Origin of the sequence: Azohydromonas lata, from assembly GCF_034427735.1 — a bacterium.
GTDB classification, from domain to species: Bacteria; Pseudomonadota; Gammaproteobacteria; order Burkholderiales; family Burkholderiaceae_C; genus Azohydromonas; species Azohydromonas lata.
The window spans coordinates 1-57,671 of the sequence record NZ_JAXOJX010000032.1 but is presented as its reverse complement, the minus strand read 5'-3'; the positions used below and the strand labels follow the sequence as shown (position 1 = coordinate 57,671).

Genomic DNA, 57,671 nt, shown 5'->3' with positions numbered 1-57,671 from the left:
GCGCTTTCGCGGTTGCGGCACACGAAGTGGTATTCGGCCTGCGTGCGCGGGTGCCGGTGCAGCATGGCCTGCCACATCGTGAACTTGTAGAGATCGGTCTCCAGGAGGCTGTGGATGACGGGGGACATGGAAACTCCAGCGCAGGGCAGGCGGTGCCGGCGCAGCCAGTGACACGTCTCAGCACGCCGCCTGCCCGGGGAAAGCCATCAAGGGCCCCAAAAAGCCCACCCGCGGCGACAGCGCTTGCACAATCAGGTTGACATAATCCCCATTGCCGATATTCAGCGTGCCGTCCGCGCCCTCAACTGTCTCACCTCGAAGGCCCGCCGGTGAGCTTGATGGGGCGGCGCGGGCGCCACGGCTTCATGCCATGGCCGGGCGCGCCGTTAGCCCAAGGCCCGCGGTGGCCTGTACCGCGACCCGGCCGTGCTCATTGCACCAGCGGCGTATCGGCCCCGTCGAGGCTGACATGCGCCAGCTCGGCCGTGCCCGCCAGCCGTTGCAGGTACTGCCGCAGCGCCAGCACCCAGGCGTGCTGCCGCATGGACTGGGCCACCGCGGCGTGCACCTGCTCGAACGGCGGCGGATCGCCCAGCTCCCGCTTGAGCACCTCCACCACGTGCAAGCCATGCCGGCTGTGCACCAGGCGCGGCAGCACGCCGACCTCGGCGTGGCCAAAGATTTCCTTGCCGAGCTCCGGCACCACGTCCGCCGCGGTGAGCTCGCCCAACGCGCCCCCGTGCGCGCCGCTTGGGCAGTTGGACAGCTCGGCGGCGGCCTTGCCGAACGCGCCGTCCTGCGCCGAGGCGCAGCGCAGCTCCAGCAGCAGCGCCTCGGCGCGCTTGCGCAGCGCGTTGAGGTCCACGCCCGGGGTGACGGCGAACAGCACATGGCGCAGCGCCACACGCTCCGGCCCGCCGAAGCGCCGCGGCTGGGCCGCGTGGTGGCGGCGGCACGCGGCCTCGTCGATGACGGGCAGTTGCAGCGCGCGCTCCAGCAACGCCTCTATGGCCAGCGACGCCGCGGCGCTCATGCTGCCGTCGAGCTGCGGCACGTCCGCCGCGTCCAGCAAGCCGGCGCCCAACGCCGCCTGGCGCAGCAGCTCGCTGTACGCACGCTGGCGCAGCGCCGCCTCCTCCGGCCGCTGTCCCGGCGCATGCAGCGCGATGCCGTTGACGCGGGCCACGGGCCTGTCAGCCTCCACCGGTGGTGGCACGGCCAGCATGGCGGCCACGGCCTCGTCCATCACTTCAGACTCGCGCGCCTGAAGGCGCGCGCCGCCACAACTGCATCCGCAGCCGTCGCCTGAGTTGCCTGCACATCCGCTCATGGTGGGCTCCTTGGTTGCGGCCTGGTTTCAACCCCGTCCGTGCGACGGCTGCACGCTGGCCGGCGCGGCACTGCCGTGCACGCTCACGGCCGGACGGCCCACGGTGTTTTCCAGCGTGCGGCGCGGCGCCAGGTGGCCCGCCGGCAGGTTCAAGCGCCGGCTGCGCACCACCTGGTACGGACGCAGCACGTAGGCCACCGAGGCCAGCCCGCTCCACACGTGCACCAGCCGCGTGAAGGGGAACACCAGGAACAGCGTCATGCCCAGGATCATGTGCAGCTTGAACACCCAGCCCACCGAGGCCAGCTCCGCCCCGTCCACGCGCAGCGTCACCACGCGCTGCGCCCAATCGGAGAGCACCAGCATCACGCTGCCGTCCAGGTGTTGGGCGGAGAACGGAAGGCTCGCCAGGCCCAGCGCCAGTTGAATCCACAACAGCACCAGCAGCACGATGTCGCTGGTCTTGGACGTGGCGCGGATGCGCGCGTCGGACAGCCGGCGGTTGAGCAGGATGTTCACGCCGGTGAAGGCCAGCAGCCCGGCGATGCCGCCGCTGGCCATGGCGATCATCTGCTTGGTGCCCGCACCCATGAGATGCTCATACAGCGCGTGCGGCGTGAGCATGCCCACCGTGTGGCCGAACAGCAGAAACAGCACCCCGGCATGGAACAGGTTGCTGCCCACGCGCAGGCTGCCGCCGCGCAGCAGTTGCGAGGAGTCGCTCTTCCACGTGTACTGGTCGCGGTCGAAGCGGATCAGGCTGCCGACGAGGAAGACGGCCAGGCAGAGGTAGGGATAGAGGCCGAAGAAGAAATGGTCCAGGGCTTTCATGCTTGCGCTCCTTGGGCGGGTGCCGCGTGGGCGGCGTTCTTGCGCACGACGTGTATGGGCTGGGCTTGGCCGGGCGCGGACTGCCCGCGCGTGCTGCAGCCGTCAAAGGCGGGCGGCTCGGCCCAGGCCTCGTCCAGGGGCTCGTCGGCCTGCACCGCCACGGCCTGCGGCTTCTCGCCGGCCAGCTCCAGCACGGCACCCAGCACGCAGGCGTAGGGGCTGCCGCGCTGGAGCAGCGCGCTGAAGACGGCATTGAGGATGTGCGCCATCTCGCCCAGGAACTCCCGCGCCACCGCCGGCGGCTGCGTCGAGGCGAATTCCAGCACCACGCCCAAGTGGTCGGGCAACTCCTCGTCGCCCAAGTACAGGCCGGCGCGCTCGTAGGTCTGCAGCAGGTCGATCATGGCCGGGCCGCGTTCGCGCGAATCGCCGTGCACGTGCTCGAACAGGTGCAGCGAGGTGGCGCAGCCTCGGTCGAAGGTCTCGACGTAGCGCTCCTCCAGCTCGTAGGCGTCGCCGCGCTGCAGGCCCGCCATGAGCGCGCGCAGCTCGTCGCGGCGCGCCGCGGGCAGCGCGCCCTCCTCGTCCAGGGCCTGCGCCAGTTGCGGCAGCGCGGCGCGAAGCTCGGCGCCCGGGTAGCCCAGCAACGCCGCGAGCACGCGGGCGGTGAGCCGGTGGTTCCTAGCCTTGTTGAACATCGCTTGCTCCCCTGGCCTCAGACGCTGGCCTGGATGGGAATGGTGCGGCGCTTCTTGGCGCCGAACAGGCTGGTTTCGCCCGCGCCGTCCGAGCAGCCGTTGCCGAAGCTGAAGCCGCAGCCGCCGCGCACGTCAAAGGCGTTCTCGGCGTACTCGCGGTGCGCCGTCGGGATGACGAAGCGGTCTTCGTAGTTGGCGATGGCCATCACCTGGTACATGGCCTCGACCTCGGCGCGATCCAGGCCGACCTGCGCGAGCACCGACAGGTTCTCGCGCCCCTCCACATGCTTGTCGCGCTGGTAGGCGCGCATGGCCAGCATGCGCTCCAGCGCGCGCACCACGGGCTTCTCGTCGCCGGCCGTCAGCAGGTTGGCCAGGTACTGCACGGGGATGCGCATCTGCTGCACGTCCGGGATCTGGCCATTGGTGCCCAGGTGCCCGGCCTGCGCGGCGGACGTGATGGGCGACAGCGGCGGCACGTACCACACCATGGGCAGCGTGCGGTACTCGGGGTGCAGCGGCAGCGCCACCTTCCACTCCACGGCCATCTTGTAGACCGGGCTCCTGCGCGCGGATTCCAGCCACGCCTCGGGGATGCCGTCGGCGCGGGCCTGCTCGATCACGCGCGGGTCGTCGGGGTCCAGGAAGATGTCGAGCTGCGCCTGGTAGAGGTCCTTGTCGTGCTCGATGCTGGCGGCCTGCTCGATGCGGTCCGCGTCATAGAGCAGCACGCCCAGGTAGCGGATGCGGCCCACGCAGGTCTCGGAGCACACCGTGGGCTGCCCGGCCTCGATGCGCGGGTAGCAGAAGATGCACTTCTCGGCCTTGCCCGTCTCCCAGTTGTAGTAGATCTTCTTGTAGGGGCAGCCGGAGACGCACATGCGCCAGCCGCGGCACTTGTCCTGGTCGATGAGGACGATGCCGTCCTCCTCGCGCTTGTAGATGGAGCCGGACGGGCACGATGCGACGCAGGCCGGGTTGAGGCAGTGCTCGCACAGCCGCGGCAGGTACATCATGAAGGTGTTCTCGAACTGGCCGACGATCTCCCTTTGCGCCGCCTCGAAGGTCGCGAGGTTCGCGTCCTTGCTGCGCTTGGCGAACTCGCCGCCGAGGATCTCCTCCCAGTTCGGCCCCCATTCGATCTTCTGCATGCGCTGGCCCGTGATCAGGCTGCGCGGGCGCGCCGTGGGGGCGGCCTTGCTCTCCGGCGCGGACTGCAGGTGGTCGTAGTCGAAGGTGAAGGGCTCGTAGTAGTCGTCGATCTGCGGCAGGTTGGGGTTGGCGAAGATGCGCATGAGCAGCTTCCACTTGCCCCCCTGGCGCGGCTCGATCGAGCCGTCGGCGTTGCGACTCCAGCCGCCGTTCCACTTGTCCTGGTTCTCCCACTCCTTGGGGTAGCCGATGCCGGGCTTGGTCTCGACGTTGTTGAACCAGGCGTATTCCAGGCCCTTGCGGTTGGTCCAGACGTTCTTGCAGGTGACGGAACAGGTGTGGCAGCCGATGCACTTGTCCAGGTTCAGGACCATGCCGATCTGAGCACGTACTTTCATGTCGGTACTCCGTTTCTTCCCGGGTGCGGGTCAGGCGTGTGCGGCCGCAACGGGCTCGTCATCCAGCCAGTCCACCTTGGCCATCTTGCGCACCACGACGAACTCGTCGCGGTTGGTGCCTATGGTTCCGTAGTAGTTGAAGCCGTAGCTGTACTGGGCGTAGCCGCCGATCATGTGCGTGGGCTTGGTGACGATGCGCGTCACCGAGTTGTGTATGCCGCCCCGCGTGCCCGTGATCTCCGCCCTGGGCGTGTTGATGATCTTCTCCTGCGCGTGGTACATGAGCGTCATGCCCTCGTTGACGCGCTGGCTCACCACCGCACGCGCGGCGATGGCGCCGTTGGCATTGAAGAGCTCGACCCAGTCGTTGTCCACGATGCCGGCCTTCCTCGCGTCCACCTCGCTGAGCCAGATGACCGGGCCGCCGCGGTTGAGCGTGAGCATCATCAGGTTGTCGCTGTACGTGGAGTGGATGCCCCACTTCTGGTGCGGCGTGATGAAGTTGAGCGCGATCTCCTTGTTGCCGTTGGGCATGCGGTCCATCACCGGGCTCACGGCCTTGAGGTCCACGGGCGGACGGTAGGCCACGAAGCCTTCGCCGAAGGCGCGCATCCAGTCGTGGTCCTGGTAGAACTGCTGCCGCCCGGTGAGCGTGCGCCAGGGAATGAGCTCGTGCACGTTGGTGTAGCCGGCGTTGTAGGAGACCTTCTCGCTTTCCAGCCCCGACCACGTGGGCGAGCTGATGATCTTGCGCGGCTGCGACTGGATGTCGCGGAAGCGGATCTTCTCGTCCTCGCGGTGCAGCGCCAAATGCGCGTGCTCCAGGCCCGTCTGCTTGGAAAGCGCGTCCCACGCCTTGACGGCGACATGGCCGTTGGTCTCGGGCGCCAGCATCAGCACGACCTCGGCGGCGTCGATGTCGGACTCGATCTTCGCCATGCCCCTGGAGACGCCGCTGTCCTGCACCACGCCGTTGAGCTCGCGCAGCTGGGCCACTTCGTCCTTGGTGTCCCAGCCTATGCCCTTGCCGCCGTTGCCCGCCTTCTCCATCAAGGGGCCCAGCGCCGTGAAGCGCTTGAAGGTGTTGGGGTAGTCGCGCTCGACCACGGCGATGGACGGCGCCGTCTTGCCGGGGATGAGCTCGCACTCGCCCTTCTTCCAGTCCTTCACGCCGAAGGGCTGCGCCATCTCGGCGGCGGTGTCGTGCATCAGCGGCGTGAGCACGACCTCCTTCTCCACGCCCAGGTGGCCGACGCAGACCTCGCTGAACTTCTTCGCGAAGCCCTTGTAGATCTCCCAGTCCGACTTGGCCTGCCACGCCGGGTCCACCGCCGTCGAGAGCGGGTGGATGAAGGGGTGCATGTCGGAGGTGTTGAGGTCGTTCTTCTCGTACCAGGTGGCCGTGGGCAGCACGATGTCCGAGTACAGGCAGGTGGTGCTCATGCGGAAGTCCAGCGTGACCACCAGGTCCAGCTTGCCTTCAGGCGCCTGGGCGTGCCACTTCACCTCGGTGGGCTTGGCGTCGTCCGCGCCCAGGTCCTTGCCCTGCACGCCGTGCGTGGTGCCCAGCAGGTGCTTGAGGAAGTACTCGTGGCCCTTGCCCGACGAGCCCAGGATGTTGGAGCGCCACACGAACATGTTGCGCGGCCAGTTGTCGGGGTGGTCCGGGTCCTCGCAGCTCATCTTGAGCGAGCCGTCCTTGAGGCCCTGGACCACGAAGTCCTTGGCCTCCAGGCCCTGGGCCGCCGCCGCGGCGGCCAGCGTCAGCGGGTTGGTCTGCAGTTGGGGCGCGGAAGGCAGCCAGCCCATGCGCTCGGCGCGCACGTTGTAGTCGATCAGGCTGCCGCCGAATTTGGCCTTGTCGGCCAGCGGCGAGAGGATCTCGTCCACGCCCAGCCGCTCGTAGCGCCACTGGTCGGTGTGGGCGTAGAAGAAGCTGGTGGAGTTCATCTGGCGCGGCGGGCGCAGCCAGTCCAGGGCGAAGGCCAGGGCCGTCCAGCCCGTTTGGGGCCGCAGCTTTTCCTGGCCGACGTAGTGCGCCCAGCCGCCGCCGCTTTGGCCGATGCAGCCGCACAGCATGAGCATGTTGATCACGCCGCGGTAGTTCATGTCGGCGTGGTACCAGTGGTTCATGGCCGCGCCGATGATGATCATGGACTTGCCATGCGTCTTGTCGGCGGTGTCGGCGAACTGGCGGGCGACGGTGATGGCCTGCTCGCGCGGCACGCCGGTGATCTTTTCCTGCCACGCGGGCGTGTAGGGATGGTCGTCGTCGTAGCTCTGGGCCGCGTTCTCGCCGGGCAGGCCGCGCGCCACGCCGTAGTTGGCCGCCAGCAGGTCGAACACCGTGGCCACCAGCGCGCTGCGCTGCTCGCCCGCCTTGCCCAGGCGGATGCGCTGCACCGGCACGGCGCGGCGGATCACGTCGCCGGCGGACTTGTTGGCCGTGAAGTGCGGCGTGTCCAGGCCGCCGAAGTACGGGAAGGCGACCAGGGCGGTCTCGGCCTCCAGGCCGTCCACGCCCTCGCCTTCCAGCGCGGAGAGCCTGAGCTTCACGGCCTGGCCGTGGCGGGCTTCCTTGGCCTCCAGGTTCCACTGGCCCTGGGCCTTGCTCCAGCGAAAGCCGATGGAGCCGTTGGGCAGCACGACCTTGCCGGCCTCGTCGATGGCCACCGTCTTCCACTCCGGGTTCTCGGCCTGGCCGAGGTGGCCGTTGAAATCGCTGGCACGCAGGTAGTGCGCGGGCACGAGCGCCGTGGAGCCGTCCGCGAGCGCCTGCTCTTCGAGTTGCACCAGCAACGGCAGGTCGGTGTAGCGGCGCGCGTAGCCGTCGAAGTACGCGCTGCGCTTGTCAAAGTAGAACTCCTTGAGGATGACGTGGCCCATGGCCATGGCCAGCGCCGCGTCGGTGCCCTGCTTGGGGTGCATCCACAAGTCGCACAGCTTGGCGACCTCGGAGTAGTCCGGCGTCACCGCCACCGTTTTCGCGCCCTTGTAGCGGACCTCGGTGAAGAAGTGCGCGTCGGGCGTGCGCGTCTGGGGCACGTTGGAGCCCCAGGCGATGATGAAATTGCTGTTGTACCAATCGGCCGATTCCGGCACGTCGGTCTGCTCGCCCCAGGTCTGCGGGCTGGCGGGCGGCAGGTCGCAATACCAGTCGTAGAAGCTCATGCACACGCCGCCGATGAGCGAGAGGTAGCGCGAGCCCGCCGCGTAGCTGACCATGGACATGGCCGGTATGGGCGAGAAGCCGATGATGCGGTCCGGCCCGTGCTTCTTGGCCGTGTAGACGTTGGCCGCGGCGATGATCTCGTTGACCTCGTCCCAGGTGCTGCGCACCATGCCGCCCAAGCCGCGCTGCTGCTGCCACTCGCGCCGCGCATCGCTGTTCTCCACGATGCTCGCCCACGCATCCACCGGGCTCTGGGCCACGGCGCGCGCCGCTCGCCAGTGCTTGAGCAGCCGGCCGCGCACCATGGGGTACTTCACGCGGTTGGCCGAGTACAGGTACCAGCTGTAGCTGGCGCCGCGGGCGCAGCCACGGGGCTCGTGGTTGGGCAGGTCAGGCCGCGTGCGCGGGTAGTCGGTCTGCTGCGTCTCCCACGTGACGATGCCGCCCTTGACGTAGATCTTCCAAGAGCACGAGCCCGTGCAGTTGGTGCCGTGCGTGGAGCGCACGATCTTGTCGTGCTGCCAGCGGGCGCGATAGGCATCCTCCCAGGTGCGGTCTTCGCCGGTGGTGACGCCGTGGCCGTCGGCGAAACCCTCCTTGGGCTGGGAGAAGTGCGTGAGTCGGTCAAGGAAGTGGCTCATGTCTCGTTGCTCGTGTAATGCGTGGGAATGCGACGCGAGTCGTGGAGGGCGCCTTCGCGCCGGCCTCAGCAGGGCATCTCGGCGTGCTTGCGGGCGTAGAACCACCAGGTGATGGCCACGCACAGAACGTAGAAGCCGATGAAGCAGTACAGCGCCGCCTCCGGGCCGCCGGTCAGCGAGATGGAGGTGCCGTAGCTCTTGGGGATGAAGAAGCCGCCGTAGGCCCCGATGGCGCCGGTGAAGCCCAGCGTGGCCGCGCCCTCGGTGTTGCCTTCCTTGGTGGCGCGGGCCACGGCCACGGCGTCATGGCGGTCCACGCCGCGCAGGGCCTGGTTCAGGAAGATCACCGGGATCATGCGGAAGGTGGAGCCGTTGCCAATGCCGGTGGTCATGAACAGCACCAGGAACATGGCGAAGAAGCCGGTGAAGCTGCCGCCCACGCCATTGGTGGGCAGGAAGTGCAGCACGCCCACCACGGCCAGCGCCATGACGGCGAAGTTCCAGACGGTCACGCGGGCGCCGCCCAGCTTGTCGGCCAGCCAGCCGCCCACGGGGCGGATGAGCGCGCCGGTCAGCGGGCCCATCCAGGCGTAGGCCAGCGGGTTCACGCCCGGGAACTGGCTCTTGATCAGCAGCGGAAAGCCCGCGGCGTAGCCGATGAAGGAGCCGAAGCAGCCCAGGTACAGCACGCACATCAGCCAGTTGTGCTTGCGGCGGAAGATGGCGGCCTGCGCGGCGAAGGAGGCCTTGGCGTCGGCGATGTCGTTCATGCCGAACCAGGCGGCCACGGCTGCCAGCGCGATGAACGGCACCCAGATGAAGGCGGCGTTCTGGGCCCACACGGTGGAGGCGGCGCCGTTCTTCATGATCTGCTGGGCCTCGCCGCCGATGGCGCCGAACAGGCCCAGGGCGATGACCAGCGGCGACAGGAACTGCACCACCGACACGCCGAGGTTGCCCAGGCCGGCGTTGACGCCCAGGGCCGCGCCCTTCTTCTCCTTGGGGAAGAAGAAGCTGATGTTGGCCATGGACGAGCTGAAGTTGCCGCCGCCCAGGCCGCACAGCAGCGCCAGCAGCAGCATGGTGGGGTAGCCCGTGGTGTTGTCCTGCACCGCGAAGCCGATGCCCAGCGCGGGAATCAGCAGCGAGGCGGTGGAGATGGCCGTCCAGCGGCGGCCACCGAACACCGGGACCATGAAGGAATAAAAGATGCGCAGCGTGGCCCCGGAGAGCGCGGGCGCCGCCGCCAGCCAGAAGAGCTGGTTGGTGGAGTACTGGAAGCCCAGCGAGGGCAGGCTCACCGCCACCACGCTCCAGACCTGCCAGATGGCGAAGGCCAGGAACAGCGCGGGAACGGACAGCCAGAGGTTGCGGCGGGCAACGGCTTCGCCTTCGCGCGACCAGAACGCCTTGTCTTCAGGCGCCCAGTGCTGGAGCGTGCGGCCCTGCCGTGCACCCAGTGCGACGGCGGAGGGAGAGGTGGAACTCATGAGGGTTCTCCGTGTGTGACGGAAGAAGAAAAGAGGTGGCGTCGCGCGCGGGGGGGTGGGAGAAGGACAGTGAGATGCGCGCGACGCCGGGGAACTTCGAGGCTCAGGCCGCGGCGCTGCCCAGCACGGGGCGGCTGCGGACCTCGGTGAAGTACATCCAGATCAGCGACACCCAGACCACGCCGTAGAGCAGCATGAAGGCGCTGGAGCGCACGCCGGTGAGGTCCATGAGCGCGCCGAACAGGATGGGCAGCAGGAAGCCGCCCATGCCGCCGGCCAGGCCCACGATGCCGCTGATGGCGCCGATGTTGGTCGGGTAGTCGTTGGCGATGTACTTGAAGACGCTGGCCTTGCCGAACGCGAAGGCCACGCCCAGCACCGCCATCAGCCCCGTGAAGGCATAGACGTTCAGGCCGATGTGGAAGGTGGCCGGGCCGTTGACCGTGAGCACCGTGAAGTCGGTCTGCGGGTAAGACAGCGCGAACAGGCAGATCCAGCTCACCCACATCACCCACCAGGTGACGGAGTGGGCGCCGTACTTGTCGGAGAGCCAGCCGCCGATGGCGCGCAGCACGCCGCCGGGCAGCGAGAAGCAGGCCGCCAGCAGCGCCGCGACGCGGATGTCCAGCCCGTACTCGCCCACGTAGTACTGCACCATCCACAGCGACAGGCCCACGTAGCCGCCGAACACGATGCTGTAGTACTGGCAGTACTTGAGCACGCGCGGGTCCTTGAGCGCCTGCAGTTGCTCGCGGAACGAGGCCTTGCTGGTGACCAGGTGCGCCGGGTCGGAGCGGCTGAACAGCCAGAACAGCGCCACGGTGCCCAGCATCACGGCCGCGTACACCTGCGGCACCATGGCCCAGCCGGCGGCCACCACGATGGCCGGCGCGATGAACTTGTTCACCGCCGCGCCGGAGTTGCCCGCGCCATAGACGCCCATGGCGAAGCCCTGGCGGTTCTTGGGAAACCAGCGCGCGACGTAAGGCGTGCCCACCGAGAACGAGCCCCCGGCCAGGCCCACGAAGAGGCCGATGGCGATGAAGTGCCAGTACTGCGTGGCGTAGGCCATCAGGAAGATGGCCGGGACCGTGGACGCCATGAGCAGCGTCATGACGATGCGGCCGCCGAAGCGGTCGGTCCAGATGCCCAGCGGCACGCGCACCAGCGAGCCGGTGAGCACGGGCGTGGCGGTGAGCAGGCCGAACTCGGTGGCGTTGAGGTTGAGTGCCTTCTTGATGGGGATGCCGATGACGCCGAACATCATCCAGACCATGAAGCACACCGTGAAGGCCAGCGTGCTGACCACCAGCACCGACAGCGCCTGGCGGCTGCGGGTGGCCGCGGCGTCACGCTGTGATGCGACCGCGGCGGTGGTGACGGGTACAGCCATGAAGCTCCCCTCTTGTTGACATGGGGAGGAGTTTTTCGTTATTTGCCCGTTGCGCCCATCCATCCGACGGCCAGTCGGCGCCGTCGCGAAGGAGGATGGCGGCTCATCCCCAGGAACGAGCCGCCGCGGGCGCGGCATCGTTCGAAAGGAGTATTGGGCCGTGCCGGCCCGCCGGCCTCAGACGTGCGCCAGCGCCTCCACGATGGGCTGGCGCACCGCGCGGCGCGCCACCCAGGCCGAGGCCAGCATGGACAGCAGCGCCATGGTCAGCACCGTGCTGAGCACGGGCCACGCCTCCAGGTCGATCTGCAGCGGATAGCCCACGCTGTGCCCGGGCGGCGGCGGCATCTGCACGGGGAAGATCCGCAGCAGCGTGGAGATCGCCACCGCCGCCGCCGCGCCAAGCAGCGCCCCGGCGCCGCCCAGGATGAGGCCCTCCAGCGCCAGCGCGGTGAGCAGTTGCCGCGGCAGCGTGCCCAGCGCGCGCAAGGTGCCGATCTCGCGCGTGCGCTCCACCACGGCGCTGGCCATGGCGTTGGCGATGACGACGACCACGATCACGAAGATCACCAGGCCCATCACGCCGAAGATGCGGTGGTAGAGCGCGCGCACGCTGTCGTAGAAGCCGGCCTGCGCCTCCCAGGTGCGCACGGTGAGCGACGGCAGGCGCTCGGCCAGCCGCGCCTGCGCCGCCGCGACGTCCTCCATGCCGCGCAGGAAAACCGAAAGCACGGAGACGCGCTGCGTCTGCAGCAGCCGCTGCGCGGTGGCGAGGTCGGTGTAGAGCAGCCGCCGGTCCAGGTCCGGCACGCCGGTGGAGATCACGGCCCGCAGCTTCACCGCCGCGGACTCCAGCGTGCCGCGCGTGCCCGTGGCCATGAGCGTGAGCGCGGCGCCGGGCTCGGCGCGCAGCGTGCGCGCCAGCTCCGCGCCCAGCAGCACCCAGCCGCCCTCGCCGCCTTCACCACCTGCAGGCATGGCGCCCTGCACCACGCGCAGGAAGTCGCCCTTGGCCTGCGCCTCGGCCGCGGCGTCCATGGCGATGGCGGCCATGCCGACGGACTTCTCGCCGTTGCCCACCAGCCCGCTGAACTCCACGCGCGCGAGCACGTGGCGCACGGCCGGGTCGGCCAGCAGTTGCCTGCGCAGCGCGTCGGCGTCGTCCAGGCCATGCTCCAGGGGCACGGCCTCGTCGAGCTCGAAGTGTCGCGGGGTGCCGACCACCAGATGGCCGCTGTCGCGCACGGCGGCCTGCGCCAGCGCGTCATAGGTGTAGAGCGCAAAGCCGCCAGCCAGCAGCAGCGCCGCCGTGCCCAGCGCGGTGATGAACAGGGCCACCGTCGAGCGGCGGCGGTTGCGCAGCACGTTCTGCGCGGCAAAGGTGAGCCACCTCATGCGGCGCTCCGGGCGTTGACGGGCACGGCCGCCGGCGCGCCCTCGATGCGGCCGTCCAGCAGCCGCACGATGCGGTCGCAGCACCGCGACAGCCGCTCGTCGTGGCTGGCGAAGAGAAAGGTCACGCCGTCCTCGTGGCAGCGCTCGCGCATGAGGTCCAGCACGGCCTCGGCGGTGTGCGAGTCCAGGCTGGCCGTGGGCTCGTCGGCGATCACCAGCGCCGGCCGTTTCACCAGGGCCCGCGCAATGGCCACGCGCTGGCGCTGGCCCCCCGAAAGCTCGTCCGGCCGGTGGCGGGCATGGGCGGCCAGGCCCACGGCGTCCAGCGCCTGGGCGACGCGGCGGTCGCGCTCGGCCTGCGGCACGCCGGCCAGGAACAGCGGGTACTCCACGTTCTGTGCGGCGCTCATGACGGGCACCAGGCTGAAGCCTTGGAAGACGAAGCCCAGCAGGTCGCGCCGCAGCAGCGCGCGGTGCCGTTCGCTCAACCGGTGCACCGGCTCGCCTCTGAGCAAAACATTGCCGGCGTCGGGCAAATCGATGAGCCCGCACATGTTCAGCAGCGTGGTCTTGCCGCTGCCCGACGGGCCGGTCAGCGCCAGCATCTCGCCGGCGCGCAGGTCCAGGTCCACGCCCTGCAGCGCGGGCACGGTATGCCGCCCAAGGCGGTAGCTCTTGCGCAGTCCGCGCAGCGTCATCACCAGCGGTGCGGTCACAGCGTCAGCCTCCTCGTCGCGGTAATCTGCCGCTTGCAGGGCAGGCGCCTTGCCCACCATCCAACCATCATCCCGCATGGCCATGCTTTTGAACGTCGCCATCGTCCTGCTGACCATCGTCGCCATGGAATTCTTCGCATGGTGGGTGCACCGCCACGTGATGCACGGCATAGGCTGGGGCTGGCATGCCTCGCACCATGCGCCACGCCAGGGCCTTTTCGAGAAGAACGATTTGTATGCGCTGGTGTCGGCGGGCATCGCCATCGCGCTGATCTGGGTCGGCATGCAAGGGCACGCCGTGCCGCTGTGGGTGGGCGTGGGCATGACGGCTTACGGCGTCCTGTACTTCATTGCCCACGACGGGCTGGTGCACCAGCGGTGGCCGCTGCGCATCACGCCGCGGCGCGGCTATTTCAAAAGGCTTTACCAGGCGCACCGGTTGCACCACGCGGTGAGCAGCCGCGATGGCGCGGTGTCCTTCGGCTTCCTGTGGGCGCCGCCCCCGCAGCGGCTGCGCGAGGAGCTGCAAAGGCTGCGGGCGCAGCGCGAAGGCGCGGGCAGCCGCGAGCCGGCGTCCTCTCCCTCCTCCACGGCGCCGCGCTGAAGCCGGCGCCGCGGTGCGCCCAAACTCAGGCGCGCTGCGGGCGTTGCCAGAGGGTGGCGGGCCGCGGCGCTGCCGGCAGCGCCCGCATGGCCAGCGCCACGGCCATGCCGCGCGCCACGAACCAGGCTTTCTCGGCGCTGCTGGTGCGGGCGCGCGTGTCCCAGGCCTGCGGGCCGCGCGCATGCACCTTGCGGCCGATTTCGCGGTACACGTCGCGCGCCGTGGCCACCGACCAGGCCGAGCGCACCGGCAGCGCCGCCAGCCCCGCGCGCGCCGAGGCGTAGTAGGGATCGGCCGCGGCCAGCAACCGCGCCGCGACGCCGGCCAGCGCCTGGCGGTGGCGCGGGTCACACACCTCGTCCGCCGCAACGCCGGCCGTGTGCAGCCACTGCAGCGGCACGTAGATGCGGCCGATGGCGGCGTCCTCCACGATGTCGCGGGCGATGTTGGTGAGCTGGAAGGCCAGGCCCAGATCGCAGGCACGGTCCAGCACGGCCGCATCGCGCGCGCCCATCACGCGGGCCATCATCAGGCCCACCACGCCGGCCACGCGGTAGCAGTAGAGCAGCGTGTCCGCCAGCGTCTCGTAGCGCGAGCCTTCCACGTCCATGCGAAAGCCGGCCAGGTGCTCCAGCGGCAGCGCGGGAGGAATGCCGTGCTGCCGCACCACCTCGGCCAGCCCGTCGAAGGCCAGGATGCCGCTGCGCCGGCCGGCGCAGGCGCGGCGGGTGAGCGTTTCAAGCTCCTGCAGGCGCTGCAGGCTGTGGTCGCGTCTGCCCTCGCGCTGGCCGTGGCCGAGCTGCTGGCCGTCGATCACGTCGTCGCAGTGGCGGCACCAGGCGTAGAGCATCACGGTGCTGCGGCGCGTGCCGGGGTCGAACAGCCTGGCCGCGGCGGCAAAGCTGCTGGAGCCGGCCTGGATGACCTGCCGGCCATGGCTGCCGGCGTCCACGGCCGGTGGCGTCAGCGGCGATGGCGGCTTGCGCATGGCCGTGAGGCGCAGCAGCGCGCGGCGGGCGCGGTCGGCGGTGGCGGTGTGTCGGATCGCGCTCATGCCATGTCCTCCAGCATCAGCCCTGCCGTCGCCTTGGCCGAGCCCACCACGCCCGGCACGCCCGCGCCCGGGTGCGTGCCCGCACCGGCGATGTAGAGGTTGGGGATGACGGCATCGCGGTTGTGCGGCCGGAACCACGCGCTTTGCGTGAGCACCGGCTCCAGCGAGAAGGCCGAGCCGAGATGGGCATGGAGCTCGTCGCGGAAATCGGCCGGCGTGAAGATGCGGCAGGTCACCAGGTCGCCGCGCAGCCCCGGCATGTGGCGCTCCTCCAGGTACTGCAGGATGCGCTCGCGCATGCGCGGGCCCTCCACGCTCCAGTCCACCGGCGCGTGGCCCAAATGCGGCACGGGCGCCAGCACGTAGTGGCTGCCACAGCCCGGCGGCGCCAGCGAGGGGTCGGTGACGCAGGGCGAATGCAGGTAGAGCGAAAAATCGTCGGGCAACGGCCCGGCGAAGATCTCCTTGATCAGCTCGCGGTAGCGCTGGCCGAAGCACACCATGTGGTGGCGCAAGTGCGCGTGGTGGCGGCGCAGGCCGAAGTGGATGACCAGCAGCGACATGCTGAAGCGCTTGCCCTTGAGCGCCTTGGCCTGCGCCACGCCGCGCGGCTCGTGGCCCAGCAGGCGCTCGTAGGTGTGGACCACGTCGGCGTTGGAGGCCACGCGGTCCGCCGCCAGCCGCTCGCCGCCGCGCAGCACCACGCCGCAGGCCCGCCCGTCGCGCAGCTCGATGCGCTCCACCGGCGCGTTCAGCCGCACCGTGCCGCCCAGGTCCTCGAACAGTTTTACAAGCGCCCGCACCAGGGCGCCGGTGCCGCCGCGCGGGAACCACACGCCCCACTGCCGCTCCAGCGCGTGGATGAGCGCATAGATGGAGGACGTGGCGAAGGGATTGCCGCCCACCAGCAGCGAGTGGAACGAGAACGCCTGGCGCAGATGCTCGTCGTGGATGAAGCGCGCCACCATGGCGTACACGCTGCGCCAGGCCTGCAGCCGCATGAGCTGCGGCCCGGCGGCGGCCATGGAGCGAAACGAGAGAAACGGCACCGTGCCCAGCTTGAGGTAGCCCTCGTTGAACACCTCGCGCGAGTAGTGCAGGAAGCGCTGGTAGCCCTCCACGTCCTGCGGGCAGCGCTGCCGGATCTGCTCGTCCAGCCGCGCCTGGTCGTTGTCGTAGTCGAAGAAGGAGCCGTCCTCCCAGCACAGCCGGTAGAAGGGCGACACGGGCAGCAGCTCCACGTAGTCCTTCATCCGCCGGCCGCTGAGGGCGAACAGCTCCTCCAGCGCCGACGGGTCGGTGATGACCGTGGGCCCGGCGTCGAACGTGAAGCCCTGGTCCTCGTAGACGTAGGCGCGGCCGCCGGGCTTGTCGCGCGCCTCGACCAGCGTGGTGTGGATGCCGGCGGACTGCAGCCGCACGGCCAGCGCGATGCCGCCGAAGCCCGCGCCGATGACCACCGCACGGCGCTCCCCGCTCATTGGTGCACCTCCACGCGGCCGGACGACGGCCGGTCCAGCGCCGCCCGCAGCGCCGCGCCCAAGGGCACGGGCGGCTTGCCCGCGACGATGCGCAGCTTGTCCAGCGGATGGAGTTGCGCGGCGTAGAAGCGCGCGATGAGCGATTCCGGCAGTCCGTAGAAACGTTGCATGACCTTCCAGCGCTGGTGAGGTTGAGCCGAACGGAACAGCATGCGGTTGAGCAGGCGGAAGAAGCCTCTCGCGCGCCAGCGCTCCTGGGCGTGGCGGCGCACGGCCTGGAACAGGGCCGCCGCCGACAGATCGGATTGCACGGCCAGCAGTTCCGCCAGCGCCACGGCGTCCGGCAGGGAATAGCCCGTGGTGGGATGAAACAGCCCGGCCGCCAGGCCTGAGCAGGGCACGCCGGCGGCCTCACGCCAGAAGGCCTGCACGTCGCCGGAGAGGACGATGGGCAGCACGCCCTGCTCCTCGCGCAGCACGCGGCGCACCTGCCAGCCGTGGCGCTGCACGTAGCGGGCAATGCGCGCGCGCAGCACCGGCACGTCCAGCGTGGTCGCGTCGGCGTAGTAGGTGTCCTCCACCAGCAGCGTGGTCGCGGTGAAGGGCAGCACGTAGACGAAGCGGTAGCCGTCGTGCTGGTCCACGCCGGCGTCCATGAGCAGCGGATGCGCGAGGCCGTGCGGCTCGCGCAGCTCCAGCTCCTGGCCCAGGAATTTCTGATGGCCCAGCGACAGCGCCGGGCTGCGGCGCAGGCCGCGGCCGTCGATGACCGCGCCCGCGCGCAGCACGCCTCCGTCGGCCAGCCGCACCTGCGTGGGCGTGAGCGACGCCACCGGCACGCCGTAGCGCACCCGGTTGCCCAGCGCGGCCGACAGTTGCGCGTGGAAACGGTCCGAGGTGAGGCTGGCATAGCCGCCGCGCAGCACGCGCCGGCATTGCGGGAAGACGACCTCGTGCGCGTCCCAGCGGTGGGCCACCAGCGGCGCTATCCACGCGCGCTGCGCCGCGCTCAGGTCCGTGGGGTGGAAAGACCAGGTGTGGTTGCCGCCCAAGGTGGCGCCGGCTTCGAGCAGCAGCACGTGCACGTCCGGCCGCGCCTGCCACATGCGCCAGGCGATGAGGCCATTGGCCAGGCCGCCGCCGACGAGGATCACGTCCGCATCCAGCGCCGAACCCAAGGACAACGCGTGTTCAGCCGGCAAGCCGCACCTCCGCGGGCGATGGGAGCCCGAAAATCTGTTCCATGAGCGTGACCGCCCGCACGGCGCCGCCGGCGGTGGCCACCTCGGCGCCCAGCCTGCGCGCGTTGGCGCGGAAGGGCGTGTCCGTGAGCAAGCGCTGCAAGCGCCGGCGAATGGCCCCCGCCGTGGCCAGCCGCGGCGACAGGCTCAGGCCCGCGCCCGCGTGCACCAGGCGCGCCGCGGCGCCGGGGTGGTCGAAGGCGATGGGCAGCGCCAGCATGGGCGTGCCGGCCACCAGCGCGTCCAGCACCGTGTTGAGCCCGCCGTGGCTGACCACCGCATCGGCGCGCGCCAGCGCCGCGCGCTGCGGGGCGAAATCCGTCACCCAGGTCGCGCCCGCGGCCCGCACGGCTTCCACCTGCGCCGCGTCCAGCCAGCCGCAGTGCGCCAGCAGCAGTTGCGCATCCAACTCGCGGCAGGCGCGGGCGATGCGCTGGAACAGCGCCAGGCGCCCGCCCTGCATGGTTCCCAGCGAGGCGAAGATGAAAGCCTTGCCGTCGCGCACGGGCAGCACCAGCGGCGGCTCGTCCCGCGGCGGCGGGCGCAGCGGCCCAACGGCGTGAAAGCACGGCGGCAATTGGGTGCGCGGGAAATCGAAGCCCGGCGTGGTCTGGCTGATCTGCAACTGCGTCGAGAGGCACTGCGCCAGGTGCGTGCGCGGCGGCAGGCCCAGCAGCCGGGCCGACTCGGCGATGGCCCGGGCATGCGGCGCCATCATCCAGTCGTAGACGCGCGTGCTGGCCTCGTTGCGGTGGCGGGCGCGCTCGCTGTCCTCGTAGCGCCAGGGCATGACGGGCAGCGGCACCAGCGGCTCGCGGTTGACCGGCAGCGCGCAGGCCACGGACACGCAGGGTAGCCCCAGCGACTCGGCCAGCAGGCCGCCGGCGGCCTCCATCTGGTCGGCAACGACCACCTGCGCCCCGGCTTGCCGCAAGGCTTGCCGGCCGTGGCGGCACAGCAGCGCGGTGCCCTCGGCCATGTCCTGGATCACGCGGCGCAGCCCCCAGGGCGTGCCGGGCCGCGCCGCGCGCGCAGCCACTTCGGACAGCGGCCGCTTGGGCTCGTCGCCCCGGCCCACGGGCTTGAAGCCAATGCGCTGGTCACTGATGAGCGCGCGCACCTCGGGGCGGGCGATCCACGTCACCTCATGGCCCCGGCGCAACAGCTCGCTTGTTAAACCTTCGAGCGTGCGCACGTGGCTCAGGAAGGGCGGCGCGATGACGGCAAAGCGCGTCATGGCGGGCAGCGGCTGGATGCTTGAGAAATCAAGCGCATGTGCGCAGTGGAAGCCATAGCGACCCCTTCATGCCATGTCCCCGGCTGATGAACGTGCGGCGGCCCACGCCGCCTCCAAGGTCCCGGGAACGCGGCGGCGCGCCGCCTGCTCTAAAAAGACCGTCCCGGGTGCCGCCCGGGAGCAAGGCACGCGCCGCCCTGGGTTGGCGCGGGCGTTTCCTCACCAGCCTTTGCCCAAGCCATGACGCTTTCCGCCGCAGACCCGATGGTGTTCCTGCCCGCCGTGGACGACCCCGTGCTGTCCGGCCTGCGCTCGGGTTTCGAGGCGCACCTGGCCGCAGCGCTGCCCAAGCCGCGCGACGCCGCCGACCTGGTGGTGGCGGCCATGCGCGAGGCCGCGCTGTCGCCGGGCAAGCGCATCCGGCCGCTGCTGCTGCTGGCGGCCACGCACGCGCTGGGCCGGCCGGCGTCCTCGGTGATGGACGCGGCCTGCGCGCTGGAGCTCGTGCATGCCGCCTCGCTGGTCATGGACGACTTGCCTTGCATGGACGACGCCAGCCTGCGCCGCGGCCGGCCCACGCTGCACCGCCAGTTCGGCGAGGACGTGGCCTCGCTGGCGGTGATCGGCCTGCTCAGCCAGGCCTTCCGGCTGGCGGCCGCCTCACCGGCGCTGGAGCCCGGCCCGCGTGCGCGGCTGACCGTGTTGCTGGCCGACGCCGTGGGTTGCCAGGGGCTGGTGGGCGGCCAGTTGCGCGACCTGCGCTGCACCGAGGGCGCCCGCACGGCGCGCGACGCCGCGGTGGTCAACCGCTGCAAGACGGGCGCGCTGTTCCGCGCCGCGCTCCAAGGCGCGGCCATCGCCGCCGGCGCGCAGGCCGACGTGCAGGACGCGCTGGGCCGCTGCGCCGACGACATCGGCCAGGCCTTCCAGCTCCTGGACGACTTGAAGGACGACGGCGCCCTTGCGCCCACCGGCAAGGACACGCACCAGGACGAGGGCAAGACCACGCTGCTGTCCCTGCTCGGCCGCGACACCGCGCGGCGCCGGCTGCAGCGCCACTTGCTGCGCGTGGAGGACGCGCTCACGGCGCTGTTCCCGCAGGAGGACGTGGTGCTGCGGCTGCTGCGGCGGGGGTGCGGGTTTGACGCGCTGGGCCAGGCCGGCGCACGCCGCAGCGGCGCGGCCCCGCCTCAGGGCAGCGCGGCCGCCGCGGGCTGAGACGGCGCCGCCCGTCAGGCCGTGTCGTCCACGGCGCCGGGCATGACGGCCCCTGCCTCGATCGCCGCCACCGTGCGCGCCAGCGCCACTCCGGCCGCCTCGTCGGCCTCGGCCCGCTCGGTCAAGTGCGCCGGCAACTGCTTGGCCGGCTTGATGCCCAGGTCCTTGAGCATCTCCGCCTGCCGGATCACGTTGCCCCGCCCGCTCGCGAGCTTCTTTTCCGCGTCGTCGAAGCACTTCTGCGCCGAGCGCAGCGCCTCGCCCGCGCGCTTGAGCTCGTTGGCAAAGCCGCACAGCCGGTCGTAGAGCTCGCCGCCGCGCCGGGCGATCTCCTGCGCGTTGCGGTTTTGCGCCTCCTGGCGCCACAGGTGCGACACCGTGCGCAACACGAACAGCAGCGTGGACGGGCTCACCAGCAGCACGTTGCGCCGCCACGCGTCCATGAACAGCTCGCCGTCGTGCGTCACCGCCAGCATGAAGGCCGGCTCCACCGGCATGAACATCAGCACGAAGTCCAGCGAGTGCAGGCCGTACAGGTGCTGGTAGTGCTTGTCGGAGAGGCCGCGCAGGTGCGCGCGCACGGAATCCAGGTGCTGGCGCAGGTGGCCCGCACGCGCCGCCTCGTCCTCGGCATTGGCGTAGCGCTCGTAGGCGATGAGCGACACCTTGGCGTCCACCACGAGGCGCCGCTCCTCCGGCAGGTGGATCACCACGTCCGGCTGCAGCCGCTGGCCGTCGGCATCGACGCGGCTGTCCTGCGTCACGTACTCCTGCCCCTTGCGCAGCCCCGCGGCCTCCAGCACGCGCTCCAGGATCAGCTCGCCCCAGTTGCCCTGGGACTTCGTCGAGCCCTTGAGGGCGGAGGTGAGGTTCTTCGCGTCCTCGCTCAGCGCCTGGTTCAGCTCGGCGAGCTGGCGCACCTGCTGCGCCAGGGCCGAGCGCTCCTTGCCCTCGGTGACGTAGACCTCCTCCACCTTGCGCTGGAACTCGGTCAGCCGCGTGCGCAGCGGGTCCAGCAACTGGCCCAGGTTGGCCTGGTTCTGCTCGGTGAAACGCCGGCTCTTCTCTTCCAGGATGTCCGCGGCCAGCGCCTTGAACTGGTCGCTGAGCGACTCGCGCGCGGCCGTGAGCAGCGCCAGCTTCTCGGCCGAGCCGCGCCGCTCGGCGTCGAGCTGCTCGGCCAGGCCGCGCGCCTCGGCGGCGTGGCGGCGGCCCTCGGCGTCCACGCGCTCGAAGGCGGCCTTGAGCTCGCGCAGTTGCGCGTCCAACTGCTGCGCACGCTGCGCGTGCTCGGCCTCGGCGGCGGCCAGACGCTGGCGGGTGTCCTGCTCGTCCTGCAGCTGCAGGCGCAGGTCCTGCAGATCGGCTTCCAGGCGCGGCACGCGCCCGGCGCGCTCGCGCAGGCCCGCGGCCTCGTCGCGCAGCCCGTCCAGCGCGCTTTGCAGCGCCTCGGCGCGGCCGCGCAGCACGCGCAGCTCCTCGCCCTGCTGGCGCAGCGCGCCTTCGGCGTTCTCGGCGCGGGCCAGGGCGGCGGACTGCTGCGCCTGGCCCTCGGCTTGGGCGCGGGCCAGCGCCAGCGCCACGGCCGCCTGCTGGCGCGGCCGCATCCACAGCACCGCCGCGCCGCCGCCAGCCAGCACGCCCGCGGCCAGCACGGCCAGCATCGCCACATCCATTCCCACGCTCCTCGTCCACCGGAGGGCGGGATTATCCCGAGCCCGCCGGCAGCCCCGGGTCCGCGACCGCGCCCATGGCGGCGGCGCAACACCCCGGGCCGCCCCCCGTGGCGGTACAAAGGCAGCCCGTGCCCGCCCCGGGCCGGGCTGGCCCGCGGCGGGCGCACGTCTTGCCGCCAGCCGCCCAATCGCCTGATCGCCCAGGCCGCCAGAACCACCACCACAGGACTCCGATGAGCGCCCTCTTTCAACCTCTGGACCTCGGCGCGCTGCGCCTGATGAACCGCATCGTCATCGCGCCCATGTGCCAGTACTCGGCGCGCGAAGGCACGCCCGGCGATTGGCACCTCATGCACTTGGGCACGCTGGCGCTCTCCGGTGCGGGGCTGCTCATCCTGGAGGCCACGGCCGTCTCCCCCGAGGGACGCATTTCCCCCTTTGACCTGGGCCTCTACAGCGACGACAACGAGGCCGGCCTGGCCCGCGTGCTGCAGGCCGTGCGCGCCCATTCGCCCATGCCCATCGCCGTGCAATTGGCACATGCCGGCCGCAAGGGCTCCTCGCGCGCGCCCTGGGACGGCGGCACGCAGATCGCGCCGAATGAGCCCCTGGGCTGGAAGACCGTCGCCCCCTCGCCGCTGCCACACAGCCCGGAGGAAGACGCCCCCGCCGCGCTGGACGCCGCCGGGCTGCGCAAGGTGCGCGACGACTTCGCCTGCGCCGCGCGCCGGGCCGCCCGCCTGGGGCTGGAGGCGATAGAGCTGCACTTCGCGCACGGCTACCTGCTGCACCAGTTCCTGTCGCCGCTGGCCAACCAGCGCGACGACGAGTACGGCGGCAGCCTGGACAACCGCATGCGGCTGCCGCTGGAGGTGTTCGACGCCGTGCGCGCCGCCTTCCCCGCCGAGCGCCCGGTGTGGGCGCGCATCTCCGCCACCGACTGGGTGCCGGGCGGCTGGGACATCGAAGGCACCGTCGCCCTGTCACAGGCGCTCAAGGCCCGCGGCTGCGCCGCCATCCACGTCACCACCGGCGGCCTGTCGCCCCTGCAGGCCATACGCCTGGGCCCGGGCTACCAGGTGCCCTACGCGCAGCGGGTGAAGGCGGAAGTCGGCCTGCCCACCATGGCGGTCGGCCTGATCACAGAGCCGCGCCAGGCCGAGGCCATCGTGGCCGAGGGCGAGGCCGATGCCGTGTCCCTGGCCCGTGCCATGCTCTACGACCCGCGCTGGCCCTGGCACGCCGCCGCCGCGCTGGGCGCCCAGGTGTTCGCCCCGCCGCAGTACTGGCGCTGCCAGCCGCACGAATACAAGCACCTGTTCATCGAGAACCGCTTCGGCCAACGCTGAGCGCGGCCTGCCGCGGCGGCGCGACGGCTGCGGTCGCCCGTGCGCGTCGCAGTCCCCAGCCCGGGCCACGGTGGCCATCAAGGCCCAGGCCTGAGGTCAGGGCACGCGTGGGGTCGCCGCAATAGCCGAAACTCACGACAAAAGCAGCCAAAATCATTTTTATTCCCACATCAAAAGTGAAACAAATACAGCATCAAATTTCACGACACGTAAATCAAGTCTTGCCGGCGTCATGGATTTAATAGGGATAAACGCCCCCTTTAATATCCACCCATTAATCCAGTGGTGGCGGCTGAAGGAGCGTGGCAATGCATTTCAAGCTGGTGACGATTGCGGCAGCCGTCGCAGGCATGGCCGCGGGCACGGCTCAGGCCGATATACGGCTCAGTGCCCGCATCAATGATTTCGGCTATCAATTGACCGACCTGCGGCCCAGCGATGGCATGGCGCCGTCGCTCGACTTTGGGAACGCCGGCTACTACATCGACCTCAATGCCGCAGAAGGCCCTTACGCCGGTTTTCGCGATAACCAGATGAAAGGCTCTTCCGCAACGAAAATAGGCTTGCTTCAGGAAAACTTGTCCATTACCCGTGCCGTTTCTAGCGGGCGCAGCGATGCTGCGTTTGGCATTTCCGGAGCCTTGTCGAGCCGCAGTTTCGAGTGGTTCGTGAGCGGAAATGCGGTGACCCCCAGGGGCAATCCCGTACAGGCCAGCTTGGTTCAGTTGCAAGCGATCAGCGGTCAGCCGGGCCTGTATTGGACCATGACCGTGGCACCGTACACGCAGGTGACTTGGAGCGGGACATTGACATTGGAAGCCGCACAGACCCAGGGCAAGCGCGGGGCGCGATACGAAGAAATGAACCTGTCAGGGGGATTGTCGCTGCTAGACGAGAACCGCGAAATCATCGACGGCCTGGGGCGTTTCATCCGTATTCCCCGCGGCACCGTGGACAGCCAGCACAACGATTATGAAATTGACATGGTCTTTTCCAACCACAGCGCAGCGGCACGCCACCTGATTCTGGAAGGCGGCATGTCCGGCATGGGGCAATCATTCTTTCCTGTACCCGAGCCCAATACGGTCGCAATGATGCTGAGCGGCATGGGAATATTGGTGGGCGTGGTGTGCCGCAGACGCCGCCAGGCCTGATGAACACGGGGCCGTCCAGTCCATGTCCTGCGGCCAGGTTCCTACTGGCCAGCTTCCTGGAGAAACTCATGCAGCAGCAGTTTGCCGTGGCGGCATTGGCCATCTTGGCGTCGAGCTTCAGTTTGCCAGCGCATGCAGATATCTCGGCGCGGGCGCGCATCGACAACTTTGGCTACCGACTGATCGACCTGCGGCCCGGCGACGGTATTGCGCCCGCCATCCGCTTTTCTCCCGAGGGCGGCTCCCAGGTCGGAGCCGGCACCTTTCAAGCAGCCGAACCCTACGATTTACGTGACGAGGAGACCAAGCGCAACGGATTTGGAGAATTTCAAACCATGGCGGTTTCCGCCAGCTTGCTTGGGATTGCCAACGCCAGGTCCAGCATGAGCGGCACGTTCCATTCGGCCCCTGGCGACTTTGATGTCGTGGCGCGTGGGGCGCTGCGCAGCAGTGCAGATGAAAATATATTGCGCGCCTTTGGAGCCTATGCCGAACCGGTCAATGAAGCTTATGGTCATTATGAAGTCACATCTTTCACAAAAGTGGTTTTCACAGGCTTTGTGACAGTGGAAGCGCGGCGCACCGTGGCCAATACGGCTTCATTTCTCCAACTGGCCGATGCCGCGGTCAGAATAAGATATACCGGCACGCCCAACGAAGTGGGAACCAAGGAAGTCAGCGTGGAGTTGGTACGCGGCTCGGACATGAGCAAAACCGTCAAAGAGCGCCAACGCATCGTGTTTGAAAACACCACCGGGTCGGCGGCATCCGGCTTCATTGGTATTTACGTCGGCGCGCAAGGGCAAGTTTTTGAGGTCCCGGGCATCCACAAATTCGCCCCGGCCACCCCGGTGCCCGAACCCGCTTCTATGGTGCTCATGCTGTGCGGCTTGGGCGTCGTCACCGCCGTGGCACGCCACGCTCGCCGCGACGGCAGGCACAAATCCGTCAATACTCCAGCCGGCCCGGCATGCGCCGTTTGATTTACTTGACAATCAATTCCGGCTGCAGCGAGCGAATCCGCTTGTCCTCGTAATAGCCGCCGTATTCGGTATATCGCAGAAAAGCATGGCCGCAGTGGCGGCAGCACCAGACTTCACTGCGGTTGGCGGGAAAGCAGCGCAGCGCGATGGGCGCTTCGGGGGACCAGTAATTCGTCCCGGCCGGGTGGTGCTCCTCCAGCGTGGGCTCGTCCTCCTCGCCGGCCTGCCACAGCGTGCCCACGCCCTCCAGTGCGGCGTCGCTCTTGTCGCCGGGGAAGGACTCCCAGCCCGCAAAGGCCAGCGGCGCGCAGTGGGCGCAGGGCGCGGGCTGCGCGCGGGCCAGGCGCTCGACGTCTTCGGGGCTGAGTTTGGGCATCACGGCGGGGGCTCCTGGGCAGTGGCGGCGGGACTGGGAGTATCCCGCCGCGCGGCAAGCCGGCTTCCCGGTGCGTGGGACGGCGCACGCCCTGGAGCCACTGGAGCAGCCCGCGTCCGCTTTTTTTCCCTTTCCTGTCGCCGGCCTGAGCGTGGGCTGACGTGTCGCTTTCACGGCGAAAAACCACGGCGCAAATGGCTTCAGGGGTGGTTGACGGCTTGAGCCATGTCAGGCGCACGCACGGGTAGGCGGCGCAGACTGGATGCGATGCCAATAAATCACGGCTTCTTAAAGCCGGCTTACAGGAGACTTCGTTGCTCGCCGCTTACATCACCCACCCTGACTGCGTTCGCCACGAAATGGGACCCGGCCATCCCGAATGCCCAGAGCGACTGGGCGCCATCCAGGACCAGCTCCTCATCAAGGGGCTGCTGGACTACATGGTCCCGTACGACGCACCGCTGGCGACCGACGAGCAATTGGGCCGCGCCCACTCCTCCATGCACGTGCGCAACATCGTGGACAACGCGCCCTCGGAGGGCTACCACCACGTGGACCCCGACACCAACATGAACCCGCACACGCTCACGGCCGCGCGCCGGGCCGCGGGCGCGGCGGTGGAGGCCACGGACCTGGTGCTGGGCAACAAGGTGAGCGCCGCCTTCTGCGCCGTGCGCCCGCCCGGCCACCACGCCGAGTACGACGCGGCCATGGGCTTTTGCTTCTTCAACAACGTCGCCGTGGGCATACGCCACGCGCTGGACGTGCACGGACTGGAGCGCGTGGCGCTCATCGACTTCGACGTGCACCACGGCAACGGCAGCGAAAGCATCTTCAAGGACGACGAGCGCGTGCTGATGTGCTCCATCTTCGAGAAGGGCCTGTACCCATTCCCCGACGAGACGGGCCACACCACCACCATGGTCAACGTCGGCCTGCCCACCCGCACCGGCGGCAAGGAGTTCCGCGAGGCCGTGACGCAGCACTGGCTGCCCGCGCTGGACGCCTTCAAGCCGCAGCTCCTCTACATCTCCGCCGGCTTCGACGCCCACCGCGAGGACGACATGGGCAATCTCGCCCTGGTCGAAGCCGACTATGAATGGGTGACGCAGCAGCTCATGGCCGTGGCCAAACGCCACTGCCGGGGCCGCGTCATCTCCTGCCTGGAGGGCGGCTACGTGCTCAGCCCCCTGGCACGCAGCGCCACCGCGCACGTGAAGGTGCTCATCGGCGCCGATTGATTCACCCGCGCCGGGTGGCGACCCGACCTCTCACCAGGTCACAAGCGCCCGGCCTCGCACCTCATGGACCAGCACTACCTCACCCCGCTCTTCGCCCCCCGCTCCATCATCGCCTTCGTGGGCGACCCCGAGGCCCCCGACTCCTGGACGGAGCATGCGCGCTCCGTGCATGCCGCGCTGACGGCCGAGCCCTTCAAGGGCGAACTCAAGTTCATGGACATCCGCGGCAGCGCCACGACGCTGGCCGACCTGGCGCAGGCGCGCGCGGACCTGGCCATCATTGCCCTGAGCGGACCGGACCTGGCCGCCGCGCTGGAAGTGGCCGGGCGCATGCGCTGCCGCGCCGCCATGGTGCTCACCGGCGGGCTGGACGCCGCCGCCGCCGCCGAGCTGCACCGCATCGCGCGGCGCGAGCGCATCCGGCTGCTGGGCCCCAACTGCCTGGGCTTCATGCGGCCGCACCACAAGCTCAACGCCTCGGCGCTGGGCCTGCCCGCACGGCCGGGCCCGCTGGCGCTGGTGTCGCAGTCGGGCTCGCTCACCGCCTCCATGCTCGATTGGGCCGACCGCAACGGCGTGGGCTTCTCCACCGTCGTCTCGCTTGGGCCGCACACCTCGCTGGGCATCGCCGAAGTGCTGGACTTCCTGGCCAACGACGCGCAGACGCACTCCATCGTCGTCTACCTGGAAGGCATTGCCGACGCGCGCCGCTTCATGAGCGCGCTGCGCTCGGCGGCCAACGCCAAGCCGGTGATCGTGCTGAAGTCCGGTCGCAAGCACGCGGGCAACTTGGCGGCGCAGACGCACAGCAGCTCCATCGTGGGCAGCGACGAGGTGTTCGACGCCGCCCTGCGCCGCGCCGGCGCCGTGCGCGTGCGCTCCTTCGTCGAGCTGTTCTCCGCCTCCAAATGCCTGGCCTCGCGCTACCGCCCGGTGGGCAAGCGGCTGTCCATCGTCACCAACGGCGGCGGCCCCGGCGTGCTGGCGGCGGACTGGATAGGCGAGATCGGCCTGGAGCTGGGCCGGCTGTCCAACGCCAGCAAGGCGGCCTTGGCGCCGCAACTGCTGCCCGGCGCCTCGCTCACGGACCTGATCGACCTGGGCGAAGGCGCCAGCCCTGCGCACTTCCATGCCGCGCTGCAAGCGGCCGACAAGGACCGCGACATCGACGGCGTGCTGGCCATCTTCTCGCCCAAGGCCGGCACCCACCCCGAGGACATCGCCAAGGCGCTGGTGGACATCAAGCGCCAGATGGCCAAGCCGCTGCTGGCCTGCTGGATGGGCGACGCTTCCGTGGGCCAGGCGCGCGAGCTGCTGGGCACGGCGGCCATTCCCAGCTTCCGCACGCCGGAAGCCGCGGTGGGCGCCTTCGGCAACATCGCCAGCTTCTATCAAAACCAGATGCTGCTGCAGCAGACGCCGGCGCCGCTGTCCTCGCTGGCCAAGCCCGACATCGAGGGCGCGCGGCTGGTGATCGAAAGCGTGCTGGCCGAGCGGCGCAAGGTGCTCACCGAGATGGAGAGCAAGACGCTGCTGTCGGCCTTCCACATCGGTGTGACCGAAACGGTGCTGGCCCGCAGCGCGCACGAGGCCATGATGATCGCCACGCAGATGGGCTTCCCCGTCGCGCTCAAGATCGACTCGCCCGACATCACCCACAAGTCCGACGTGCACGGCGTGGCGCTGGGCATCATGACCGCCACCGCCGCCCGCGACGCCTACAACGACATGGTCGAGCGCGTGCGCCGCCTGGAGCCCAACGCACGCATCAACGGCGTGACGGTGCAGAAGATGGCCCGCGCGCGCCGCGGCCGCGAAATCCACATCGGCCTGATGACGGACGAGCCCTTCGGCCGCGTCATCGTCTTCGGCGGCGGCGGGACCATGGTCGAGCTGATCAACGACCGCGCCATGGAGCTGCCGCCCCTCAACCGCTTCCTGGCGCGGCGGCTCATCGAGCGCTCGCGCGTGGCCGAGACCCTGGGCGAGTGGCACGGCGCCGAGGCCGTGGACCTGGACGCGCTGGAGCAGGTGCTGCTGCGCGTGTCGGAAATGGTGTGCGCGCTGCCGCAGCTGCGCGAGATGGACATCAACCCCATCATCGTGGACGCCAGCGGCGCCGTGGCGGTGGATGCGCGCATCGTCATCGACAGCGCCCCGCAGCCCGCCGGGGGCGGGCGCGGCAGCGACTACCCGCACCTGTGCATCTCGCCCTACCCGGCGCGCTACGAGCAGGTGTGGCCGCTGCGCGGCGGCGGGGAATACCTGGTGCGGCCCATCCGCCCCGACGACGCCCAGAAACTCCAGGACCTGGTGCACAGCGTCTCGCCGGAAAGCCGCTATTTCCGCTTTGTCTCGTCAATGACGGAATTGCCGCCCTCCATGCTGGCGCGGCTGACCATGATCGATTACGACCGCGAGATGGCGCTGGTGGCGGTGGTCAAGACCCGCAATGCCAACGAAGACGGCGACATGGTGGAAACCGAGCGCGTGATCGGCGTGTCGCGCTACATCACCAACCCGGACCAGTCGAGCTGCGAGTTCTCGCTGCTGGTGGCCGACGACCTGGCCGGCAAGGGCATAGGCTCGCGCATGATGGAAAGCATCATGGAAGTGGCGCGCGACAAGGGCCTCACCGAGATCGACGGCCTGGTGCTGGCCAACAATCCCAACATGCTCAAACTCATGCGCTCGCTGGGATTCACGGTGAAATCCTTCGAGGAGGATCCGGATTTCAAGCTGGTGACGCACGCGCTGTGAGGTGAGCAAAAAAATCTCCACCCCCTTTCTGAAATACGCCCACACAGGCCTGATTACCCAACAACAATTAGGCCTCAGTCATTCAAACTCAAAACTCCAGGCAAAAATAGAGCATGCAAGCTTTGCCCACTCAGTCATCATGAATATAGAAGTTGAATACCTCACAATAATCCCCAAAAGCAACTCATTTTGCGACAGCACAGAAGCTTTTGGAAGACTTTTGCAAGTAGATTCAAAGATAACCATAAAGAATGGCAAACTCAGCTATAACGATGAATTTAAGACTGACTATGCAATTGCAGGAGGAGAAGTAACCGATAAAGATCAGCGCTATTTTCAACTCCGCCTTACTTGCAGTACCAATGAAAGCAAGATTGACGAAGATGTAAAGACCTTCACAGAGCTTCTCAAAAGAATTCGTGGAGCCATTGCCAAAGTGGACCAAGTGGTCAATATAGAAGTCCTATGGGACGACATATCGGCACTTTATTCAAAAAGAGCATATGCGCAGATTCATGAAATAGAAAGCCTCATGAGGAAGCTGATTGCAAACTTCATGTTGGTGACCGTCGGCAAGGAATGGGTGAAAGAAGCATCGCCATCCGAAATACAAGAAGCAATCAGCAAAAGCAAAAGAAAAGACTACGTCAATGTACTTCACAGCATTGACTTTATACATTTGGCAGATTTTTTGTTGCGTCCTTACTCAAGAACTCCAATACAAGAGTTATACAGAACCATTTCGAAATCAACCACCCAGGAAGAACTTCTAAGCCTGAAATCACAGGTTCCACTCTCCAACTGGGAACGGTATTTCTCTAACCTTGTGAATTGCGAAGATACTTTTCTTAAAAAAAGATGGGAAGACCTGTACGAACTTCGATGCCGCGTAGCTCATAACGCTCTAGTTACGGCTGAAGATCTTCAAAAAATTACCGAACTATCTTCGGAATTGAAAACCATCCTTAAGGAAGCCATTGACAGACTACCTAGAGTTTCCGTTCCCAACGAAGAAAGAGAACTTATTGCCGAAAGTGCGGCAAGCAGTATAAATGCCTTGTTTGGTGGTATTGTTATTGCTTGGCGAGAGCTAGAAGAAGCCATAAGAGATAAATATATAGATATTTCTCAAGATACTGCACCAAACCAAGTTTTATCAACCAGAGCGAGAGCTGAGACGCTTTACAGGGAGAACATCATATCCAAGGCATCTTATTTTAAGATTCACGAATTATACGCATTACGAAACGAAATTGTACATGGCAAAGGAAATACTTTGGCAGCAGTGGATTTAGACAACTACACAAAAAATACCAATCTTTTGATTGATGAAATAGCTCCACCGTCGAGGGACTTGGCCACCTTACTCCCCTCTCTTGAGCTACCAAATTAATGTTGTCCAGCGCGGCAAAGTAATTTGCCAGTTAAAAGCACACTTATACGCACAAAACTTCATCCATGATTTTCACCAGCACGGACTCAATTTTTCTTCCATGCCGCGCATTCAAATCCAGCAACCGCGGCTAGTCACAGCGCGCCACGCCCATGGCCTGGGTTCCCGCGCTCATAAGCGAAACGGCAAAACCGGCCGTGCATGCGAAATTGCCGCCGCTGGTGATGGGCAGCACGACGGGCATGTGTGTGTGCTGATTAAAGGCGTCGGGCGACACCACCAGCACCGGCCGCTTGCCCTGCTGCTCGCGCCCGGCGGTGGGGTTCAGCGAAACCAAGTAGATGTCGCCAAACTCCATCTCACAGCACCTCGCCGCCGGCGGGAGCAGCGTCCAGCCACTCGTGGTCCTCGGTATTGGGTTCGGCGCAGGAGGCGCATTGCGCCAACAAGTCCTCCAGCTTGTACTTGGATCATGGCGTGGCCTCGATGCCCAGCCGGCTGCCGTCCACCGCCATGCCGACGACCGCTCCGGCCTGAAGGAAGGTGCGGGAAGGGCGTAAGCCATGGGCCATGATGGCTGGCTTGTCCAGCCGGCCAGGCTCCTCCTCGCAGCACCCCAAGCGCCACTGTCCATGCCTTCCCTGCGCCCCTCCTCCGCCCTCGTCCTGGTCCGCGACGCGGCCGCCGGGCCTGAAGTCCTGTTGCTGCGCCGCGCCGAGCGCGGCGACCAGAACAGCGGCGCCTGGGTCTTTCCCGGCGGGCTGCTCGATGCGGCGGACGCCGACCTCGCCGCCGTGTGCACCGGCCGCGACGAGGCGGCCTGCAACCAGCGCCTGGGCCTCGCCGAAGGCGCGCTGCCCTGGTACGCCGCCGCCGTGCGCGAGACCTTCGAGGAGGCCGGCCTGCTCATCGCCGTGGACGCCCGCGGCGAAACCGTCCGCGGCGCGCAGTTGCAAGCGGCCTGGCGCACCCGGCTGCACGGCCGCGAGGTCGGCCTGGACGCCCTGTGCCGCGAACAGGTCTGGCGCATCGCCCTGGAGCGCGTGCACCTGTTCGCCCACATCGTCACGCCGCCAGGCCTGCCCAAGCGCTTCGACACGCGCTTCTTCATCGCGCCGGCGCCCGCCGCGCAGGAGGCCAGCCACGACGGCATCGAGATGACCGCCCATGCCTGGCTCAGCCCCGCGCAGGCGCTGGACGGGGCGCCGGGCGTGCACGTGGTCGGACCCGTGCGCCGGCTGCTGCAGCAGCTCACGCGCTTCGGCACCGCCCGGGAGATGCTGGACTGGGCCGCCGCGCTTCCCGAGGTGCCCTGCATCCGCCCGCAGCTCGCCCGCGACGCGCAGGGCCGCGTTGGGCCGCTCTTCCCCGACCACCCGGGTTGGGCCGAGGCGCGGCGGGTCGATCCGGAGGGCCGCGGCATCGCCCGCGCCCAAGTCACGCCGGGCGAGCCCCTGCGGCTGAGCGAGCGCGTGATACGCCTGACCGCCGCCAACCCCGGCGTCATGACCGGCCCGGGCACCAACAGCTACCTGGTCGGCGCCCTGTCCACCAACGAGTGGGCGGTGATCGACCCGGGCCCGGCAGACGCGGCCCACGTCCAGGCGCTGCAGGCGGCCGCGCCCGGCCCCATCCGCTGGATCCTGGTCACGCACACGCACCTGGACCACTCGCCCGGCGCCGCGCCGCTGGCCACCGCCACGGGCGCCCAAGTGCTGGGCCGGCGCACGCCGCACGCGCAGTGGCAGGACGAGGCGTTCGCCCCCACGCGCGAGCTGCAAGAGGGCGAGCGCCTGGCGCTGGACGCGGGCACCACGCTGCGCGTGGTGCACACGCCCGGCCACGCATCCAACCACCTGTGCTATTTGCTGGAGGAGGAAGCCACCCTCTTCACCGGCGACCACGTGATGCAGGGCTCCACGGTGGTGATCAACCCGCCGGACGGCGACATGGGCGCTTACCTGGCGTCGCTGCGCCGCCTGCGCGACGAATTCGCGCCACTGCAGTGGCTGGCTCCCGGCCACGGCTTTCTCATCGCCAACCCGGCGCGGGTGTGGAATTTCCTGATCGCCCACCGCGAGCAGCGCGAGGCCAAGCTGCTGGCGGCGCTGGGCACCGAGCCTCAAACCCCCGACGCGCTGCTGCCCGTGGTGTACGACGACGTACCGCCCGCCAAGCACGCTGCGGCCCGCCGCTCCCTCCTGGCGGCCTTGCTCAAACTGCGCGCCGAAAATCGGGCTTTCGAAACTCCAGACCAGCGCTGGCGCCGGGCCTGAGCTTCAGAACATCGGCAACCGGAAACGACCACGGCGGCCGGGCCGCCGTTCCCGCCTACGCCGCCCGCGCGGGGCCTTGCTGCAGCAGCGCCAGCAAGGCGCCCAGGTCCACGGGCTTGCTCAGGTGGCCGTCGAAGCCGGCGTCGCGCGAACGGGAGCGGTCCTGGTCCTGCGCCCAACCGGTCACGGCCACCAGCAGCGGGCAGTCGGGGCCCAGGCGCTCGCGGGCGGCGCGGGCCACCTCGTGGCCGTCACGCCCCGGCATGCCGATGTCCAGCAGCGCCACCTGCGGGCGCTGCTGCTCCAGCAGCCGCAGCGCCTCGTTGCCGTCGGCGGCGCTGAGCACCTCGTGGCCGTGCAGCGCCAGCAGCGTGGACAGGCTGTCGCGCGCATCGGCGTTGTCGTCGGCCACCAGCACGCGCAAGGCGCCAGCCGGGCCGGCCGCGGGCGTCTCGGCCAAGGGGTTGGCGCTGCGCACCCGGCCCACGGGCACGCGCAGCGTGAACTCGCTGCCCTGGCCCACACCGGCGCTGGCCGCATCAATGCGCCCGCCGTGCAGCTCGGCCAGGCCACGCGACAGCGCCAGGCCTATGCCCAGGCCGCCGGCGCTGCGCTCGTCGTGCGCGGACACCTGCGAAAACATGCCGAACACGGTGGGCAGCACCTCGGCCGGAATGCCAATGCCGTTGTCGGCCACGCTCACCACCACCTCGGCGCCCTGCACCTGCGCGCGCAAGCGGATGTGGCCGCCGGGGTCGGTGTACTTGGCGGCATTGGTGAGCAGGTTGGAGAGGATCTGCGCCAGCCGCAGCGGGTCGGCCTCGAAGCACAGGGGCTCGTCCGGCGCCTCGACTTCCAGCCGGTGCTGCTTGGCGTCCAGCAGCGGGCGGGCGGTTTCGATAGCCGCATCCAGCACCGCGCGCAGCTCGGTGGCGCACTTGCGCAGCGCGAGCTTGCCGCGGGTGACGCGGGACATGTCGAGCAGGTCGTCCAGCAGCAGCGCCATGTGGCCGACCTGGCGGTCTATCACCTCGTGGCTCCAGCGCCGCTGCGCCTCGGTGGCGTTGGGTGCGCGCGAGACCTGTGCGGCCTGGCGTATGGGGGCCAGCGGGTTGCGCAGCTCGTGCGCGAGGGTGGCGAGGAACTCGTCCTTGCGCCGGTCCGTCTCGCGCAGCGCCTGCTCCTGGCGGCGGCTTTGCGTGACGTCGGTGAACCACACCGCCAGCCCCTGCGGCACCGGCGAGGCGATGACGTGGAAGCAGCGCCGCGCCGCGCCCGGGGGCTGCCAGTCGAAACCGCTGCCGCGGCCGGCGGCCGCGGCGGTGAGAAAGGGCTGCAGCGCTGCCTCGTCACCGCCCAGCGTGTCGCGCAGCAGTGCTTGCGCCGCAATGGAGCGACCCAACAGCGCCGCCGCGGCCGTGTTGGCGTAGGCCCAGCGCAGTTGCGGCGCGGCATCGGCCTCGGCGGCACCCTCGCAGGGCTCCAGGATGCCGAAGGGCAGCGGCGAGGAGGCCATCACGCCGGCCAGCCGCTCGTCAGCGCGTTGGGCGCGGCGCTGCGAGCGCTCGCGATCGGCGTGCACGGCGGCCTTGCGCGCGCAGATGTCGGCCAGGTGGCGAAGCCGCTCGTCAGGCTCGTCCGCATGGCTCAGGTAGACCGACATGGCGCCTATCACCTGCCCGTCCAGCGCGATCAGCGGGGTGCTGTGCACGCCGTGCACGCCCTGCTCGCGGGCCAGCGCATGCCATGGGGCGTAGCGCGGATCGGCCTGCACGTCGCGCACCACCACGCGGCGCGCGCTTTGCACGGCCTGGCCGCAGGCGCCGTCGCCGCGGCGCAGCCGGGAGAGCACCTGGCGGGTGTGCTCGGACAGGCCCTCGCCGGCGGCCACGCGCAGCGTGGAGGCGTCCGGCTCGCACAACAGCACCGCGCCCAAGCGGGCGCCGTGAAAACGGCAAAGGGTTTGCAAAATCAGGTGGAGCTGCTGCTCCAGCGAGCGCACCTCCAGCAGCCGGCTGCTGAGCTCGTGCAGCGCCTGCAGGTCCGTGACCTGGCGGCTGAGATCGGCGCGCTCCTGCCGCCCGGTGCCCAAGCACCGCAGCGGCCAGGCGCCGCGAAAGGAAAGAAACATGGCAGCCCGTCCTCGTCTGGACCATCAGCCTAGGGCTTGACGCCCGCGCGGCTGTAACAACATCGGCGCGGGACGGGCTCGTCCACCGCGCCCATCCCTGGACATGCAACGCGGGCGGCAGGCAGCCATGCAGCCCGGGCGGTCAAGTATGCGACAGGGCGCCGCGTCAGCGCGGCGGGGTGGGCGCCGGCGGGCCGCCGTCCACCGGCAGGGGCGGCGTGGCCGGTGCAGGCGGATTGGGATTGGGCGTGGGTTGGCGCTCGGCGTCGGTGGAGGGCATGGGGGGTGCCGGTTCCACGCTGCGCAGCTCGCGCAGCACGCCGCCGCCGGTGACGCTGCCGCTGGTGGCGCCGCTCTGTATGCGGCGCTCACACTCGGCCCGGTCAGCGGCTGGCAGCGGCTGGCAGCGCTGCAGGGCGTTTTGCGCGTAGCGGTCGTCGCTCACGGCCGCGGCGCCGCGGCGAGCGTGGCGCGCCTCCTGGTAGGCCGCGGCGGCTTCGCGCAGGCAGGTGGAGCGGTCCTGCCCCGACTGTCCGCTCGTGCACGCTGCGCGCTCGCGCTCGTAGGTGGCGCGCGCGTTGTCGGCAGCCGACACCACGGCCGCGCACCCTATGGAAGCCGTCACCAGGATCAAGAAGGTCTTCATGGCTGCACCTCTGACGCACCCCTAGCAGCCGGCGTGCCGCTGCTGCGTGGTGGGCCGGATTGAAGCCCTGTGCGGGGGCTTCGTCCATCGTGCGGGCGGGTGACGCCGGCAAGAAATCTTGTGCCTGGGCAACAGCCTGTAGAGCGCCCACGAGGAGGCGCACGGGGCGGCGCATGTGAACGCCGGGGCACACCCGGAAACAAAAACCCCGGCTGCCAGACCGCCGTGTCAACGGCGGCCGCCAGCCGGGGAGCGCGATGCGCGGCGCAGGGCGGGCCGCCTAGGGGCCCGCGCGCGGTCAGGCGTAGTTGTAGAAGCCGCGGCCCGTCTTGCGGCCCAAGCGGCCGGCCTGGACCATTTCACGCAGCAGCGGCGCGGGGCGGTACTTGGTGTCGCCGAAGCCCTCGTGGAACACTTCCATGATGCTGAGCATGGTGTCCAGGCCGATGAGGTCGGCCAGGGCCAGCGGGCCGATGGGGTGGTTGCAGCCCAGCTTCATGCCGGCATCGATGTCTTCCGCCGTGGCCAGGCCCTCCTGCAGCACGAAGATGGCCTCGTTGATCATCGGACACAGGATGCGGTTGACCACGAAGCCCGGGCTGTTCTTCACCGTCACGGGCGTCTTGCCCACCGCGTGGGCGAAGGCCGCGGCCAGGGCATGCGTGGCGTCCGAGGTCTGCAGGCCGCGAATGACTTCCAGCAGCCCCATGAGCGGCACGGGGTTGAAGAAGTGCAGGCCGATGCAGCGCTCGGGCTTGTCGAGCACGGCGGCGAGCTGCGTGATGGAGATGGACGAGGTGTTGGAGGCAATGACGGTCTCGTCGCCGACGATGCTCTCCACCTGGCGCAGGATGCGCAGCTTCAGGTCCGGGTTCTCGGTGGCGGCCTCGATGACAATCTGCGCGTCCTTGAGTTGCGCGTAGTCCGTGGTGCCGGTGACCAGCGCCAGCGCCGCGTCCTTTTGTGCGGCGGTGAGCTTTTCCTTCTTGACCAGGCGGTCCAGGCTGCCGGAGAGCGTCTTGACGCCGCGCTGCACCGCCTCGTCCGAGATGTCCACCATCACCACCTGGATGCCCGCCACGGCGCACACCTGCGCGATGCCATTGCCCATGGTGCCCGCGCCAATGACGCCGATGCGCTCGATCTTCATGCCTTCCCTTTCAACACTAGGTAAAAACGCTAAGACTACATGTATCGGCCGTTGCGCCGACACACGATCATTTCAAGATTCTTCGCCACGCGCGTCCGCTGCTGAAGAGCCCACCCTGACCGGGACCAGCCCCCACAGCGCGGCAAGCCTCTTCACCAAGCCTTTGGCCCCATGGCCATGCAAAGCACCCAGCAGTTCGGCCAAGGTGTACGGCGGGTGTTTCAAGTCACGTGCGGCCTGCTGTACCGCCAAGGCTGACGGCTCCGGGTGCATGTCATAGACCAGATCCAGGAATGCTCCCGGCCGCAGGACCTTGACTCCCTTTGTGCCCATGGGCCGCACAGCCATGTCAGCCGTGTTGAACGTCACCAGGAAGACGCTGCAAGCCGCTTCTGGGTCACCTTCCTCGTCGGCATAACGCCGCAGCGCCAATGCAGCCGCGGCAACGTGGCGGTCCTTCGCATCCACCGATGCCGGCACGGCGCTCATGTCCCGTTGGGCAACAGGCACCTGCCATTCCGGGCAGCAGCGCTTCATGGCTGCCAGGCGCCGCAGAACTGCTGTTTTTTCAAACCCGAGCACTGCCTGCATGTTTCGCACGTACTCGGCTTCAATTTCACCGCTCCAGTGCAGTGAAAACAATCGCTGGGCACGCAGATCCATGAGTACGTCGGACAGGCGTGGCGGCATCAGGACGCACGTGTCCAGCAGTACAAGCGTGTTGTCGGTATTCACCGCCCGGCGCGACGCTTGGCTGGGCGCGCTGGCGTCCCGGCACCAGCGGGGGCCTGGCGCCGGCCGGCATCCACGAAGTCGGCATCGGGGCGCGTATACAAGCCACCCGCCGATCCCGCCTCGCGCGGCGTGTCCGATACGTCGGCGACACGGGATTGCGCGGCAAAGTAAGTCTCCACCGCCGCACGACTGATGCGCCGGTGCCCTCCGTCCGTGACGGCGACTTCGCCCAGCTTGCCGGCATCGCACAGCATGGCCACGTGCGGGCGGCTGACCCCAAGCCGCGACGCAGCTTGCGCCGTGGTGAGCAGCACGTCGGCCTCAAGGGGCGAAGAAGCCGCAGCGGCCAAATCAGCAGCCGGCGCCTCGCCACCGCGGCTCTCGTCGCCCAGTTCCAGGGTCGCCAGCCGGCCCACCATGGCCATGCGCAGCCGCCTTCCTTCCTCGGTGCGGGCACTCAGTGACGCCTCCAGTGCCCGCGCCACGAGGCTTTTGAGGTGATTGCGCAAACGCGGCGAAACCAGGCCAGTGCCGCCATCCGATACATCGACCTCTTCAAGGTCCATCACCACCCGTCGACCCTTGCCAACCGGCACTTCCACGATGTGGTTGGCCAGGGCTTCGCCGACTGCATCAGCCAGCGGCCCAAGCGGGTCCGCGTTGCGCGCCGCCGCAACGCCGCCGGTACTGCGGGTGGAAGACGTGGAAGATGTGGTCTGACGGGGCATGAGCTGGCTCCAAGGCAGGAGCACTTTAACAGTAAAACGAAAATCTCGAAAAAATCAAAAAGGCATTTCAGTTTCCAGACCTGCATTGCCCAGCGGCAATGCGCCGGCCCAGGCCCGGGCCCGGGCCCGGGCCACTCAGGCTCACATGCTTCGCCGGTACTGCCCGCCCACTTCAAACAGCGCGTGCGTGATCTGCCCAAGCGAGCACACGCGCACCGCGTCCATCAGCACGTCGAACACGTTCTCGCCCTCGATCACGGCCTGCTGCAGCCGCTTCAGCATGGCCGGCGCTTCGCCGGCGTGGCGGGCGTGGAAGTTGGCCAGGCGCTGCAGTTGCGACTGCTTTTCGTCCTCCGTGGAGCGCGCCAGCTCGATGTGGTCCGGCACCGGCTCGCCGTGCGGGTTGCGGAAGGTGTTGACGCCGATGATGGGATGCTCGCCCGTGTGCTTGAGCATCTCGTAGTGCAGGCTCTCTTCCTGGATCTTGCTGCGCTGGTAGCCGGTTTCCATCGCACCGAGCACGCCGCCGCGCTCGGCAATGCGCTCGAACTCGGACAACACCGCCTCCTCGACCAGCTCCGTGAGCTCGTCCAGGACGAACGCGCCCTGGTTGGGGTTCTCGCATTTGGCCAGGCCCCACTCGCGGTTGATGATCAACTGGATCGCCATGGCGCGGCGCACGCTCTCCTCGGTGGGCGTGGTGATGGCCTCGTCGTAGGCGTTGGTGTGCAGCGAGTTGCAGTTGTCGTAGATGGCGATCAGCGCCTGCAGCGTGGTGCGTATGTCGTTGAAGGCGATCTCCTGCGCGTGCAGGCTGCGGCCGCTGGTCTGGATGTGGTACTTCAGCTTTTGCGAGCGGTCGTTGGCGCCGTAACGGTCGCGCAGGGCCACGGCCCAGATGCGGCGGGCCACGCGGCCCAGCACCGTGTACTCCGCATCCATCCCGTTGCTGAAGAAGAAGCTCAGGTTGGGCGCGAAGTCGTCGATGTGCATGCCGCGCGCGAGGTAGGCCTCCACCAACGTAAAACCGTTGGACAGCGTGAAGGCGAGCTGGCTGATGGGGTTCGCGCCCGCCTCGGCGATGTGGTAGCCCGAGATCGAGACGGAATAGAAATTGCGCACCCCGTGCTGGACGAACCACTGCGCGATGTCGCCCATCACCTTGAGGCTGAACTCGGTGGAGAAGATGCAGGTGTTCTGGCCCTGGTCCTCCTTGAGGATGTCGGCCTGCACCGTGCCGCGCACGTTGGCCAGCACCCACGCGCGAAGCTGCGCCGCCTCTTCAGCCGTCGGCTCGCGGCCCTTGTCGGCCTTGAAGCGTTCGAGCTGCTGGTCGATCGCCGTGTTCATGAACATGGCCAGGAGGGTCGGCGCCGGCCCGTTGATGGTCATGGACACCGAGGTGCTCGGGTCGCACAGGTTGAAGCCGTCGTAGAGGACTTTCAAATCGTCCAGCGTGGCGATGCTCACGCCGGAGTTGCCCACCTTGCCGTAGATGTCCGGGCGCGGGTCGGGGTCGGCGCCGTAGAGGGTGACGGAGTCGAAGGCGGTGGACAGGCGCTTGGCCGGCATGCCGTCGGACAGGAGCTTGAAACGCCGGTTGGTGCGGAAGGCGTCGCCCTCGCCGGCGAACATGCGCGTCGGGTCCTCGTTCTCGCGCTTGAAGGGGAAGGTGCCCGCGGTGTAGGGGAAGCTGCCCGGCACGTTCTCCAGCAGCAGCCACTTCAGCAGCTCGCCATGGTCCTCGTACTGCGGCAGGACGACCTTGCGCACCTTGTTGCCGGACAGCGTGGTGTGCGTGAGCGCGGTGCGGATTTCCTTGTCGCGGATTTTCACGACGTACTCGTCGCCCGCGTAGGCCTTCACCACCTCCGGCCACTGCGCCAGCAGCTTCGCGGCCTTGGCGTCCTGCTGTTGTGCGCGCACCTCGGCGAGCTGCAGCACGGTCTTGCGGGCACCGTCGCGGGTGGGGTCCGCCTCGTGCAGCATGCGCGCGCTCTCGCGCAACTGCTGCAGCTCGCGCGCGAGCCTGGCTTGGGCGCGGGCGCGCTGCTTGTAGCCACGCACCGCCTCGGCGATGTCGGCCAGGTAGCGCGTGCGCGCCGCCGGGACGATGGCCATGCCCTGCGTGCTGTGGCGCGTGTTCACCGGCGGCAGCCGGCCCTCGCGCAGCGGCAGGCCCAGCTCGGCCAGGCGCGCCTTCAGCGCCTGGTACAGCGCGGTAACGCCGTCGTCGTTGAAGCGGCTGGCCATGGTGCCGAAGACGGGCATCTCTTCCGGCCGCCTGCAGAAGTCCTCGCGGTTGCGCTGCACCTGCTTGGCCACGTCGCGCAGGGCGTCCAGCGCGCCCTTGCGGTCGAACTTGTTGATGGCCACGAACTCGGCGAAGTCCAGCATGTCGATTTTTTCGAGCTGGCTGGCGGCGCCGAACTCCGGCGTCATCACGTACATGGGCACGTCCACCAGCGGCGCGATGGCGGCGTCGCCCTGGCCTATGCCGGAGGTTTCCACGATCACGAGGTCGAAGCCCGCGCACTTGCAGGCGGCAATGACGTCCGGCAGCGCGGCGCTGACCTCGCTGCCCGCGGCGCGCGTGGCCAGGCTGCGCATGTACACGCGCGCGCCCGCCTGCCAGGGGCCGATGGCGTTCATGCGGATGCGGTCGCCCAGCAGCGCGCCGCCGCTCTTGCGCCGCGAGGGGTCTATGGAGACGACGGCGATGCGCAAGGCGTCGTCCTGGTCCAGGCGCAGGCGGCGGATCAGCTCGTCGGTGAGGCTGCTCTTGCCCGCGCCGCCGGTGCCGGTGATGCCCAGCACGGGCACGCGACGCTGGGCGGCGCCGTCGTGCAGCGCCTTCACGAGGTCCGTGTCCGCCGCGCCGCCTTCCAGCGCCGTGATGAGTTGCGACAGCGCGCGCCAGGCGGCGTCGGAATGCCCCTGGACCGCCGCGATGTCCGCGGGCGCGGCGTCGCAGAGGTCGCGGTCGCAGCGCATGAGCATCTCGCCGATCATCCCTTGCAGGCCCATGCGCTGGCCGTCCTCGGGGCTGTAGATGCGCGTGACGCCGGCCTCTTGCAACTCGCGGATTTCGGCCGGGACGATCACGCCGCCGCCGCCGCCAAAGACGCGGATGTCCGCCCCGCCCCGTGCGCGCAGCAGCTCCACCATGTACTTGAAGAACTCGACGTGCCCGCCCTGGTAGGAGCTGACGGCGATGCCGTGCGCGTCCTCCTGCAGCGCGGCGGTGACGATGTCGTCCACCGAGCGGTTGTGGCCCAGGTGGATCACTTCCGCGCCCATGCCCATGAGGATGCGCCGCATGATGTTGATGGAGGCGTCGTGCCCGTCGAACAGCGAGGCGGCGGTGACGAAGCGCAGCCGGTGCACCGGGCGGTACTCGGCGAGCGACTTGAATTCGGCGGACAAATCGGTCATGGCGGCGTCTCCTGGCTGTAGCTCTTGTCTGGAGCGCGACGATAGGCCGCTTGCGCCCGTCGCGCGATGGTCTGCGGCATCAACCGTGTTGGCAGTTTTTGCCAGTCCCCGGCCGCTAGACTGGCCGGAAATTTTCACTTTGAACCCCATGCGCTCCAGCAGCGAAGCCGCCATTGCCGCGCTACCCGCCGCCACGCCCGTGGAGGAAAAGGACACCGTTTCGGTGGCCTTCGTCGCAGCCGCGCTGGCGCGGCTCACCGAGCCGGCGCGCGCGCGCGCCCTGGCCGCCGCCGGCATACAGGCCGAGCTGCTGCGCACGCCGCAAGCGCGCGTGACGGCCGACGCCTTCGCCGCGCTGTGGCTGGCGGCGGCGCGCGAGCTGGACGACGAGTTCTTCGGCCTGGACGCCCGCCGCATGAAGTCCGGCAGTTTCAAACTGCTCTGCCGCTCGCTGCTGCCGGCACGGGACCTGGGGCAAGGGCTGCGGCGGGTGCTGCAGGGTTTCAATTGCCTGCTGGACGACGTGGGCGGCGAGCTTCTACAGCGCGGGGACGAGGCCGTGGTCACGCTGCACAACCGCGTGGCCGAGGCCGAGGCCCACCGCTTCGCCGCCGAGACTTTCCTGGTGCTCGTCCACGGCCTGATGTGCTGGCTGGCCGGGCGGCGCGTTCCCCTGCGCTGGGCGCGTTTCGACTACCCGCGGCCGGCGCACGCGCGCGAGTACGCGGCCATGTACTCGCCGGAGTCCGCCTTCGAGGCGGCGGAAACCGCCATCGCCTTCGACGCCGCGCTGCTGGCCGTGCCGGTGGCGCAGGACGAGCGCAGCCTGAAAGCGTTCCTGGCGGCGGCGCCGCGCTCCGTCTTCCTGAAATACCGCAATGAGGAAGGCATGGCCGCCCGCGTGCGCCGCCGCCTGAAGCCTTGCGTGGAATCCGGGGCCGAGTGGCCGCAATTTGAAACCGTCGCGGCCGAGCTACACCTGAGCGCCAACACGCTGCGCCGCCGCCTGGACGCCGAGGGCGCGAGCTACCAGGGCATCAAGGACGCGCTGCGCCGCGACGCGGCCATCCACTTGCTCACCGGCAGCCGGCTGAGCGTGGAGGCCATCGCCGCGCGCCTGGGCTACGAGGACGCCAGCGCCTTCCACCGAGCCTTTCGCAAGTGGCTCAACACGCAGCCGGGCGAATACCGGATGCGGGCCGCTCCACCGCCATCCACCTGAAGTACCCGATGAATTCAACGATCGACCAGCTGCCCGTCTACGACGCAGCCGAAACCGCCGCCGCGCTGGACTACCCCGCGCTGGTGGCCGCCATCGCCACCGCCGCGCTGGACGTTGAAACCGGCGCCATCACCAGCCCCGAGCGCCAGGTGCTGCCCCTGGGCCCTGGCGGCGTGATGCTGAGCATGCCGGCCACGGCCGCCGACATCGGAATCCACAAGTTGGTGAATGTGCAGCCCGCCAACGCGCGGCGCGGCCTGCCGACCATCCACGGCACGGTGACGGTGTTCGACGCCACCACGGGCCGCCCCTTGGGCGTGCTGGACGGCCCCACCGTCACGGGACGGCGCACGGCGGCCGTCTCGCTGCTGGCCCTGCAGCGGCTGCTGCCGGCGCCGCCCAAGGCGGTACTGCTGTTCGGCACGGGCACGCAGGCGGTACACCACGTGCAGGCGCTGCACGCGATTTACCCGGACACCACGCTGTGGGTGAAAAGCCGCAGCCTCGAAGCTGCCCAGGCCTTCTGCGACCAGCAACGCGCGCTGCACAAGGACATGCGCCCCTGCGGCGACGGGCTGCCGCAAGACTTCGACGCCGTCATCACGCTCACCACCAGCACCGAGCCCGTCTATGACGAAGCCGCCCGCCCCGGCCGCCTGGTCGTGGGCGTGGGCGCCTTCAAGCCGGAAATGGCCGAGATCGGCCAGCCCACGCTGGACGGCAGCGACCTCTACGCCGACGACCCCGCCGGTGCCCGCCACGAGGCCGGCGACCTGCTGCGCGCAGGCGTGGACTGGTCCCGCGTCGCCTCGCTGGCGCATGCCGTGCGCGAGCCGGCCGATTTCAACCGTCCCATCGTCTTCAAGAGCGTCGGTTGTGCCGCCTGGGATTTGGCCGCCGCGCGCGTAGCCATTTTCAATCTCGGCCTGACCCCGCAATCCTGAATTCACGCCTTACTCCTCCAGCATTACCGGAGCCCCCATGCTGAATTTCACCCGCACCCTCCAGACGATTGACGCCCATACCGGCGGTGAGCCGCTGCGCATATTGGTTTCAGGCATGCCGCCGGTGCCGGGCAGCAACATCCTGGAAAAGCGCGCCTGGCTGAAGGCAAATCGCGACGACCTGCGCCAATTCTTGATGAACGAGCCGCGCGGCCATGCCGACATGTATGGCGCCTATTTATTGCCGCCCACCACGCCGCAGGCCGATTTCGGCGTGGTATTCATACACAACGAAGGCTACAGCGACATGTGCGGCCACGGCATCATTGCCCTCGGCAAGGTGCTGGTGGAAATGGGTTACGTCGAGCGGACGGCGCCAGCCACGCGCATAGGCTTCGACGCGCCGGCCGGCTTCATAGAGGCGCACGTCGAGTGGGACGGCACGCGCGCCGGCGCGGTGACGTTCAGGAACGTTCCCGCCTTCATATTCATGCGGGATCTGGAAGTCGAAACACCGAATTTTGGCCGTATCACCGGCGACATCGTTTTCGGCGGTGCCTTTTATTACTACATCAACGGCGATCAGGCCAATCTTGAAATCAAGCCGGAACAGGTTCGCTCATTGATTCAATTGGGCGCGGAAACCAAGGCGGCGGTGAAGGAGAAAATTCAAATCCGGCATCCGCTGGAGCCGGGCCTGAATGAGCTTTACGGCACCATCATCGACGGCAAACCCAATTGCGGGGGCGTGGACCAATCCAACGTCTGCATATTCGCCGACCGGGAAGTGGACCGATCGCCCACGGGCACCGGCACGTCCGGGCGGGCCGCGCAGTTGTTCCTGCGCGGCCAGTTGGGACTGAATGAACCCTATGTGAACGGCAGCATCGTGGGCAGCCGCTTCACCGTCCGCGTGACCGAGGCTGTGAAAGTGGGCGACCTGGACGGCGCCATCACCGAGGTCACGGGCACGGCCCACGTCAGCGGCTTCAACCAGTGGGTGCTGGAGGATTCGGACCCCTTCCCCACCGGCTTCTTCCTGCGCTGAGCCGGGCCCGCCGTCAGGCGTTGCTGCCGCCGGCCGCCTGCAGCTTGTCCTGGGTGCGCAACTCGAAATCGCTGGCGTCGTGGCGCTCGTGCAGTTGCTCCGCCGGATCGCCAAAGGTGCGGTTGACCATGCGGCCGCGCCGCACGGCCGGGCGCTCGGCGATCTCGCGGGCCCAGCGCATCACGTGCGTGTAGCTGGGCGCATCCAGGAATTCGGCCGCGCCATAGACCTGGTTGAGCACCAGCGCGCCGTACCAGGGCCAGATCGCCATGTCGGCGATCGTGTAGGCCTCGCCGGCCATGAACCGGTGCTCGCCCAGGCGGCGGTTGAGCACGTCGAGCTGCCGCTTGGCCTCCATGGCGTAGCGGTTGATGGCGTACTCGAATTTCTCGGGCGCGTAGGCGTAGAAGTGGCCGAAGCCGCCGCCCAGCAGCGGGCCCGCCCCCATCTGCCAGAACAGCCAGGACAGGCACTCGGTGCGTCCGGGCAGATCCTGCGGGATGAAGGCGCCGAACTTGTCCGCGAGGTAGAGCAGGATGGAGCCCGACTCGAAGACGCGGATGGGCGTCTCCTGGCTGCGGTCCACGAGGGCCGGGATCTTGGAGTTGGGATTCACCTCCACGAAACCGCTGCCGAACTGGTCGCCCTCATTGATGCGGATGAGCCAGGCGTCGTACTCCGCGCCGCTGTGGCCTGCGGCCAGCAGCTCCTCCAGCAGGATGGTCACCTTCACCCCGTTGGGCGTGGCCAGCGAGTAGAGCTGCAGCGGGTGTTCGCCCACCGGCAGCGCCTTGTCGTGCGTTGGGCCGGCGATGGGACGGTTGATGTTGGCGAAAGAGCCGCCGCTGGCGGCCTCCCATTTCCAGACCTTGGGCGGGGTGTAGGGTGCGTCGGCCATCAGGGCTCCTGTCGGTGGGGTAAAGCAGGCGAAGTCGCCTTTGTACCCACCGGCGGCGGTGCAACCCGCATGCCTTGGCGGCCAAGCAACACGGGCCCCGGCACGGAGCCCGCGTGGTTGGCCTTGGCCTTACTTCAGCAGGTCCACCTCGAAGGCCACCAGGTCTTCGTAGACCTCGCGGCGGCGGATCAGGCGCATCTCGCTGCCGTCCACCAGCACCTCGGCCGGGCGGCCGTGCGAGTTGTAGTTGCTGGCCATGCTCATGCCGTAGGCGCCGCAGGAAAACACCGCCAGCAGGTCGCCGCTCTTCATGGCCGGCAGCGAGCGCCCAAGCGCCAGGTAGTCGCCCGTCTCGCAGATGGGGCCCACCACGTCCACCTTCTCCAGCCCCTGGGCCGGCAGCCGGGCCACGGCTTCCCAGTCGCCCGTGAAGCCGTCGTGCTGCGCGGGCCACATCAGGTGGAAGGCGCCGTACAGCGTGGGCCGGATCAGCGTGTTCATGCCCGCGTTGACGATGGCGATCTTGTGGTCCCAGCCCTGCTTCATGTACTCGACCTGGCACAGCAGCAGGCCCGCGTTGGCCACCACCGAGCGGCCGGGCTCGACCACGAATTTCTTGCCGCGTGCACGGAAACCCTGCAGCCGCTCGGCAATCGCCTGGCCGATTTCCAGCACCGGGCGGAAACTCTGCCCCGGCGAGGCATAACTCACCGGATAACCGCCGCCGACGTTGATGTAGCGGATTTCCCGGCCCGCGGCGGCCAGGCGCTGCTCCATCTGCTCCAGCGCCTCGATGGCCAGCAGGTAAGGCGAGGCTTCCGACAGCGGCGAGCCCAAATGCACGTGCAGGCCGCAAATGTCCACATGTTCAAAGCCGCCGTCGGCAATGATTTTCTCGGCGTGGTGCAGCGGAATGCCGAACTTGGTTTCCCGCCCGCCCGTCGAGGTCTTGGCGTGGGTGGTCTCGTCGGCCACGTCGGGGTTCACGCGCAGCGCCAGCTGCACCTTGCGGCCCAGCCCGCCGGAGATCTCGTTGATGCGCTCCAGCTCCGCCGTGGACTCCACGTTGAACATCAGCACGCCCTGCTGGATGGCCAGCGTCAGCTCCTCGCGCGACTTGCCCACGCCGGCGAACACGATCTTTTCAGGCGGCGCGCCGGCCTGCAGCGCGCGGCGCAGCTCGCCGCCGCTGACCACGTCCAGCCCCGCGCCATGGTCCACCAGCAGTTTCAGCACGCTCAGGTTGGGACAGGACTTCACCGAGAAGCACACCAGCGGGTCTATGGCCGCGAAAGCCTTCTGGATGGTGCCCAGGCCCTCGCGCAGCGCCTGCGCCGAGTACACGTAGGCGGGCGTGCCGTGCGCCTGCGCCACGTCGCGCGCGCTCAAGCCCTCCACCATCAGGGTTCCGTCCTGATAATAAAAATTCGACATCCCAAAACTCCTGGCCACCGGCCCAATCGGCCTCATCGGCCGGCAATTCAATAGCGCACCCGCGCGGCAAATCAACTGGCTTTTCCAGGCCCAGCACCCGCCCAATATTTGGAATATTTATATATTCCATGATTGACGAAGGCGCCACCCACCCTATTCCGCCGCAACCATCAAAATATTGACCAAGCCAACTCGGATATTCAATATCCGAAAATCAACCTCGTTTTGCGACCATCAATTTGAAGCAGAATTTGTGCGCGCAGGCCGGAAAATCAAAAATTCTACCACGCAACCATACCGAGCCAGGAGCGCCCGGGGCGGCCGCGTGCCATTGCGCACGCCTGCCGCAGCGACGTTCACCCTCCTGCCATGGACCGCCTGACGCCGGGATTACACTCGCGCCCATTTTTGGACAGCGCTGTCCCACCCTGTGTCCAGCGACGGGCGGCGCACAAGCGGGATTTGAAGATGCAATTGGGAATGGTGGGACTGGGCCGCATGGGCGGCAACATCGTGCGTCGGCTCATGCGTGCCGGGCACGAGTGCGTGGTGTTCGATGCCGACGCGGCGACCGTGGACCGGATCGCCGCCGAGGGCGCCCGCCCCGCGGCCGACCTGGACGCGCTGGTGGCGCAGCTCCAGGCACCGCGCGCCGTGTGGGTGATGCTGCCGCACGGCCGCGTCACCGAAGAGACGATCGCCGCGCTGGCCGCGCGGCTGTCGCCCGGCGACGTGATCATCGACGGCGGCAACACCCATTTCCACGACGACGTGCGGCGCGCGGCCGGGCTGCGCGAAAAGGGCCTGGAGTACCTGGACGTCGGCACTAGCGGCGGCGTGTGGGGCCTGGATCGCGGCTACTGCCTGATGATCGGCGGCGAGGCCCCGGTGGTGCAGCGCCTGGCGCCGCTGTTTGAAGCCCTGGCGCCCGGCGTGGGCGACATCGCCCGCACCCCGGCGCGCACCGAGTCGGCCGAGACCGCCACCGCCGAGCGCGGCTGGCTGCACTGCGGCCCGGCCGGCGCGGGCCACTTCGTGAAGATGATCCACAACGGCATCGAGTACGGAATGATGCAGGCCATGGCCGAGGGCTTCGACATCATGCGCAGCGCCAGCAAGCCGCAGGTGCCGGCCGAGCGCCGCTACGAGCTGCCGCTGGCCGACATCGCCGAGCTCTGGCGCCGCGGCAGCGTGGTGTCGAGCTGGCTGCTGGACCTGGCCGCCGACGCGCTGGCCGAGAACGAGAGCCTCTCCAACTTCTCCGGCGTGGTGCAGGACTCCGGCGAAGGCCGCTGGACGGTGGAAACCGCCATCGAGGAGGCCGTGCCCGCCGAGGTGCTCACCGCGGCGCTGTTCACGCGCTTTCGCTCGCGCCAGGACCACACCTACGCGGAGAAGGTGCTGTCGGCGCTGCGTTTCAAATTCGGCGGGCACGTCGAGATCAAGAAGTAAGCCGCGCACGCAACGAAAAACGCCCGGACACCGCGTGTGACGCGGCGCCCGGGCGCGCGGGTGGGGCGCGGCGAGCCGGCGCGGCCGGGCTCCCGGCCTGCGCGGGCTGCAGCCGCTGCTCACAGCTCCTTGAGCAGCTTCTGCACCTCTTCCTGGGCGTTGAAGTCCTTGCCCAGCTTGGACAGCTCCACCAGCTCCGTGCGGGCCTCGTTGCGCTTGCCGGCGTCCAGGTACAGCCGCGCCAGGTTCAGCCGCCAGGTGGGCTCCTTGGCGTCCAGCGCCACCAGCTTCTTCTGCAGCTCCAGCGCCTTGTCGGTCTGCTTGGCCGCGGCCAAGGCGGTGGCCAGCGTGTCCATGAAGGCGGGGGTGTCGGGGCGCAGCTTGTTGGCCTTCTCGGCCGTGGCCAGCGCCTCGGCGCGCTTGAGCTGCACCTGCACCCAGGCCAGGTTGTTCAGGACGATGGGATCGTCCTGGCGCAGCTTGAGCGCCTCGTTGAGCCGCGTCTCGGCCGTGGGGAAGTCGCGCTGGGCCAGGGACACCTCGCTGAGGTGGAACATGAAGCCGCCGTCCTTGGCGTGGTCGGCCATCCACTTGTTGGCGAAGGCGGCGGCGCCGGCCTTGTCCTCCTGCGCCAGCAGCGCGCTGTGCACCTTCACGGCCGCGGCCGTGCTGTCGGGCTGCTGGGCGAGCGCCGCGCGGTAGGCCGCCGTAGCTTCGCGCCAGTGGCGCTGCGAGCCCTCGATGTCGCCTTCGAGCACCAGGCCGGCCACGGCCATGTCCTTTTCCTTCTGCAGCGCGCGCGCCGTGGACAGGGCCTGCGCCGGCTTGCCCGCGGCCAGGTAGGCCGCCACCGCGCGCTGCGCCACGTTGAAGTCGCGCGGCGCCAGCGAGCGCGCGCGCTCCACCGCGGACAGCGCCGCGTCGTAGTTCTTGGCCGCCAGGTGCACCTCGGCCAGCATGAGCTGCGCCTGCACCGAGTTGGGCTGCTTGGTGGCCACCTGGTTCAGGCTGCTGACGGACTGGTTGAAGTCGCCGCTGAGCGCCTGCACGCGCGCCAGCGCGGCCAGCAGCGCGGGGTTGTCCGGCAGCGCGGCCACGCCCTCCTGCGCGGCCACCAGCGCCGCGGCGTTGTCCTTGAGCGCCAGGTGCTGCTCCACCAGCGCCAGCCGCGCGGTCTGGTCGCCGGGGTTGGCGCGCACGGCCTCCTGCAGCGCCTTGGTCACCGCCGGCGCGGGCTCGCCGGCGGCCTGGCGTATGCGCGCCAGCGCCAGCATGGCGCCCACGTTGTGCGCGTCGGCCTTGAGCACGCCGTCAAAGCGCTTGCGCGCGGCGTCGAACTGCTTGTCGCGCACGTCCAGCTCGGCCAGGGCCGCGGCGGCCTGCAGGTTGGCGGGCTCGGCCTTGAGCACCTGCTCCAGGCTCTGGCGCGCCTTCTCCGGCTGCTTGAGCGCGAGCTGCACCTGCGCGCGCAGCAGCGGCGCCAGGGCCTTGCCGTCGGCTTTCTTCTCCAGCGCGTCGATGGCGGCGAGGGCCGGCTCGAACTCGCGCCGGCGCATGCGCTCGTTGATGAGCGCGAGGTCGGCCGTGGCGCCCTGGTCGCCCGCGGCGGTGGACTGCAGCACCTCCAGCGCCGAGGCGTCGCCGCGCGCGAGCTGGTTGAGCGCCAGCGCCACGCGCGTGCGCTTGTCGGCCGGGTCCAGCGCCGCGGCGCGCTTGAACAGCGCCTCGGCGCGCGCGAGGTCGCCCTTTTGCTGGTAGGCCTGCGCGGACAGGTTGAGCGCCGCCAGGGCGGGCGACTTGTCTTCCACCAGCGGCTGCAGCGTGGCCAGCGCCTTGTCGGTCTCGCCCGCGCGCAGCAGCGCCTGGGCCAGGGCCTGGCGCACGGGCACGGAATCGGGCACCTGCGCATTGGCCTTGGTGAAGTAGGCGATGGCCTGCGCCAGCGCGCCGTCCTCGTACTCCACGCTGCCGGCCAGTTGCAGCGCGTAAGGGTGGTTGGGCGCGACCTTGAGCACGGCCTGCAGCGCCTCGCGCGCGCCCTTGATGTCGCGCTTGCGCAGCGCCGACTGCGCCTCCAGCAGCCGCGTCTGCGGGTGCTCGGGGAACTGGTTCTTGAGCGCGGCGAGCTGCTTGTCGGCCTCGTCGTACTTCTTTTGCTGGTTGAGCAGGCCGATGTAGCCGCCATAGCCGGCCATGAGGTCCTTGCGCAGCGCCAGCGCCTGCTGGTAGGCCTGCGCGGCGGCGTCCATGTCCTCGGCCGCCTGGGCCAGCGCCGCCTGCAGCAGCAGCGCCTCGGGCGACTTGGGATGCTGCGCCAGCACGTCCTGCACCATCTTGCGCGCGCCGGGCAGGTCCGGCTTGGATGCCAGCAGCCGCACCTGCAGCAGTTGCGCGGCCATCAGCTTCGGGTCCAGCGCCAGCGCGGCCTCGATCTCGGCCTGGCCGCGCTCGCGGTCGTTGAGCGTGAGGTGCGCCTGCGCCAGCGCGGCGTGCAGCGCGGCCTGCGCTTCGGGGCGCGACAGCGACGCGTGCGCATAGCGCGCCAGCACCTGGTCGGCCTTGCCCTGCACCAGCAGCACGTTGGCCATGAGGGGCACGGCGTCGTCCTGCACGCCGCCGAGCTCCAGCGCCTTGGACACCTGCACCTCGGCAGCCACCACGTCGCCCTGGTCCAGCAGCGCACGGCCCAGCAGCACGCGGGCCTCGGCCAGGTCAGGAGACTTCTGCAGCGCGTTCTTGAGCTGGATGGCGGCGGCCTTGGGGTCGTTTTGCTCCAGGTAGCCGCGGGCGGAGGCGATGAGCGCCGTGGGGTCCTTGTCCTCGCCGCAGCCCAGCAGCGCGGCGGAGGACAGCAGGCATAGCGACAGGGACAGCGAAAGTCGGCGGGAAGTCTTCATGGCGCAGCGGCGCGCCGCGCGGCGCGGGGCCGGCGGCGCAGCCAATCTTGTTCGGTGGTTGCGTGAACACGTTCCCGGCGCCGCCTGCACCGCGGCGGCCGCGAGGCCGCCACGCGCGCGAGGGGCCGCACCCGGAACGTGGTTCGCAAGTCTTGCCCACGCCACGGCTGCGCTTGCGCCCGCCGGGACAGGGTTTTCGTGCCGCTTTTCTCGCTTGCGCGCCCTTCCGCGGCGGCCGTGGCGGCGGCAGCGGCGCGCAGGCCGCGCCCGGGGCGTTGCGGCGCGGCGCGGCGTGTGCATTCCGTGGCAGCTTTGTGAGCCTCGTCATGGCCAGGTGCCCGGGGCGCCCCTTACAGTGCCCGAGGTGTGCACGGCGCTGCCGCAGCGGCCGCGCACGCATCGCCCGGGACGGCGATCCAGTTCCCATTTCCCGCCGGCGGCCTCGGCCCAGCACGGCCGATGCCCACCTTCACCATGTCCCAAAGCACCGTCCTCATCGTCGACGACAACCCGGAAAACCTCACCGTGCTGGGCGAGCTGCTGTGCGGCCCGTACCGCGTGCGCGCGGCCAACTCCGGAGCGCGGGCCCTGCGGCTGGCGGCGCAGCCGCCCGTGGCCGACCTGGTGCTGCTGGACATCATGATGCCGGAGATGAACGGCTACGAAGTGCTGCAGCGGCTGCGCCAGGAACCCGCCACGCGCGACGTGCCCGTGATCTTCATCACCGCCATGGACGCCGTGGAGGACGAGCAGCGCGGCCTGACCCTGGGCGCGGTGGACTACATCACCAAGCCGCTGCACCCGGCCATCGTCCTGGCGCGGGTGCAGACGCACCTGGAGCTCAAGCGCGCGCGCGACCTGCTGCGCCGCGACAACGCGCTGCTTGAAGCCGAGATCTCGCGCCGCATGCACGAGAACCAGGTGGTGCAGGACGTCACCATCCGCGCCCTGGCCCGCCTGGCCGAGACGCGCGACAACGACACCGGCAACCACATCCTGCGCACCCAGGAGTACGTGCTGGCGCTGGCGCGGCGCGCCGCGGCGCTGCCGCGCCTGGCCGCGCAGCTCGGCGAGCACGCCATCGCGCTCATCGCCAAGTCCGCGCCGCTGCACGACATCGGCAAGGTCGGCATCCCCGACCACATCCTGCTCAAGCCGGGGCCGCTCACGGCCGAAGAATGGGCGGTGATGAAGACCCATGCCGCGCTGGGCGCCGCGGCCATAGACCGCGCCGTGGACGACCTGCACGAGCCCGTGGAGTTCCTGGCCTACGCGCGCCAGATCGCGCTGCACCACCACGAGCGCTGGGACGGCAGCGGCTACCCCGAGGGGCTGGCCGGCGACGCCATCCCGCTGGCCGCGCGGCTCATGGCGCTGGCCGACGTGTTCGACGCCCTCATCTCGCGCCGCGTGTACAAGGCGCCCATGCCGGCCGAACGGGTGCGCGACATCCTGGCGGCCGAGCGCGGGCGGCATTTCGATCCCGACCTGCTGGACCTCTTCCTGGCCGACTACGCGCACTTCTGCGACATCGCCTGCCGCTACCCGGACGAGTCCGACGCCACCGATGCGCTGGCCACGCGCTGACGACGTGAACCGCACCACGGGGCCGACTCCCGGCGAGGCCACCGAGCGGGCACGCCGCCACGCGCTGCGCCTGGCGCTGGCCTATGGCGCCCTGGGCTCGGCCTGGATCTGGGGGTCGGACTGGCTGCTGGCGCAACTGCGCCTGGAGCCGGACTGGCTGCTGCAGTTGAGCGCGCTCAAGGGCTGGATGTTCGTGGGCGTGACGGCGGTGCTGCTGTACAGGCTGGTGGTGCGCAGCGCCGGGCCCTCGCGCAGCGCCAGCAACACCACGGCGCCGCGCCTGCTGCCGCTGCTGGCCATGACCGTGGTGGTGTCCAGCATCACCGGGCTGGTGCTGTTGAGCAACTACGAGGAGCGCCGCAAGGAGCAGGTGCGCCAGATCGAGACGGTGGCCGAGCGCCAGGCCGCGCAGCTCTCCAGCTGGTTCTCCTACCGCAAGTCGCAGGCCCGCTTCGTGCGCTCCAGCCCCGTGTACGCCAGCCACTACCAGCGCTGGCGCAACGGCGACACCGAGGCGCTGCAGCAGTTGCTGCAGCGCGTGTCGGCCATGCGGCTGGCCTTCGGCCACCACGCCGTGATGCTGTACGACGACAGCGGCGAGCTGCTGTCCACCGAGAGCGCGCAGCCCGGCGAGGACAGCGAGGGGCTGCAGGCCGTGGTGCAGCAGGCGCTGGCCAGCGGCGACATCCTGCAGCACACCAGCCTGGACCCGCCCACCGGCACGCCGTGGCTGGACATGGTGGTGCCGCTGGTGGGCCAGGGCGCTCCGGCGCAGCTGGCCGTGGTGCTGCGCGTGGACCTGGGCGACTCGCTGCTGGACATGCTGGGCGGCTGGGCCACGGACACGCGCAGCGGCCGCTCGCTGCTGCTGCGCCGCCAGGGCGACGTGCTCACCAACCAGCTCGACGGCCAGGCGCTGCCGATGTCCACGCCGCAACTGCTGGCCGGGCGCGCGCTGGCGGGCACGCTGCCCTTTGGGCGCGGCGCCGCGGGCACGGACTTCCGCGGCGTGCCGGTGTTCGGCGCCGTGCGCCCGGTGGACGGCGGCGACTGGGTGCTGGTGGCGCAGATCGACCAGGCCGAGCTGCGCGCCCATTCGCTGGGCAACTCCGCCTGGATACTGGCCACCGGCGCCATGGCGCTGCTGGGCACGGGCGCGGCCATGGTGCTGCTGCGCGAGCGCCGCGCGCTCAACGCCGCGCACGTCGAGCGCGAGGAGCAGGCCAAGCAGTTGCGCGCGCTGTCGCTGGTGCGCGCCATCGCCGAGGGCTCCAACGACGCCATCTACGCCAAGGACCTGCAGGGCCGCTACCTGCTCTGCAACGGCGAGGCCAGCCGCGTGCTGGGCGTCACGCCCGCGGAAGTGCTGGGCACGCTGGACAGCGACCACATGCCCGCCGCGCAGGCCGCCGTGCTGCGCGCCAACGACGCGCAGGTCGTCAGCGAAGGCCGCGTGCGCCCCTACGACGAGGAGTACGTCACCGCCCAGGGCGTCTTCACCTACCTCGCCACCAAGGGCCCGCTGCGCGACGAGCACGGCCAGGTCATAGGCATGTTCGGCATCGCGCGCGACATCACCGAGCGCAAGCGCGCGGAGCTGGCGCTGCGAGAGGCCAACGAGCTGGTGCAGGCCGTCACGGACTCGGTGCTGGACCACATGGCCGTGCTCGACCGCGACGGCATCATCGTCAAGGTCAACGCCGCCTGGGCCCGCTTTGCCCAGGACAACGGCGGCGGCGGCAACGTCCTGGGCCACAGCTACCTGGCCCTGTGCCGCGCGGCCGAGGGACCGCAGGCCGGCGAGGCCGCCTGCGCTGCTGCCGGCATCGAGGCCGTGCTGCAGGGCCGGCTGCCGAGCTTCTCGCGCGAGTACCCCTGCCACTCGCCGCAGCGCATGCGCTGGTTCCTCATGACCGTCACGCCGCTGAACACGGCCGCCGGCGGCGCCGTGGTGGTGCACAGCGACATCACCGAGCGCTGGGAGGCCCAGGAGCAGTTGCGCAAGCTCTCGCTGGCCGTGGAGCAAAGCCCCATGGGCATCGCCATCCGCGACACGGCCGGGCGCATCGAGTACGTCAACGGCGCCTTCACCCACATCACCGGCTTCGAGCGCGACGAGGCGGTGGGCCGCCTCATTCACTCGCTGCAGCCGCGGCGCGTGCCGGCGCTGCGCAAGCGCATGCTGTGGCAGGCCATGGAGCGCGGCGAGATCTGGTCCGGCGAGTTCCGCTGCCAGCGCAAGAACGGCGAGCACTACGACGAGCTCGTCCGCGCCGCGCCCATACGCCAGGCCGACGGCAGCATCACGCACCACCTCTGGATCGTCGAGGACGTGACGGAGAAGAAGCGCACCGCCGCCGAGCTCGACCGCCACCGCCACCGGCTGCAGGAGCTGGTGGACGAGCGCACGCAGCAGCTGCAGCAGGCCAACGCCGAGCTCGTGCGCGCGCGCGACCGCGCCGACGCGGCCAACGAGGCCAAGAGCGCCTTCCTGGCCAACATGAGCCACGAAATACGCACGCCGCTCAACGCCATCCTGGGCCTGACGCACCTGCTGCGCCGCGACGTGGTGGACGCGCTGCAGGCCGAGCGGCTCTCGCGCATCGGCACGGCCGCCGGCCACCTGCTGCAGGTCATCAGCGACATCCTGGACCTCTCCAAGATCGAGGCCGGGCGCCTGGAGCTGGAGGAAACGGGCTTTTCACTGCGCGCACTGCTCGAAGGCAGCCGCGCCCTGGTGGACGAGGCCGCGCGCGCCAAGGGCCTGCGGCTGACGGTGGACGTGCAGGACGTGCCCGACGCGCTGCTGGGCGACCCGACACGGGTGTCGCAGGCGCTGCTCAACCTGCTGAGCAACGCGGTGAAGTTCACCGAGCGCGGCCATATCGACGTGCACGCGCAACTGCTGGAGCGCGGCGCGCAGGGGCTGCTGCTGCGCATGAGCGTGCGCGACACGGGCAAGGGCATCGCGCCGGACAAGCTGGAGCATCTCTTCGGCGCCTTCGTCCAGGAGGACGCCTCCACCACGCGGCGCTTCGGCGGCACGGGGCTGGGCCTGGCCATCACGCAGCGCCTGGCGGTGATGATGGGCGGCGAGGCCGGTGCCAGCAGCGAGCCCGGCGTGGGCAGCGAGTTCTGGTTCACCGTGCGCGTGCGCGAAGGGCAGCAGGACCTGCCGCCCACCGACGTGCCGCACGTGGAGCAGGAGGCCGATGCCGACACCGTGCGCTGGCGCTGCGGCGGCGCGCGCGTGCTGCTGGCCGAGGACGACCCCATCAGCCAGGGCCTGTCGCTGGAGCTGCTGCATTGGGCCGGGCTGGAGGTGGACCTGGCCGACGACGGCCGCCAGGCCGTGCAGGCCGCCGAGACCGGCGACTACGCGCTCATCCTCATGGACATGCAGATGCCCAACATGAACGGGCTGGAGGCGGCGCGGCGCATCCGCGCGCTGCCGCGGCACAGCGCCACGCCCATCCTGGCCATGACGGCGGCAGCCTTCACCGAGGACCGCGCCGCCTGCCTGGAGGCCGGCATGAACGACCACGTGCCCAAGCCCGTGGACCCGCCGCGCCTGTTCGCCGCGCTGCTGCGCTGGCTGCCCATGACCCACCCGCAGGGCGCCGCCGAGGCCGCGCCGCCGAGCCCGGCCGACGCCACGGACCAGGCCGAGGCCGTGCCGTCGGTGCCCGCCATTCCCGGCCTGGACGCCTCGCTGGCGCTGCGCTACTTGGGCGGCCAGGCCACGCTCTACCGCCGCGTGCTGGAGCAGTTCCTGCACCACTACGGCGCGCGGCTGCCGCTGGCACGGCGCGCCCTGGCCACCGGCGACATGGCCGGGCTCAAGTCGCTCACGCACATCCTGTGGGGTTCGGCCGAGCCCATAGGCGCGGCCTCGCTGGCGCGGCGCGCACGCGCGCTGGACCGCGCGCTGGCCGAAGGCGCCTCGGCGCAAACGCTGCACGCCACCGGGCAGGCGCTGCTGGACGAGCTGGAGCAGTTGCTCTCGGCCATAGGCCAAGCGCTGGACCTGGCCCGCCCCGGCGCGGCGGCGTCCGCGGCGGACGGCGGCGCGGCGGAGCCCGTCGCGCCGGCGCCGGCGCTGCTG

41 protein-coding genes (1 of these 41 running past the window's edge) are annotated in these 57,671 nt (G+C 69.3%); 15 read left to right on the top strand and 26 right to left on the bottom strand.

All coding sequences use genetic code 11. The features are described from left to right. The 10 genes from pncB to SM757_RS18730 form a co-directional block, all read right to left on the bottom strand. A protein-coding gene (gene pncB, locus SM757_RS18775; RefSeq protein ID WP_322466661.1) for a nicotinate phosphoribosyltransferase crosses the window boundary here: on the bottom strand, positions 1-128 show its beginning. The gene continues 1,063 nt to the left of window position 1, outside the view; only the first 128 of its 1,191 coding nucleotides appear in the window; it begins with the start codon at positions 126-128; its stop codon lies beyond the left edge, outside the window. Positions 129-430: 302 nt separating this feature from the next. Beyond that, positions 431-1,330, bottom strand: coding sequence for a peptidylprolyl isomerase (locus SM757_RS18770; RefSeq protein ID WP_407655778.1), 900 nt, complete (start codon positions 1,328-1,330; stop codon positions 431-433). 27 nt (positions 1,331-1,357) lie between these two features. Next, positions 1,358-2,161: a respiratory nitrate reductase subunit gamma gene (narI, locus tag SM757_RS18765; RefSeq protein WP_322466660.1), complete on the bottom strand. Its 804-nt coding sequence runs from the start codon at positions 2,159-2,161 to the stop codon at positions 1,358-1,360. Further along, on the bottom strand, positions 2,158-2,859 hold the full coding sequence (gene narJ, locus SM757_RS18760; RefSeq protein WP_322466659.1) for a nitrate reductase molybdenum cofactor assembly chaperone: 702 nt from the start codon (positions 2,857-2,859) through the stop codon (positions 2,158-2,160). The genes narI and narJ overlap by 4 nt, the downstream gene beginning before the upstream one ends. Before the next feature lie 17 nt (positions 2,860-2,876). Further along, on the bottom strand, positions 2,877-4,409 hold the full coding sequence (gene narH, locus SM757_RS18755) for a nitrate reductase subunit beta (protein WP_322466658.1): 1,533 nt from the start codon (positions 4,407-4,409) through the stop codon (positions 2,877-2,879). A gap of 30 nt (positions 4,410-4,439) precedes the next feature. Next, on the bottom strand, positions 4,440-8,222 hold the full coding sequence (locus tag SM757_RS18750; protein ID WP_322466657.1) for a nitrate reductase subunit alpha: 3,783 nt from the start codon (positions 8,220-8,222) through the stop codon (positions 4,440-4,442). Between the two features lie 65 nt (positions 8,223-8,287). Beyond that, on the bottom strand, positions 8,288-9,712 hold the full coding sequence (locus SM757_RS18745; protein WP_322466656.1) for a NarK family nitrate/nitrite MFS transporter: 1,425 nt from the start codon (positions 9,710-9,712) through the stop codon (positions 8,288-8,290). 103 nt (positions 9,713-9,815) lie between these two features. Next, positions 9,816-11,105 carry an MFS transporter gene (locus SM757_RS18740; protein ID WP_322466655.1) on the bottom strand — a complete coding sequence of 430 codons (1,290 nt, stop codon included), beginning with the start codon at positions 11,103-11,105 and terminating at the stop codon, positions 9,816-9,818. A gap of 177 nt (positions 11,106-11,282) precedes the next feature. Next, entirely contained in the window at positions 11,283-12,500 is a 1,218-nt protein-coding gene (locus SM757_RS18735; RefSeq protein WP_066332877.1) for an ABC transporter permease, read from the bottom strand. Beyond that, positions 12,497-13,198: an ABC transporter ATP-binding protein gene (locus tag SM757_RS18730; RefSeq protein ID WP_407655781.1), complete on the bottom strand. Its 702-nt coding sequence runs from the start codon at positions 13,196-13,198 to the stop codon at positions 12,497-12,499. Before SM757_RS18730 ends, SM757_RS18735 begins: the two co-directional genes overlap by 4 nt. A 94-nt stretch (positions 13,199-13,292) precedes the next feature. On the opposite strand from SM757_RS18730, the gene SM757_RS18725 reads away from it, so the two are divergent. After that, positions 13,293-13,820 carry a sterol desaturase family protein gene (locus SM757_RS18725; protein WP_322466653.1) on the top strand — a complete coding sequence of 176 codons (528 nt, stop codon included), beginning with the start codon at positions 13,293-13,295 and terminating at the stop codon, positions 13,818-13,820. Positions 13,821-13,845: 25 nt separating this feature from the next. Here SM757_RS18725 and SM757_RS18720 read toward each other — a convergent pair whose 3' ends face one another. The 4 genes from SM757_RS18720 to SM757_RS18705 are packed head-to-tail and all read right to left on the bottom strand — an operon-like array spanning position 13,846 to position 18,833. After that, complete coding sequence (locus SM757_RS18720; RefSeq protein WP_322466652.1) at positions 13,846-14,874, bottom strand: phytoene/squalene synthase family protein; 1,029 nt, start codon at positions 14,872-14,874, stop codon at positions 13,846-13,848. Continuing rightward, on the bottom strand, positions 14,871-16,355 hold the full coding sequence (locus SM757_RS18715) for a phytoene desaturase (RefSeq protein WP_322466651.1): 1,485 nt from the start codon (positions 16,353-16,355) through the stop codon (positions 14,871-14,873). Before SM757_RS18715 ends, SM757_RS18720 begins: the two co-directional genes overlap by 4 nt. Then, positions 16,352-17,557 carry a lycopene beta-cyclase CrtY gene (gene crtY, locus SM757_RS18710; protein ID WP_322466650.1) on the bottom strand — a complete coding sequence of 402 codons (1,206 nt, stop codon included), beginning with the start codon at positions 17,555-17,557 and terminating at the stop codon, positions 16,352-16,354. The genes SM757_RS18715 and crtY overlap by 4 nt, the downstream gene beginning before the upstream one ends. After that, positions 17,547-18,833, bottom strand: coding sequence for a glycosyltransferase (locus SM757_RS18705; protein WP_066332894.1), 1,287 nt, complete (start codon positions 18,831-18,833; stop codon positions 17,547-17,549). The genes crtY and SM757_RS18705 overlap by 11 nt, the downstream gene beginning before the upstream one ends. A gap of 240 nt (positions 18,834-19,073) precedes the next feature. Here SM757_RS18705 and SM757_RS18700 point away from each other — a divergent pair, with 240 nt between their 5' ends. Beyond that, positions 19,074-20,051: a polyprenyl synthetase family protein gene (locus tag SM757_RS18700; RefSeq protein ID WP_322466649.1), complete on the top strand. Its 978-nt coding sequence runs from the start codon at positions 19,074-19,076 to the stop codon at positions 20,049-20,051. 14 nt (positions 20,052-20,065) lie between these two features. Here SM757_RS18700 and rmuC read toward each other — a convergent pair whose 3' ends face one another. Next, the gene (gene rmuC, locus SM757_RS18695; RefSeq protein WP_322466648.1) at positions 20,066-21,727 is read right to left on the bottom strand and encodes a DNA recombination protein RmuC; all 1,662 of its coding nucleotides are present in this window, start codon (positions 21,725-21,727) and stop codon (positions 20,066-20,068) included. A 233-nt stretch (positions 21,728-21,960) separates the two neighbouring features. Between rmuC and SM757_RS18690 the strand changes: the two genes are divergently transcribed. From SM757_RS18690 to SM757_RS18680, 3 genes are all read left to right on the top strand, one after another. Continuing rightward, on the top strand, positions 21,961-23,076 hold the full coding sequence (locus SM757_RS18690) for an NADH:flavin oxidoreductase/NADH oxidase (RefSeq protein WP_066332899.1): 1,116 nt from the start codon (positions 21,961-21,963) through the stop codon (positions 23,074-23,076). 308 nt (positions 23,077-23,384) lie between these two features. Continuing rightward, positions 23,385-24,230, top strand: coding sequence for a PEP-CTERM sorting domain-containing protein (locus tag SM757_RS18685; protein WP_322466647.1), 846 nt, complete (start codon positions 23,385-23,387; stop codon positions 24,228-24,230). A gap of 68 nt (positions 24,231-24,298) precedes the next feature. Further along, positions 24,299-25,213, top strand: coding sequence for a PEP-CTERM sorting domain-containing protein (locus tag SM757_RS18680; protein WP_322466646.1), 915 nt, complete (start codon positions 24,299-24,301; stop codon positions 25,211-25,213). A gap of 1 nt (position 25,214) precedes the next feature. Here the strand turns inward: SM757_RS18680 and SM757_RS18675 are convergent, their stop codons facing one another. After that, complete coding sequence (locus SM757_RS18675) at positions 25,215-25,589, bottom strand: hypothetical protein (protein ID WP_322466645.1); 375 nt, start codon at positions 25,587-25,589, stop codon at positions 25,215-25,217. A gap of 314 nt (positions 25,590-25,903) precedes the next feature. Here SM757_RS18675 and SM757_RS18670 point away from each other — a divergent pair, with 314 nt between their 5' ends. The 3 genes from SM757_RS18670 (at position 25,904) to SM757_RS18660 (ending at position 30,983) form a co-directional block, all read left to right on the top strand. Next, entirely contained in the window at positions 25,904-26,830 is a 927-nt protein-coding gene (locus SM757_RS18670) for a histone deacetylase family protein (protein WP_084267233.1), read from the top strand. Between the two features lie 63 nt (positions 26,831-26,893). After that, entirely contained in the window at positions 26,894-29,590 is a 2,697-nt protein-coding gene (locus SM757_RS18665) for a bifunctional acetate--CoA ligase family protein/GNAT family N-acetyltransferase (protein WP_322466644.1), read from the top strand. Position 29,591: 1 nt separating this feature from the next. Continuing rightward, on the top strand, positions 29,592-30,983 hold the full coding sequence (locus SM757_RS18660; RefSeq protein ID WP_322466643.1) for a HEPN domain-containing protein: 1,392 nt from the start codon (positions 29,592-29,594) through the stop codon (positions 30,981-30,983). Positions 30,984-31,113: 130 nt separating this feature from the next. Here the strand turns inward: SM757_RS18660 and SM757_RS18655 are convergent, their stop codons facing one another. Continuing rightward, positions 31,114-31,341: a type II toxin-antitoxin system PemK/MazF family toxin gene (locus SM757_RS18655; protein WP_407655777.1), complete on the bottom strand. Its 228-nt coding sequence runs from the start codon at positions 31,339-31,341 to the stop codon at positions 31,114-31,116. A 274-nt stretch (positions 31,342-31,615) separates the two neighbouring features. Here SM757_RS18655 and SM757_RS18650 point away from each other — a divergent pair, with 274 nt between their 5' ends. Beyond that, positions 31,616-33,259 carry an MBL fold metallo-hydrolase gene (locus SM757_RS18650; RefSeq protein WP_322466642.1) on the top strand — a complete coding sequence of 548 codons (1,644 nt, stop codon included), beginning with the start codon at positions 31,616-31,618 and terminating at the stop codon, positions 33,257-33,259. A 55-nt stretch (positions 33,260-33,314) separates the two neighbouring features. On the opposite strand, the gene SM757_RS18645 is transcribed toward SM757_RS18650, so the two are convergent. The 6 genes from SM757_RS18645 to icmF form a co-directional block, all read right to left on the bottom strand. After that, positions 33,315-35,390: a hybrid sensor histidine kinase/response regulator gene (locus tag SM757_RS18645; RefSeq protein ID WP_322466641.1), complete on the bottom strand. Its 2,076-nt coding sequence runs from the start codon at positions 35,388-35,390 to the stop codon at positions 33,315-33,317. 166 nt (positions 35,391-35,556) lie between these two features. Next, positions 35,557-36,036, bottom strand: a complete 480-nt coding sequence (locus tag SM757_RS18640; RefSeq protein WP_322466640.1) for a hypothetical protein — start codon at positions 36,034-36,036, stop codon at positions 35,557-35,559. Positions 36,037-36,334: 298 nt separating this feature from the next. Next, entirely contained in the window at positions 36,335-37,186 is an 852-nt protein-coding gene (locus tag SM757_RS18635; RefSeq protein WP_322466639.1) for a 3-hydroxybutyryl-CoA dehydrogenase, read from the bottom strand. A gap of 72 nt (positions 37,187-37,258) precedes the next feature. Continuing rightward, the gene (locus SM757_RS18630; protein WP_322466638.1) at positions 37,259-37,921 is read right to left on the bottom strand and encodes a PIN domain-containing protein; all 663 of its coding nucleotides are present in this window, start codon (positions 37,919-37,921) and stop codon (positions 37,259-37,261) included. After that, a complete protein-coding gene (locus SM757_RS18625; RefSeq protein ID WP_322466637.1) occupies positions 37,918-38,649 on the bottom strand; it encodes an excisionase family DNA-binding protein in 732 nt (243 codons plus the stop codon). The genes SM757_RS18630 and SM757_RS18625 overlap by 4 nt, the downstream gene beginning before the upstream one ends. A 141-nt stretch (positions 38,650-38,790) precedes the next feature. Beyond that, positions 38,791-42,084 (bottom strand): fused isobutyryl-CoA mutase/GTPase IcmF, encoded by a 3,294-nt coding sequence (icmF, locus tag SM757_RS18620; protein ID WP_322466636.1) that lies wholly within the window; start codon positions 42,082-42,084, stop codon positions 38,791-38,793. A 148-nt stretch (positions 42,085-42,232) separates the two neighbouring features. On the opposite strand from icmF, the gene SM757_RS18615 reads away from it, so the two are divergent. From SM757_RS18615 to lhpH, 3 genes are read left to right on the top strand one after another with little or no spacing between them, the layout of a single operon-like run. Continuing rightward, positions 42,233-43,306 (top strand): AraC family transcriptional regulator, encoded by a 1,074-nt coding sequence (locus tag SM757_RS18615; RefSeq protein WP_322466687.1) that lies wholly within the window; start codon positions 42,233-42,235, stop codon positions 43,304-43,306. Positions 43,307-43,314: 8 nt separating this feature from the next. Continuing rightward, positions 43,315-44,250, top strand: a complete 936-nt coding sequence (gene lhpI / locus SM757_RS18610; RefSeq protein ID WP_322466635.1) for a bifunctional Delta(1)-pyrroline-2-carboxylate/Delta(1)-piperideine-2-carboxylate reductase — start codon at positions 43,315-43,317, stop codon at positions 44,248-44,250. A 37-nt stretch (positions 44,251-44,287) separates the two neighbouring features. After that, a complete protein-coding gene (gene lhpH, locus SM757_RS18605) occupies positions 44,288-45,298 on the top strand; it encodes a trans-3-hydroxy-L-proline dehydratase (protein WP_322466634.1) in 1,011 nt (336 codons plus the stop codon). Positions 45,299-45,311: 13 nt separating this feature from the next. Here lhpH and yghU read toward each other — a convergent pair whose 3' ends face one another. Continuing rightward, positions 45,312-46,196 (bottom strand): glutathione-dependent disulfide-bond oxidoreductase, encoded by an 885-nt coding sequence (yghU, locus tag SM757_RS18600; protein WP_322466633.1) that lies wholly within the window; start codon positions 46,194-46,196, stop codon positions 45,312-45,314. A 129-nt stretch (positions 46,197-46,325) separates the two neighbouring features. After that, positions 46,326-47,630: a diaminopimelate decarboxylase gene (gene lysA / locus SM757_RS18595; RefSeq protein WP_322466632.1), complete on the bottom strand. Its 1,305-nt coding sequence runs from the start codon at positions 47,628-47,630 to the stop codon at positions 46,326-46,328. A 468-nt stretch (positions 47,631-48,098) separates the two neighbouring features. On the opposite strand from lysA, the gene gnd reads away from it, so the two are divergent. Then, entirely contained in the window at positions 48,099-49,082 is a 984-nt protein-coding gene (gene gnd / locus SM757_RS18590; protein ID WP_066332937.1) for a phosphogluconate dehydrogenase (NAD(+)-dependent, decarboxylating), read from the top strand. 119 nt (positions 49,083-49,201) lie between these two features. Here gnd and prsT read toward each other — a convergent pair whose 3' ends face one another. Continuing rightward, positions 49,202-51,979, bottom strand: coding sequence for an XrtA/PEP-CTERM system TPR-repeat protein PrsT (gene prsT, locus SM757_RS18585; protein WP_322466631.1), 2,778 nt, complete (start codon positions 51,977-51,979; stop codon positions 49,202-49,204). Positions 51,980-52,453: 474 nt separating this feature from the next. Between prsT and SM757_RS18580 the strand changes: the two genes are divergently transcribed. Further along, complete coding sequence (locus tag SM757_RS18580; RefSeq protein ID WP_084267242.1) at positions 52,454-53,566, top strand: response regulator; 1,113 nt, start codon at positions 52,454-52,456, stop codon at positions 53,564-53,566. A 4-nt stretch (positions 53,567-53,570) separates the two neighbouring features. Then, a partial coding sequence (locus SM757_RS18575; RefSeq protein WP_322466630.1) for a PAS domain S-box protein occupies positions 53,571-57,671 on the top strand: 4,101 nt, incomplete at its 3' end.

Excerpts from the sequence above, each read along its gene's own strand:
- SM757_RS18770 (WP_407655778.1), bottom strand. The coding sequence starts at position 1,330 with ATGAGCGGATGTGCAGGCAACTCAGGCGACGGCTGCGGATGCAGTTGT.
- narI (WP_322466660.1), bottom strand. The coding sequence starts at position 2,161 with ATGAAAGCCCTGGACCATTTCTTCTTCGGCCTCTATCCCTACCTCTGC.
- narJ (WP_322466659.1), bottom strand. The coding sequence starts at position 2,859 with ATGTTCAACAAGGCTAGGAACCACCGGCTCACCGCCCGCGTGCTCGCG.
- narH (WP_322466658.1), bottom strand. The coding sequence starts at position 4,409 with ATGAAAGTACGTGCTCAGATCGGCATGGTCCTGAACCTGGACAAGTGC.
- SM757_RS18750 (WP_322466657.1), bottom strand. The coding sequence starts at position 8,222 with ATGAGCCACTTCCTTGACCGACTCACGCACTTCTCCCAGCCCAAGGAG.
- SM757_RS18745 (WP_322466656.1), bottom strand. The coding sequence starts at position 9,712 with ATGAGTTCCACCTCTCCCTCCGCCGTCGCACTGGGTGCACGGCAGGGC.
- SM757_RS18740 (WP_322466655.1), bottom strand. The coding sequence starts at position 11,105 with ATGGCTGTACCCGTCACCACCGCCGCGGTCGCATCACAGCGTGACGCC.
- SM757_RS18735 (WP_066332877.1), bottom strand. The coding sequence starts at position 12,500 with ATGAGGTGGCTCACCTTTGCCGCGCAGAACGTGCTGCGCAACCGCCGC.
- SM757_RS18730 (WP_407655781.1), bottom strand. The coding sequence starts at position 13,198 with ATGACGCTGCGCGGACTGCGCAAGAGCTACCGCCTTGGGCGGCATACC.
- SM757_RS18725 (WP_322466653.1), top strand. The coding sequence starts at position 13,293 with ATGGCCATGCTTTTGAACGTCGCCATCGTCCTGCTGACCATCGTCGCC.
- SM757_RS18720 (WP_322466652.1), bottom strand. The coding sequence starts at position 14,874 with ATGAGCGCGATCCGACACACCGCCACCGCCGACCGCGCCCGCCGCGCG.
- SM757_RS18715 (WP_322466651.1), bottom strand. The coding sequence starts at position 16,355 with ATGAGCGGGGAGCGCCGTGCGGTGGTCATCGGCGCGGGCTTCGGCGGC.
- SM757_RS18705 (WP_066332894.1), bottom strand. The coding sequence starts at position 18,833 with ATGACGCGCTTTGCCGTCATCGCGCCGCCCTTCCTGAGCCACGTGCGC.
- SM757_RS18700 (WP_322466649.1), top strand. The coding sequence starts at position 19,074 with ATGACGCTTTCCGCCGCAGACCCGATGGTGTTCCTGCCCGCCGTGGAC.
- rmuC (WP_322466648.1), bottom strand. The coding sequence starts at position 21,727 with ATGGATGTGGCGATGCTGGCCGTGCTGGCCGCGGGCGTGCTGGCTGGC.
- SM757_RS18690 (WP_066332899.1), top strand. The coding sequence starts at position 21,961 with ATGAGCGCCCTCTTTCAACCTCTGGACCTCGGCGCGCTGCGCCTGATG.
- SM757_RS18685 (WP_322466647.1), top strand. The coding sequence starts at position 23,385 with ATGCATTTCAAGCTGGTGACGATTGCGGCAGCCGTCGCAGGCATGGCC.
- SM757_RS18680 (WP_322466646.1), top strand. The coding sequence starts at position 24,299 with ATGCAGCAGCAGTTTGCCGTGGCGGCATTGGCCATCTTGGCGTCGAGC.
- SM757_RS18675 (WP_322466645.1), bottom strand. The coding sequence starts at position 25,589 with ATGCCCAAACTCAGCCCCGAAGACGTCGAGCGCCTGGCCCGCGCGCAG.
- SM757_RS18665 (WP_322466644.1), top strand. The coding sequence starts at position 26,894 with ATGGACCAGCACTACCTCACCCCGCTCTTCGCCCCCCGCTCCATCATC.
- SM757_RS18655 (WP_407655777.1), bottom strand. The coding sequence starts at position 31,341 with ATGGAGTTTGGCGACATCTACTTGGTTTCGCTGAACCCCACCGCCGGG.
- SM757_RS18650 (WP_322466642.1), top strand. The coding sequence starts at position 31,616 with ATGCCTTCCCTGCGCCCCTCCTCCGCCCTCGTCCTGGTCCGCGACGCG.
- SM757_RS18645 (WP_322466641.1), bottom strand. The coding sequence starts at position 35,390 with ATGTTTCTTTCCTTTCGCGGCGCCTGGCCGCTGCGGTGCTTGGGCACC.
- SM757_RS18640 (WP_322466640.1), bottom strand. The coding sequence starts at position 36,036 with ATGAAGACCTTCTTGATCCTGGTGACGGCTTCCATAGGGTGCGCGGCC.
- SM757_RS18635 (WP_322466639.1), bottom strand. The coding sequence starts at position 37,186 with ATGAAGATCGAGCGCATCGGCGTCATTGGCGCGGGCACCATGGGCAAT.
- SM757_RS18625 (WP_322466637.1), bottom strand. The coding sequence starts at position 38,649 with ATGCCCCGTCAGACCACATCTTCCACGTCTTCCACCCGCAGTACCGGC.
- icmF (WP_322466636.1), bottom strand. The coding sequence starts at position 42,084 with ATGACCGATTTGTCCGCCGAATTCAAGTCGCTCGCCGAGTACCGCCCG.
- SM757_RS18615 (WP_322466687.1), top strand. The coding sequence starts at position 42,233 with ATGCGCTCCAGCAGCGAAGCCGCCATTGCCGCGCTACCCGCCGCCACG.
- lhpI (WP_322466635.1), top strand. The coding sequence starts at position 43,315 with ATGAATTCAACGATCGACCAGCTGCCCGTCTACGACGCAGCCGAAACC.
- lhpH (WP_322466634.1), top strand. The coding sequence starts at position 44,288 with ATGCTGAATTTCACCCGCACCCTCCAGACGATTGACGCCCATACCGGC.
- yghU (WP_322466633.1), bottom strand. The coding sequence starts at position 46,196 with ATGGCCGACGCACCCTACACCCCGCCCAAGGTCTGGAAATGGGAGGCC.
- lysA (WP_322466632.1), bottom strand. The coding sequence starts at position 47,630 with ATGTCGAATTTTTATTATCAGGACGGAACCCTGATGGTGGAGGGCTTG.
- gnd (WP_066332937.1), top strand. The coding sequence starts at position 48,099 with ATGCAATTGGGAATGGTGGGACTGGGCCGCATGGGCGGCAACATCGTG.
- prsT (WP_322466631.1), bottom strand. The coding sequence starts at position 51,979 with ATGAAGACTTCCCGCCGACTTTCGCTGTCCCTGTCGCTATGCCTGCTG.
- SM757_RS18580 (WP_084267242.1), top strand. The coding sequence starts at position 52,454 with ATGTCCCAAAGCACCGTCCTCATCGTCGACGACAACCCGGAAAACCTC.